This window comes from Streptomyces violaceorubidus, from assembly GCF_000717995.1.
GTDB lineage: Bacteria > Actinomycetota > Actinomycetes > Streptomycetales > Streptomycetaceae > Streptomyces > Streptomyces violaceorubidus.
The window spans coordinates 1-54,921 of sequence record NZ_JODM01000046.1 but is presented as its reverse complement, the minus strand read 5'-3'; the positions used below and the strand labels follow the sequence as shown (position 1 = coordinate 54,921).

Genomic DNA, 54,921 nt, shown 5'->3' with positions numbered 1-54,921 from the left:
GCGTTGACTTTTGGCACGCTGTTGAGTTCTCAAGGAACGGACGCTTCCTTTGTACTCACCCTCTCGGGCTTTCCTCCGGGCGCTTCCCTTCGGTCTTGCTTTTCCGACTCTATCAGATCTTTCTGATCCGATTTCCTCGGTGCTTTCCAGGTTCCCGCTTCCGCGTTTCCCTTTCCGGCGGTTCCGACTTTATCAGAAGTTTCGAGCCGGTCTTACCGGTCGCTTTCCGATTCATCGGGAGAGTGCTTCCTCGAATGTATTGATCCGGAGAAGCCAGTAGATGTTCACTGTTGCCCTCTGGGGTGAACCCGTCTCCAGGCAACTGTTCGAATCTACCTCCCCGCTCGCTCCGTGTCAACGGCTCTTGCGGGAACGAAGAGGACAGTAGCAGCTCGCCGGGGGTGGATGCACATCAGGCGGCCGTTGGCACGGTGGCGCTGCGTTCGGCCGCCTCGACGTCGCCCGTGTCACCGGCGCGGGCGGCTCGGCCGCCCAGGACGTAGACGTAGGCGAGGAAGGCCAGCTCGGCGACGACTCCGATGGTGATGCGGGCCCAGGTGGGCAGGCCGGAGGGGGTGACGAAGCCTTCGATGGCGCCGGAGACGAAGAGGACGAGGGCCAGGCCCACCGCCATGCCGAGGGCGGCCCTGCCCTCCTCGGCGAGAGCGATGCGGCGGGTGCGGGGCCCCGGGTCGATGAGGGTCCAGCCCAGGCGCAGACCTGTTCCCGCGGCGACGAACACCGCCGTCAGTTCGAGCAGGCCGTGCGGCAGGACCAGGCCGAGGAAGGTGTCGAGGCGGCCGGCCGACGACATCAGGCCGAAGCCGACGCCGAGATTGAGCATGTTCTGGAAGAGGATCCAGATGACGGGCAGCCCCAGGAAGACGCCCAGGATGAGGCAGAGCGCGGCGGCCCAGGCGTTGTTCGTCCACACCTGCGCGGCGAACGAGGCCGCCGGGTTGCTCGAGTAGTACGTCTCGTACTGGCCGCCGGGGCGGGTGAGCTCGCGCAGCTGGCTCGGTGCGGCGATGGTGGACTGCACCTCCGGGTGGGTGCCGATCCACCAGCCCAGGAGGGCCGCGACAGCGGTCGACAGGAGGGCGGTGGGGACCCACCAGTGGCGGGCCCGGTAGACGGCCGCCGGGAACTGCCGGGTCAGAAATCGTGTGACGTCGCGCCAGGAGGCCCGTCGGGTTCCGGTCACGACACTGCGCGCGCGTGCCACCAGTTGGCTGAGCCGTCCGGTCAGCTGGGGATCGGGCGCGCTGGACTGGATCAGCGAGAGGTGGGTGGCCGTGCGCTGGTAGAGGGCGACGAGTTCGTCGGTCTCGGGACCGGTCAGCCGGCGCCGACGGCGGAGCAGCGCGTCGAGGCGGTCCCATTCCGCGCGGTGGGCGGAGACGAAGACGTCGAGGTCCATCGGTGTGCCTGCTCCTCGGCTATCGTCGGCGGCTCGTCGTGGATCAGCTTGTCGTACCGCGGCGCGGTGCGTCCTCAGCTTGGCAGACTGGCGGGGACGGGGGCAGTCAGGGGAAGGACGGCGGGCGTGGGCGAGCTGGTGACGGGCGAGGCGGTGGCGCTGGAGCTGCGCCCCGCGAGGCTGCCCAGCAGGGCACTGGCCGTCCTGCTCGATCTGGCGGTGGCCGTGGCCGTCTACGTGGCGGTGACCGTCGCGGTGGTGGCGTCCACCTCGTCCCTGGACGTGGCGGCGCAGACCGCGTTGTCGATCGCGACCTTCGTCCTCGTGCTGGTGGGCGGACCGATCGCCGTGGAGACGCTCAGCCACGGGCGGTCGCTCGGGAAGGTGGCGTGCGGGCTGCGGGTGGTGCGGGACGACGGGGGGCCGATCCGGTTCCGGCACTCGCTGGTGCGGGGTCTGATCGGCGTGATCGAGATCCTCCTGACGCTCGGTGTCGTCGCCTGTGTCGCTTCCCTGGTGTCGGCGCGGGGCCGGCGCCTCGGCGACGTTTTCGGGGGCACGCTCGTGGTGCGGGAGCGGGTGCCGTTCTCGTCGGCGGGCTTCATGCCGCCGCCCCCGCCCTGGCTGGCGGGGCGGTTCTCGGGACTCGACCTGTCCGCGGTGCCCGACGATCTGTGGCTCGCCGTCCGGCAGTACCTGGCGCGGATGGGGCAGTTGGATCCGCGTGTCGGCTGGGCCATGGCCGAACGGCTGGCCGCCGATGTGGCGGCCCGTACGGGCGCTCCGGTGCCGCCGGAGGTTCCGCCGCCCGCGTATCTGGCCGCGGTGTTGCAGGAGAGGCAGGCTCGGGAGGCCTGGCGGGCGTTCGGCGGTGCTCCGGCGGGTGACGGGGCTGCTGCCGCGTCGGTGCCGTCGGTACCGGTGGCTCCCGCACCCGCTGCCCCGCCTCGGGCGCCGGTTGCCCCACCGACCGCCCCGGCTCCCGCGCCGTCACCGGGCGGCCGCCCTGACGTGCCGCGTGACGTGCCACCGGACGGCCGCTCCGGGACCGGGTTCGTGCCTCCGGCGTAGGCACCGCGCGCCGGCTCCGGTCATGGAAACACGGACGGTGGCGTCTCCAGGTCCTCCAGCTCGACGCCGGGGGCCGCGAGAACGACGTCGCCGGCGATGTACACGGAGTGCTGTTCGCCCGTGTCCAGGGCTGTGACCTGGTATTCGTCCACGGTGAGGGGGCCGTTGTCAGTGGCGTGTGCTTCTCTGTCCAGCAAGGCCCAGGTCTGGTCCACGGTGCGGGGGGCGAGGACCGGGTCGGTGAGGGCGACGAGGCGTACGCGGGTGGCCGATCCGGAGGGGGTGAGGCGCAGGAGGCGGGTGACGGCGACGAGGAAGGCCGGGGACGTGGCGGTGAAGGCGTGGGCGCGCGCATTGCCTTCGGTGGCGTGGATTCCGGTGGGGTCGGTCCGGACCCAGGTGATGCCGTCGATGGCGGCGCCGCGGACCTGCCAGTCGGCGGCGTGGAGTTCGAGGCGGATGGGGCGGCCGAGCTCGTCGAGGGCGAGGTCGACGGAGCCGTGGTGGTCCCCGGTGGGCGTGGTCAGCCGGGAGACGTAGCGCCAGCCGGAGGGGCCGGGGGCGCACTGGAAGTGTTCTTCCGCGAGGGGGGTGTGGTCGTGCGGATCGTGGAGCGAATATCGGCCGCGGGGCATGGGTGTCCTGGGTGGTGACGGGCTGGTCCGGCCGCTGATGCGGACGCGGCGCCAATGGGGCAGGCCCCCGGCACGGGGGTGCGGGGGCCTGCCTCGGAGGTACCGGTGACTCAGTAGCGGTAGTGGTCCGCCTTGTAGGGGCCCTCGACCTTGACGCCGATGTAGTCGGCCTGCTCCGGGCGGAGCGTGGTCAGCTTGACGCCGAGGGCGTCGAGGTGGAGCCGGGCGACCTTCTCGTCCAGGTGCTTGGGCAGCACGTAGACGTCGGTCGGGTACTCGTCGGGCTTGGTGAACAGCTCGATCTGGGCCAGGGTCTGGTCCGCGAAGGAGTTGGACATCACGAACGACGGGTGGCCGGTGGCGTTGCCCAGGTTCAGCAGGCGGCCCTCGGAGAGGACGATGAGCACCTTGCCGTCGGGGTAGGTCCAGGTGTGGACCTGCGGCTTGACCTCGTCCTTGACGATGCCGGGGGTCTTGGCGAGGCCGGCCATGTCGATCTCGTTGTCGAAGTGGCCGATGTTGCCGACGATGGCCTGGTGCTTCATCTTGGCCATGTCCGAGGCCATGATGATGTCCTTGTTGCCGGTCGTGGTGACGAAGATGTCGGCCTTGTCGACGACCTCGTCCAGCGTGGTGACCTGGTAGCCGTCCATCGCCGCCTGCAGCGCGCAGATCGGGTCGATCTCGGTGATGATCACGCGGGCGCCCTGGCCGCGCAGGGACTCGGCGCAGCCCTTGCCGACGTCGCCGTAACCGCAGACGACGGCGGTCTTGCCGCCGATCAGGACGTCGGTGGCGCGGTTGATGCCGTCGATCAGGGAGTGGCGGCAGCCGTACTTGTTGTCGAACTTCGACTTGGTGACCGCGTCGTTGACGTTGATCGCCGGGAACAGCAGGGTGCCGTCGCGGTGCATCTCGTACAGGCGGTGGACGCCGGTCGTGGTCTCCTCGGTCACGCCGCGGATCTCGGACGCCAGCTGGGTCCACTTCTGCGGGCTCTCGCTGACCGTGCGGGTGAGGAGTTCGAGGATGACGCGGTGCTCGTCGGACTCGGCGGTGTCGACCGAGGGGACCTTGCCGTCCTTCTCGTACTCGACGCCCTTGTGGACGAGGAGGGTGGCGTCACCGCCGTCGTCCAGGATCATGTTCGGGCCGCCGGTGGGGGTGTTCGGCCAGGTCAGCGCCTGCTCCGTGCACCACCAGTACTCCTCCAGGCTCTCGCCCTTCCAGGCGAAGACCGGGACGCCCTGCGGGTTGTCGGGCGTGCCGTTCGGGCCGACGGCGATGGCGGCGGCCGCGTGGTCCTGAGTGGAGAAGATGTTGCAGGAGGCCCAGCGGACCTCGGCGCCGAGGGCGACCAGGGTCTCGATGAGCACGGCGGTCTGCACGGTCATGTGCAGGGAGCCGGTGACGCGGGCGCCGGCCAGCGGCTGGGCCTCGGCGTACTCCTTGCGGATCGCCATCAGGCCGGGCATCTCATGCTCGGCGAGGGTGATCTCCTTGCGGCCGAACGCGGCCAGGGAGAGGTCGGCGACCTTGAAGTCCTGTCGGCTGTCGACAGTCGTCATTACGGGCTGCTCCTCGGGTTGGGTCGAGGTGGGTACGGCTGACCTGCGCGGCGGCGGACACAGGGGTGCCCAGAAGAGGACACAGGCATGCCCGCGTACGCGCAGCGCAGTCCGTCGGAGGCCCTCTCTCCCTCGGCCGGTCCGTCCTGGACCGCCCGACCGCCATCAGCAGCGACGTCTGGCTCCGTCCCAAGCTACACCGCGGGCGCCCACCGCCCCCAGTCCACCTCCGAACACTTCCGGACGTTCACGCAGGGTGATGACGGGGGGCGCCCGGTCGGTCAGTGGGCGGCGGGCGACGTGGTCGGGCCGCCGGGGGTCGCCTCGGGGTCGGGGCCCTTGGCGGCCTCGGACTCGCTGTAGATGTCCGGTTCCAGGTAGATGACGCGGGCGATCGGGACCGCCTTGCGGATGCGCGACTCGGCGGCGTCGATCGCGGAGGCGATCTCCGTGGCGGTGCCGTCGTGCCGGACGGCGATCTTGGCGGCGACGAGCAGTTCCTCGGGGCCGAGGTGCAGGGTGCGCATGTGGATGATGCCGGTGACGGTGTCGTCGGCCACGACCGCAGCCTCGATCTGCTGGACCACCTCGGCGCCGGCGGCCTCGCCGAGCAGCAGGGACTTGGTCTCGGCGGCGAGGACCAGCGCGATCAGGATGAGCAGGATGCCGATGCACAGGGTGCCGATGCCGTCCCAGACGCCGTCGCCGGTGAGCAGGGCGAGGCCGACGCCGCCGAGGGCGAGGATCAGGCCGACCAGGGCACCGAGGTCCTCCAGCAGGACGACCGGCAGTTCGGGCGCCTTGGCGTGGCGGACGAACTCCTTCCAGGACTTGTTCCCGCGCGGCGGGTTGGACTCCTTGATGGCGGTCCGGAAGGAGAAGCCCTCGGCGATGATGGCGAAGACCAGGACGCCCACCGGCCAGTACCAGTGCTCCAGTTCGTGCGGGTGCTTGATCTTCTCGTAGCCCTCGTAGAGGGCGAACATGCCGCCGACCGAGAAGAGCACGATGGAGACGAGGAAGGCGTAGATGTAGCGCTCGCGGCCGAAGCCGAAGGGGTGTTGCGGGGTGGCCTCGCGCTGGGCCCGCTTGCCGCCCAGGAGCAGCAGGCCCTGGTTGCCGGAGTCGGCGAGGGAGTGCACGGACTCGGCGAGCATCGACGACGATCCGCTGAAGAGGAACGCCACGAATTTCGCTACCGCGATCGAGAGGTTGGCGAGCAGTGCCGCCACGATCGCCCTGGTTCCGCCTGACGCGCTCATGTGTCGCGTTGTCCCTTCGCCTGCGTCTGCTGTGTCTGCGTCCGTGCGCCGGTGGGGTGTGCGGCCGGTGGGTGACCGGTCTTTGCCCCTCCTTTGCGGTGCGCCATTGTTGCAGCCCGTGCGGGCCCCGACGTGCCGGATGCCCCGTCGGGCGCGGGTCAGACGCGCACGGTGGCCCGGAAGATCGTGCCGGTTCCGGACACTTCGGCCTTTTCGTGCGCGGGGACGAAGACGGAGCGGCCGGGGGCGAGTTCGAGTGCGCCGGCCCGTACGGTGCCCGCCGTGCAGAGCAGGATCTGCGGGGTGGGCAGGGTGAGGTCGTGGGCGCCGGAGCCCTCGGGCAGGACGTAGCGGGACAGGCGGAACTCGTCGATCGGGGTGTCGTAGACCTCTTCGCCGTCGGGGGACGCCTCCGGGCGCAGGACGCCGGGGTCGCCCGCCTCGAAGCGGACGATGCGCAGGAGTTCGGGGACGTCGACGTGCTTGGGGGTGAGGCCGCAGCGCAGGACGTTGTCGGAGTTGGCCATGATCTCGACGCCCAGGCCGTTCAGGTAGGCGTGCGGGATGCCGGCGCCGAGGTACAGGGCCTCGCCGGGCTGGAGCCGGACGTGGTTGAGCAGCATCGCGGCGAGGACGCCGGGGTCGCCCGGGTAGTGGTGGGCGATGTCGGCGTACGGCCGGTAGGCGCCGCCGAGGCGGTCGCAGGCGGTCGCGGCCTCGGTGACCGTGCGGGACATCTCCTCGGGGTCGGCGGTGAGGATCGCGGTGAGGACCTCGCGCAGAGCGGCGTCCTCGGGGTGGGCGCGCAGCAGGTCGACGTACGGCTTGAGGGAGGCGACGCCGAGGCCGTCGAGCAGGTCGGCCGTTTCGGCGGGGGCCCGGAAGCCGCACAGGCCGTCGAACTCGGTGAGGGCGCAGATCAGTTCGGGCTTGTGGTTGGCGTCCTTGTAGTTGCGGTGCGGGGCGTCGAGGGGGACGCCGCGACGTTCCTCGTCCTCGTAACCGGCCCTGGCCTGGGCGAGGTCGGGGTGGACCTGGAGGGAGAGCGGGGCGCCGGCGGCGAGGAGCTTGAGGAGGAAGGGCAGCCGGGGGCCGAACCTGGCCACGGAGGCGGGGCCCAGTTCCTTCTCGGGGTCGGCGTCGACGACCTCGGCGAGCGTGCCCCGGTCGGTGCGGGAGGGGGCGCCGGGGTGGGCGCCCATCCACATCTCCGCCTGCGGTTCGCCGGTCGGCTCGGTCCCGAGCAGGGTGGGGATCGCGGTCGTGGAACCCCAGGCGTAGGGGCGGACGGTGTTGTCGAGGCGGTCCATGAGCTCTTTCTGCCGGTGCGTGCGTGTGCGTGGGCGATGGTGCGCCGGGGTCAGGCTCCCGAGGCGAGCGCCAGGTAGACGGCGGCGAAATCCGTGATGGCGATCAGTTCGGCGAGGGTCTCCAGTTCGCCGCCCGCTTCCGGTTCCAGTTCGCTGATCGGCGTGTCGTGGCCGAGGGCCAGGTCACGGGCGTTGGGGGCGGCGGTGAGGCCGCCGATGGGACGGTCGCGGAGCAGCACCACACGCGCGCGCAGGGCGGCCGGCTCCTCGACGCGGTCGCGGAAGAAGTCGTCGGGGTCGGCGCCGGCGGCGAGCCGGCCGGCGAGCAGGGCGCTGTGCGCGGCGAGCGCCTCGGGCAGGTCGGCGACGATCGCGGGGGTGCCGGACAGTTCCGCGAGGGCGGCGGCGAAACGGCGGCCCGCGGGGCCGGCGGAGGTGCCCTCGGTCCAGACGACGGGAAGGGACTCGGCCAGCTCGGACGCCAGGGTCTTGGCGGGGTTGCTGTAGGTCACGATGGCGGGCCCGCAGCGTTCGGCGACGGCGTCGAGGCGGTCGGCGACCTTCTCGACGGCCTCGGGCGGCGCCTCGAGCAGGCCGGTGCGGTCCAGCAGCGCGAGGAGCGGGGTGAGCAGCGCCCACAGGACGCCGGGGGCGGCGCCGGCGAGGGGCTCGTCGTGGTCGTACGGCGCGGTCGCCATCGGGATGAACAGGCCGCGCGAGGCACTCACCGAGTCGCTGAGCGGGGACCCGGCGGGGGCGACGGCGACGACCGTGCAGCCCCGGCGGTAGGCCTGTTCCGCGAGCAGGGACAGGCCCGGCTCGGCGCCGTCGGGGGTGGCGATCAGCAGGAGGTCCACGGAACCGGCCCAGCCCGGCAGTTCCCAGCGCAGGGCGCCCGCGGCCGGGGCGACGCCGGTGGGGGCGAGGCGGATGACGGGGCTGCCCGGGCCGGCGAGGGTGCCGAGGAGGTCGGCGGCGTGGGTGGCGGCGGCGCCGGGTCCCGCGATCAGTACGGCGCGGGGGCGGCCGTCCGGCTTGAGGTTGCCGACGCCGGCCTCGGCGGCGTGCCGGGCTGCGGTGCGGACGCGGGCACCGGCCTCGGCGGCGCCGCGGAGCAGACCGCGGCGGTCGGCCTCGGTGAGGCGCTCCGGGGCGTCGAGGAGCGATTCGTCGAGCATGGCGGCAGGTCTCCGATCGCCGGGGCGTTCGTTCGGTTGCGCGGGGTCGTCGCCGGGTTGCCGGTCGCCTGGCCTGCGGTTACTCGGGGCGGCGGGCCTCGTCGACGAGGAGGACGGGGATGCCGTCGCGCACCGGGTACGCCAGGCCGCAGTCCTGGCCGGTGCAGATCAACTCCGCGTCCTGCTCCTTGAGGGGGGCGTGGCAGGCCGGGCAGGCGAGGATCTCCAGGAGGCCGGCTTCGAGCGGCATGGGGGTTCCCTTCGGGGGCGGTGGGGCTTGTGCGGATGTGCTGGTCAGGGTACCGCCGGGGCGAGACCCGTGCGGGTGCCCCATGATGAAACCGGCGTTGGTGCTGGAGGGCGCGCGGCCCGGCGCCCACGGGGTGCCTCCCCACTCCCGGCTTCGGTCGAACGGGAGGTGCCCCCACCGCCCGCAGCGGCGGCGGGAGGGGCGGCACTGCGGTCCGCCGAACGGCGGCTAGGCCCGGATGATCGCCAGCGCCTCGTCCCGCACCTTCGTCATCGTCGCCTCGTCGCGGGCCTCCGCGTTCAGGCGGAGCAGCGGCTCGGTGTTGGAGGGGCGGACGTTGAACCACCAGTCGCCGGAAGTGACGGTGAGGCCGTCCAGGTCGTCCACGGTGACGTCCTCGCGGCCCTCGTACGCGGCCCGGATCGCGGCGAGGCGGGCCTGCTGGTCGTCGACGGTGGAGTTGATCTCGCCGGAGCCGCTGTAGCGGTCGTACGCGGCGACCAGGGCGGACAGCGGGCCGTCCTGCTCGCCGAGGGCGGCGAGGACGTGGAGCGCGGCCAGCATGCCGGTGTCGGCGTTCCAGAAGTCGCGGAAGTAGTAGTGCGCGGAGTGCTCGCCGCCGAAGATGGCGCCGGTCCTGGCCATCTCGGCCTTGATGAAGGAGTGGCCCACGCGCGTGCGTGCCGGTGTGCCGCCGTTCTCCCGCACGACCTCAGGGACGGACCAGGAGGTGATCAGGTTGTGGATGACCGTGCCCGTGCCGCCGTTGCGGGCCAGTTCGCGGGCGGCCACGAGGGCGGTGACCGCGGACGGGGAGACCGGGTCGCCGTTCTGGTCGACGACGAAGCAGCGGTCGGCGTCGCCGTCGAAGGCGAGGCCGAGGTCGGCGCCCTCCTCGCGGACGCGCCGCTGGAGGTCGACGAGGTTGGCCGGGTCGAGCGGGTTGGCCTCGTGGTTGGGGAAGGTGCCGTCCAGTTCGAAGTACATCGGCACGAGGTCGAGGGGCAGGCCGGCGAAGACCGTGGGGACGGTGTGACCGCCCATGCCGTTGCCCGCGTCGACGACGACCCTGAGGGGCCGGATGCCGGTGAGGTCGACGAGGGAACGCAGGTGGGCCGCGTAGTCGGCGAGCGTGTCGCGCCGGGTCACCGTGCCCGGACGGGACGCGGGCTCCGGGGCGCCGGTGTCGCTCCAGCCCTCCACCAGGGCGCGGATCTCGGTGAGGCCGGTGTCCTGGCCGACCGGGGCGGCGCCCGCGCGGCACAGTTTGATGCCGTTGTAGCGCGCGGGGTTGTGCGAGGCCGTGAACATGGCGCCCGGCAGGCCGAGCGCGCCGGAGGCGTAGTACAGCTGGTCGGTGGAGCACAGGCCGATCTCGGTCACGTCGGCGCCGCGGGCCGCCGCACCGCGCGCGAAGGCGCCGGACAGGCCGGGGGACGAGGGCCGCATGTCGTGGCCGACGACGACGGCGTCCGCGCCGGTCAGCTCGACGAAGGCCGCGCCGAACAGCTCGGCCAGCGACTCGTCCCACTGGTCCGGGACGACACCGCGCACGTCGTACGCCTTCACGATCTGCGACAGATCAGCAGCCACGGCCAACCTTCCTGAAAGTCCTGTCGGAGCCCACAAACTACCCGTAGGGACCGGCGGGCCGCCCGGAAGGTTCCCTCAGGTCAGGGCAGCATCCAGCCCAGGACGGCGGTGGACTGCCCGACCACGATCAGGCACATGATCAGCAGGAGGCCGAGGCTCCAGGGCAGCACCTTGCGCAGCAGGTCGCCTTCGCGGCCCGCGAGTCCGACGGCGGCGCAGGCGATGGTGAGGTTCTGCGGGGAGATCATCTTGCCGAGGACGCCGCCGGAGCTGTTGGCGGCGGCCAGCAGCTCGGGCGAGAGGCCGGACTCCCGCGCGGCGGTCACCTGGAGGGCGCCGAAGAGGGCGTTGGCGGAGGTGTCGGAGCCGGAGACGGCGACGCCGAACCAGCCGAGCACCGGGGAGAGGAAGGCGAGCCCGGCGCCGGCCGCGGCGACGAAGTGGCCGATGGTGGCGGCCTGTCCGGAGAGGTTCATGACGTAGGCGAGGGCGAGGACCGAGGTGACGGTGAGGATCGCGAACCGCAGTTCGCGCACGGTCGCGAGCCACTCCGTGACCGCCACGCGCGCGTGCACGCCGAGCACGACGGCCGTGGCCAGCCCGGCGAACAGCACGAGCGTGCCGCCGGTGGAGACGATCGGCCAGGAGAAGACGTTGCCGCCGACCGGCTTGCCCTCGGGGTCGAGCACGTCGAGGAACGGCCAGTCGTAGGTCTGAGTGGCCTTCGCCAGCCAGTCCTTGACGGCCGGGATCTGCGCGACGGAGAAGACGGCGACGATCAGCGCGTACGGCGCGTAGGCCCGCACCACCTCCCGCGCGGAGTCCGCCTCGTCCAGTTCCTCGCTGCGCACGCCGGTCAGCACGGACGCCCGTACGGGCTCGGCGGCGGGCCGACGGGAGTGCGGTACGGCGACCAGGGCGCCCGCGCCGATCAGGGCGGCGGCGATGTCGGCGAGCTGGGCGGAGACGTGGTTGGAGGCGGCGAACTGGGCGACGGCGAAGGCGACCCCGCAGGCCAGCGCGGGGATCCAGGTCTCGCGCAGTCCGCGCCGGCCGTCCACCAGGGCGACGAGGAGCAGCGGTACGACGAGGGCCAGCAGGGGCGTCTGGCGGCCCACGACGGAGGCGACGTCGTCCAGGGGCAGCCCGGTGACCTGGGCCAGCGTCACCACCGGGGTGCCCATCGCGCCGAAGGCGACCGGCGCGGTGTTGGCGACCAGGGAGACGACCGCGGCGCGCACGGGGTCGAAGCCGAGGGCGACGAGCATGACCGAGCAGATCGCGACGGGTGCCCCGAACCCGGCGAGGGCCTCCAGCAGGGCGCCGAAGCAGAAGGCGACGACGAGGGCCTGGATGCGGGGGTCGTCGGACAGGCGGCCGAAGGAGCGGCGCAGGATGTCGAAGTGCCGGGTTCGGACCGTCATCCGGTAGACCCACAGGGCGTTCACGACGATCCACAGGATGGGGAAGAGGCCGAAAACCGCGCCCTGGACGGCGCTGGAGGCCGTCTGGTCCAGCGGCATGCCGTAGGCGAGCCGGGCGACCAGTACGGCGGCCAGCAGGCCGATGAGGCCCGCCAGGTGCGCCTTCATGCGCACGCCGCCCAGCAGGACGAGGACGATCACCAGTGGCAGGGCCGCCACCAGGGCCGACAGGCCGAGCGAACCGGCGACGGGTTCCAGCTCCTGCACGTACACGCACGCCTCCCCGGATTCCGTCATGCGAAAGCGATTTATCGCGGCTTCCGGAATGGTCGTGTCCGCGACAACAAGGCGTCAATGGGTGTGCGGGAACGGACGCGACCGGGGACACCCGAGTGAAAGGAGGGAAGACGAGGAGGGAAGACGAGAAAGGCGAGAAACCCGTCGCGCGGGGCTCAGTTGTCCGGCGAGCGCAGCACGCGCAGGTGGCCGCGGCGCGCGACCTCCATCGGGTCGGCACTCCGCGCACCCCCGGCCTCGGCCGCCCGCTCCTGGGGCCGGGCCGCCTCGCGCACCGCGTTGGCGAGCGCCTCCAGGTCGTCGCCGGTGGGACGGGCCGGGGCGGATCCGTCGAGCAGGCGGACGACCTCCCAGCCGCGGGGGGCGGTGAGGCGCTCGGAGTGCTCGGCGCACAGGTCGTAGCAGTGGGGTTCGGCGTAGGTGGCGAGCGGGCCGAGGACCGCGGTCGAGTCGGCGTAGACGTACGTCAGCGTCGCGACGGCGGGACGGCCGCAGGCGGTGCGCGAACAGCGACGTACAGGGCTCACGATGTTGGACGGTACCGCACTCTTGAGCGGGCCGCGACGACTCTCCACCGGGTCACACCCCCGTGTCGTGGCGTGAAACGGCCTGCGCACCCTCCGGAACAGGCCCCTGTGACCTGCGCGGACACCCACACCCAGGGGCCCGCGCGACCTGGCAGGCGGTCATGACCCGATACAAACAATGACATTTGCCTTGAGTTCCACGGTCGCGGAGAGATACGGAATTGAGCCCAACCTTGGCTGGAATGGTCATCCTGCGACAAGCGGAGCGGGCCGCCGCCACGCCGCCCGCGGTGCGCGCGCGGCCGGGCACGCCGCCCCGGCGGGGACTACCCTTCACCAGTGATGGACAACCCCGTGACGCCCCGTGATACCGGCCGCCCAGGACCCCGCCGTCGTGATCGCCACGGTCGGGGCATGCGCGGCCCGGTCGCGCCCCCGCAGGTGCCGCTCGCCGCGAGCCGCGGCGAGGTGTTCGCGGACCTGGTGCAGGACTCCGTGGAGCGCCTGGAGCGGCGCTGGCCGCAGCTCGCCGACATCGACTTCCTCGTCCTCGACGTGCCGCGCCCGCCCGCGGCCGGAGAGGCGTGGAACGACGAGGCGGTCCCGCTCGGGGGCACGGTGCCCTCGCGCGACGGGCGGCGCGGGCGGGTCGTGGTGTACCGGCGACCGGTGGAGATCCGGACCAAGGGGCGGGACGAGCGCGCGCTGCTGGTGCACGAGGTCGTCGTCGAACAGGTCGCGGAGCTGCTGGGACTGACACCGGAGACGGTGGATCCCCGGTACGGGGAGGACTGAGCGGCGGGGGCCCGGGCGCCCCGGCCACTACTTCTGCAGGACCGAGAGGTCCTCCTCCGCGTTCGGCACCGAGACCGTGCCGCGGTCGTCGGGGAGGGTCTGGACGGTGAAGGCCGCCACGTCCTCGTCCGACCCCGTCAGGACGCGGGACGCGTGGACGGGGCCGCCCGAGACCGTCTCGACGGTCAGCGCGTAGGAGCCCTTGAGTCCGGCGGGGACCGGTGCGTCGACGTTCTGCGTCGTGCCGGCCTTGATGGTGTACGTCTTGGTCGCCGGCGTGCCGCCCTCGGTGCCCGCCGACGCCGTGACCTTGACCTGCGCGGCCTCCCCGGACGCGGTCAGGGCCAGGGTCGTGCTCTTGGCGCGGTTGTCCACGACCGTCGCCCGCGCACCGACCGGGTCGGAGGCCGGAACGAACGCGGACTCCTGCTCGTCGCCCTTGCCCCGCACGACCCGCACCGCGGCCACGACCGGCACGGACCGGTCCGTCGGGGTCAGCACCAGCGAGCCCGCCTCGCCGCGGGTGACCTCGCCGAGGTCGACGCCGGTCGTCATACCGGCCTTGACGTGCACCGTCTCGTGACCGGCGGGCGTGATGAGCCCGGACGGCGAGGCGAGTCGCACCTTCAGGTCGGCGTCGGTGCCGCCGGGCGTGAACAGCACCAGGCGCACGGCGGTGGCGTCCTTCGGGATGCCCGGCAGCACGAGGTCGCTCGCCGGGTCGGCGGACGCGGTCAGCCAGTCGCCGCCGGTCTTGTCGTCCAGGGCCTGCACCGCGGCGCCGAGCCGTCCGCTGCGCACGCCGACGTGCACGGTCAGGTCGGTCTCCTTCACGTCGCTGAGCGTGGACAGCAGCAGGGACTCACTGGCGTGCGGCGGCACCGTGACCCCCTCCCCCACCGTGGACTTCAGGGCGCCGTCCTTGCCGTACAGCTCGATGTCCACGACGGCCGCCGAGTCGTCCGGGTTCGTCAGGTGGACGTAGTCGGTGCGGCCGGTCGCCGTGCTGGCGCCCGGGAACCAGAACTCCGTGTCCGGGGCGGCGCAGTTGACACCCTGCAGGCCGCGGCCCGTCCCGGCGGCGACCTCCGTGGTCTGCTGCACCGTCCAGCCCGGCGCGGGGGCGCCCTCGGCGGTGCCGATCAGCGCGGGTGTGTCGGCGCCACTCGTGTCCCCGGCGACGGGCGTGCCGGGCGCCTTGGGCTGGAGGACCGGCTTCCCCGCCTTCTCGCCCTTGTCGCCCTTCTCCTCGGTTGTGCCGCCGCCCTTGCCGTCCTCGGTGGCGTCGGCCGACTCCGCCGCGGTGAGCGTCGCGCCGCCCTTCGCGTCGGCGCCCTTCGTGACGGGCGTGAAGGACGTGTAGGCGGTCTCGGCGAGGTCGGAGGTGCTGGGCGCCGGGCACAGCAGGCTGGTGCGCTCCACGGGCAGCCGGGCGGCCGGTGGAGCGCTGTCCGTGCCCGAGCCGTCCGGGGCGGACACCGCCGCGAAACCGGTGACCGCGGCGAGCACCGTCGCACAGGCGATCAGGGACAGGGTCGTGCGCTTCACTGCTGGCTCCCGTCGGGACGCTCACTGCCCGTGCCGTGCGGCTGCTGGGGCTGCTGGTGCTGGGAAGGGTCGTACGGCGTGTCGTAGCCGCCCTGGCCGTACGCCTGGTCGAAGGCGGCGTCGTAGCCGCCCTCCTGAGCCTGCGTCGGATCTCCGTAGGCGTAGGGGTCGTACTGGCCCGCTCCGTAGGGTGCGCCCTGGCCGTCGTGCCCGCCGTGCCCGCCGTGCCCGCCCTGGCCGCCCTGGTAGGCGTCCGACGGGTACGGGTCCGCCGCCTGGTACGGCTGCTGTCCGTACGCGCCCGGGTCGTACTGCTGAGCGCCCTGGTACTGCTCGCCGCCGTAGCCGCCGTCGTACGAGGCGTACTCGGCGCCGGTGTACGCCGTCGCGTCCCATTCCCCGTACCCCGGCTGCTGCGGGACCGGCACCGGTGCCGTCGCGGGCGGCTCGGGCACCTCGGGGGCGTCCCCCGCGGCCTCGGGGCCCGGGTCCGCCGGTGTGTCCGCCGCTGCCTCGGCCTCGGCCTGGGCCCGCAGTCGCCGTGCCCGGCGCCCTTCGCCCTCGACGGGCTGGGCGGGGACGAGCGCTTCGTCGGGCAGGTCGTCGTCGACGTCGCGGCGCCTGCCGGGCAGGGCGAGGACGACCAGGACGACGGCGAGGAGCCCTTGGGCCCACAGCCAGGCCGTGTGCGTGAACGGATCGTCGTAGGTGACGTCCAGCCGGCCGCCGGAGGCGGGGAGTTCGAAGCCCTGGGCCCAGCCGTCGACCGTGGTGCGGGTGAGCGGCTTGCCGTCCAGCGTGGCGGTCCAGCCCTCGGCGGCGGTGTCGGCGAGGCGCAGCACACGGCCCTCGGGGCCCGCCTTGATGTCGGTGTGGATCTCCACGGGCCCGGCCGCCACGGGCTCGGGCTCGCCGCCGCCGGACGCCCCGGCACCGGACTCGCCGCCGGACACGATGGTCGCGCGCGCGACCTCCTGGTCCACCCGCCACAGTCCGCTGCCGTCCTGCTGGCTGAGCCTGCTCAGTCCGGGCGTGGCGTCCAGGACACGGGTGACCTCGCGGGGCGCGCCCTTGTGCACGAGCACGTAGCGCACGGCGAACCCGCCGAGCTGGTCGGCCTGGTCGGCGCCGGAGCCGGCCACGAGGTTGGCGACGACCTTGTCGAGGGTGCTGTTGCCGCCGTCCCCGGAGGCCAGTTCGCCGTCGCCGAGGCGGGCGCCGGAGCCGCGGACCAGCATGTAGCCCACGTGCGCGGCGGAGTCGCTGTCGAGGACGAGGGTGCGGGCCTGGTCGCGGGTGTGGCTCTCCTCGGCGACGAACGCGGGCACCTGGACGGGGTCGCGTCGCTCCACGGGGCCGTCGGCGCCGCCGATCATCCAGCCGGCGGCGGCGATCAGCGGCCCGAGGGCCGAGGCGAGGGCGATCAGGGCGGCGACGGGCTGGCGCCAGCCGAAGCTCTGCTCGGCCACCCGGAAGCGCGCGCCGTCGGCGCCGAGGGTCGCGGCGGACAGCAGCGCGATGCCGTAGACGAGGGTGGCGGGTCCGGCCCAGGCCGACTGGTTGGACAGGACGGCGAAGACGAGGGCGACCAGGGCGACCGCCCAGGCCGTCCGGATGCCCAACTGCCGCTCGGGGCGCAGCAGGGCGGCCAGCGCGGCCAGCACGACGCCGACGAGGAAGAGCCCGCCCACCGTGCCGGGGCCGCCGGGGCTGGCGCCGAGCAGGTCGAGGGCGGAGGCGGCCGAGGCGCCGTAGTCGAGCCCGGCCTCGTCGAAGAAGCCGAACGGCAGCAGCGACAGCGACCAAGGGGCGAGCAGCAGCAGCGGGGTGCCGAGCTGGGCGAGGAAGCGCGGCCCGTACGCCGTGATCTCGCCGCGGCGCAGGGCCAGGACGCCGAGGCCGAGGACCAGTGCGACCGGCCACACGACGGGCGTGAAGGCGGTGGTGATGGTCAGCAGCAGGGCGTACGCCCAGGTGGCGCGCCAGCTGCCACGGGCACCGGAGGAGCTCGTCAGGCCGGCCGCCGCGACGCCCGCGCGCGCGATGAGCGGCAGCAGCACGGCGAGGACGGCGGTGCCGATGCGCCCTCCGGCGAGCGCGCCGGTGGCGGCGGGCAGGAAGGCGTAGGCGACCGCGGCCCAGGCGCGCAGCAGCCGGGACGGGACCAGCGGGCGGGAGGCGAAGTACGCGGTGGCGCCGGCCAGGGGCACCGAGCAGACCAGCAGCAGGGTGACGGCGAGTCCGGTGGAGCCGAGCAGCACGGAGGCGAGCGTGGCGACGAGCGCGAGATAGGGCGGCGCGGACGCGGTGCCGCCGGTGCCGACCGTGTGCCAGGCGTCCGCGTACCGCGACCACAGCTCGCCCGCGCCGGCCGGTGCGGGCAGCAGCGCGCCGCCGGACAGGGCGCCGCTGCCGAGGAGCGCGCGGCAGGCGGCCAGGGAGACGAGCAGCAGCACCAGGAAGAGCACCGGTCCGGGCTTGCGGGCGATGCGCTTGAGGCGGGCGAACTGCTCGATCTCCAGGAAGTCGGCGTCGTCGCCGCCGGGTCCGGACTCGATGCCGCCGCCGTGCCGTCCGGCACCCGCGGCGGCCTCGGCGTCGGAGCTGCCGAAGAGGTCGCCCGCGACCTGCTCGACCGTCGCGCGGATGGTCGCGCCGGGGGGCGGGAAGAGGGGCCGCAGCTCGTCCTTCTCGACCTGCGGGCTGCCGCGTTCGCGTCGGCCCGCGATGATCCGCTCGGGGCGCAGCAGAACGCCCAGCAGGCCGCGGATCTCGTCGAGGGCCTGTCCGGGGACCTTGCCGACGAGGTAGGCGACGGTGCGCAGCAGGGTGCCGAGGACGACGCGCAGCAGTACCCAGGGCAGGGCGGCGGTGCGGACATTGACCAGGAGGGTGTGGACGGCGCCGGCCTTGTCCACCTTGTGCGGTGAGGCGGTGGTGCGGCCCGCGCAGTCGACGGCGCGGCGTTCGCGCGAGGCCGCCTCGGCGTGGCGGACGACCGCCTCGGGGGCGACGAGGACGCGCAGTCCGGCGGCGTGCGCGCGCCAGCACAGGTCGACGTCGTCGCGCATCAGGGGCAGCCGGCGGTCGAATCCGCCGAGCCGCTCGAAGACGTCGCGCCGGATCAGCATGCCGGCGGTGGACACCGACAGCACGCTCCTGACGTGGTCGTGCTGGCCCTGGTCCTGTTCGCGACGGTCCAGACCGGTCCAGCGGCGACCGGAGTTGGCGATGGAGACGCCGACCTCCAGCAGCTGCCGGCGGTCGTACCAGCCGCGGAGCTTGGGGCCCACGACGGCGACGTCGTCGCGGCCGAGTTCGTACTCGGTGTCCACGACGCGCAGCAGTTGGGCGAGGGCTTCCGGCTCCGGGGCGCAGTCGTCGTGCAGCAGCCACAGCCACTGGACCGGCTCTCCGTGGGGGAGCTCCGGCAGGTCGTAGGCGTCGTCGCGCCAGGAGCGGGTGACGGGGTCCCAGCCGCTGGGCCGCCTCAGATACGGCAGGTCCTCGGGGGTGAGGACGGGGGCGGTGCGGGCGGCCTCCTCGACGGCCTGGCCGAAGCCGGTGCGCCGGGCGAGGTGGAGCACGCGGTCGTCGCCGAGGGCGTCGGCGACCAGCCGGGAGGAGTCGTCGGCGCTGCCGGTGTCGGCGGCCACGGCGTACTGGACGGGGCGCTCCTGGCCGAGCAGCCCGGCGAGCGCGTCGGGCAGCCAGCGGGCTCCGTCGTGGGCGACGAGGACCGCGGTCACCACGTGACGCGGGAACTCAGGTGTGGCAGCGAGGTCGTGCTGGGCTGCCGTGTGACTCTGCACGGACATCGAGGTACGGGCCCCGGTTCGGTGGACTGCGGTGGACGCCCGCGCCTGTGGGAAACGGCGGGGTGTCTCGGACGAGCGCCCACACTATCGGCTGGACACAGGGGCGGCCCGCCGCCTGTGGACAACCCACCGACGACGGGCCGTTCCCGCTGTTCGGACCGATTCTGCCGCTGCGTCAGACCGCGGCCGTCAGACCGCCGCCTTCTTCAGCCGACGGCGCTCCCGCTCGGAGAGGCCGCCCCAGATACCGAAGCGCTCGTCGTTGGCAAGGGCGTACTCGAGGCATTCGGAGCGGACCTCACAGGCGAGGCAGACCTTCTTGGCCTCGCGGGTGGAGCCGCCCTTCTCGGGGAAGAAGGACTCGGGGTCGGTCTGGGCGCACAGTGCGCGCTCCTGCCAGCCGAGTTCCTCGTCCGCGTCGTCGACCAGCAGTTGCTGCACCAGCTCGGTCATGTGCGCCCCTCGTCTGTCTTTCGCGTCCCCGTGATCTAGCCGTTACCGATTCCGGCTGAACGACACGAGTGAAATTACAAGTGTGCTGCTCCGGGCGAGTCAAGCCGAGATCTGCTATTGAGCCCCTTATTCACTCTGCGGAACCAAGGCCGTGCAGTAAGTGTTCAAATCGCCATAAACCTTGACATAGCAAAGAGGCCCGCAGGGCACCCGTCCCGATTCACTCCTGCACCAGGAAGGACGCCCTGGCGTTCGATCCCGTTCCGATACACAAGCCGAAGCGAACCTGATCACATTCGGATCACGGGATCGCAACGGGGGTTGTGCGCCCGGCTTGTGCGCCATGTGTCCCGGAAGCCGTCTGAGCAAACCTTTCGCCAGCGCGATCAACCGGATGAGGTGAAACATGTCCCACATAACGGGCATCGAGTTGACAGTGCTGGTGTGAACCGCTGTCCTAGTGGGCATGCTCGCGAACTTGGCGCCCACCTCGACCCGCACCGCCGGGTCCCACGGTGCTGCCCGTGCTCGCTGTAGCTGTTGCCGCTGTTCCAGCTGTTGAGCCCACCGCGCTCCGGCTGTCCCCGACTCCACGCGACTCGACTACCGCGTTCCCGCCCCACCAGGGCGTTGCTTCGTCCTTCGCTCCGCTCCCCCGCACTCTTCCGCCGAGGAACCCCCGCACCCATGAACAGCGACAGCGACCTCCAGATCGCCGGCGACATCCTCGAAGTCCCCCACCTCCTCCAGGCCCCGCGCGAGCACCCGGCCACCGTCGCCGAGTTCGCCGGCCTCGTCCGCTCCATCGCCGCCGACCGCTCCCAGTGGGAGCCCCTCGTCCGGTACGACGCGACGACACGCTGGTACCACCGGCTGCGCACCGGGCCCGGGTACGAGGTCTGGCTGCTGTCCTGGGTGCCGGGACAGGGCAGCGGACGCCACGACCACGGCTCCTCCTCGGGCGTGTGGACGGTCCTGGAGGGCACCCTCACCGAGCACACGGCACGCGGCACGCACGCGTTGGGCACCGGCACGCAGCGCGTGTCCGCGCCGGGGTACGTGCACGAGGTGGTCAACGACACGCTGGAGCCGGCGGTCAGCCTCCACGTCTACTACCCGGGCCTGACCGAGATGCCGATGCACGCCCCGAAGTGCTCGGCCGCCGCCGTGCCCGAGGACGCCGCCGCCGACGCCGCACCGGCGCGGTGACGATCGGCCGAGCCTTCTACCGGCCGACCCGTCCGTCGACTGACCCGTCCGTCGACTGACCCGTCCATCGGCCCACCCGTCCATCGGCCCACCCGTCCATCGGCTGACCCGCTGTCGTACCCGCCTGTAAGACTGGGGCCATGCGCATTGTGGTTCTGGCAGGCGGCATCGGCGGTGCCCGGTTCCTGCGTGGTCTCAAGAAGGCCGCGCCGGACGCGGACATCACGGTCATCGGCAACACCGGCGACGACATCCACCTCTTCGGGCTCAAGGTCTGCCCGGACCTCGACACGGTGATGTACACGCTCGGCGGCGGCATCAACGAGGAGCAGGGCTGGGGGCGGGCCGACGAGACCTTCCACCTCAAGGAGGAACTGGCGGCGTACGGCGTCGGCCCCGAGTGGTTCGGCCTCGGCGACCGCGACTTCGCCACGCACATCGTGCGGACGCAGATGATCACGGCGGGCTTTCCGCTCAGCGCGGTGACCGAGGCGCTGTGCGACCGCTGGAAGCCCGGCGTGCGGCTCATCCCGATGACCGACGACCGCGTGGAGACGCACGTGGCGGTCGAGCTGGACGGGGAGCGCAAGGCGGTCCACTTCCAGGAGTACTGGGTACGCCTGCGCGCCTCCGTCCCGGCCGAGGCGGTCGTGCCGGTCGGCGCTGAGCAGGCCAAGCCGGCGCCCGGCGTCCTGGAGGCCATCGCCGAGGCCGACGTGATCCTCTTCCCGCCCTCCAACCCGGTCGTCTCCGTCGGCACGATCCTGGCCGTGCCCGGCATCCGCGAGGCGATCGCCGACGCCGGGGTGCCGGTAGTCGGCCTGTCCCCCATCGTCGGCAACGCGCCCGTGCGCGGGATGGCCGACAAGGTGCTCGCCGCGGTCGGCGTGGAGTCCACGGCCGCCGCGGTCGCCGAGCACTACGGCTCGGGCCTGCTGGACGGCTGGCTGGTCGACACGGTCGACGCGGACGCCGTCACCCGGGTGAAGGCGGCCGGCATCCTCTGCCGCGCCGTACCGCTGATGATGACCGACCTCGACGCCACGACGCGGATGGCCCGCGAGGCGCTGACGCTGGCGGAGGAGGTGCGGGAGGCGTGAGCGACCACACGCGCGACGGCGCTTCCGGGCGCCCGGACGGTTACCGGGTCTGGGCCCTGCCCGGGATGCCCGAGGTGCGGACCGGCGACGACCTGGCCAAGCTGATCGCGGCCGCCGAGCCCGCCCTGGCCGACGGGGACGTGCTGCTCGTCACGTCCAAGATCGTCTCCAAGGCCGAGGGCCGGGTCGTGGAGGCCGCCGACCGCGAGGCCGCCATCGACTCCGAGACCGTACGGGTGGTGGCCCGGCGCGGCTCGCTGCGCATCGTGGAGAACCGCCAGGGCCTGGTCATGGCCGCGGCCGGCGTCGACGCCTCCAACACCCCGGCCGGGACCGTACTGCTGCTCCCCGAGGACCCCGACGCCTCCGCGCGCCGCATCCGCGAGGGACTGCGCGACACGCTCGGCGTGGACGTCGGCGTCATCGTCACCGACACCTTCGGGCGCCCCTGGCGGGCCGGACTCACGGACGTGGCGATCGGCGCCGCGGGCGTCCGCATCCTCGACGACCTGCGCGGCGGCACGGACGCGCACGGCAATCCGCTCAGCGCCACCGTCGTCGCCACGGCCGACGAGCTGGCCGCCGCGGGCGACCTGGTCAAGGGCAAGGCCGCGGGCCTGCCCGTCGCCGTCGTGCGCGGGCTGCCGCAGGTGGTCGCCGAGGGCGACGGCGAGGGCGCGCGGGCGATGGTGCGCGGCGCGCGCGACGACATGTTCCGCCTCGGCACCTCGGAGGCGGTGCGGCAGGCGGTCACACAGCGGCGTACCGTACGGGCCTTCACGGACGAGCCGGTCGACCCCGACGCCGTGCGCCGGGCGGTGGCCGCGGCGGTGACCGCGCCCGCGCCGCACCACACGACGCCGTGGCGGTTCGTGCTCCTGGAGTCCGAGGAGTCCCGCACCCGGCTCCTCGACGCGATGCGGGACGCCTGGATCGCGGACCTGCGGCGCGACGGCAAGAGCGAGGAGTCCATCGCCAAGCGCGTGCGGCGCGGCGACGTCCTGCGCAACGCGCCCTACCTCGTCGTCCCCTGCCTGGTCATGGACGGTTCGCACACCTACGGGGACGCGCGCCGTGACGGGGCCGAGCGGGAGATGTTCGTCGTCGCCACCGGCGCGGGCGTGCAGAACCTGCTCGTCGCGCTCGCCGGGGAGCGGCTGGGTTCCGCCTGGGTGTCCTCGACGATGTTCTGCCGTGACGTCGTGCGGGACGTGCTGGGACTGCCGGGCGACTGGGACCCGATGGGGGCGGTGGCGGTCGGGCATCCGGCCGAGGAGCCGAAAGCCCGGGCGGAGCGGGACGCGGAGGCGTTCATCGAAGTGCGGTGAGGTCTCGGCTCCCGGCCTCTACCCTCGTAGGGGCCCTATCCCTCTCCTTCCCCTCTCGTCGTCTCTTCTCTTCGTCTCTTCTCGTCGTCTCTTCTCGTCAGGGCTCTCCCCCGCTCCCCACTTCGCCCAAGGACCTCACTCGTGGCAGGACGTTTCGCTCCCCGGCCCCCGCGCGCCGCTGTGCGCGGCGGGATACCCCGGCAGGCGCCCGCGCCGGGCCGGGTACGGGTGTGGGTGCCGGACGGGCCGCTGGACCTGGGGCTGGTGCTCGGTCCGCTGCGGCGCGGGCCGGGCGATCCGACGTTCCGGACGATGCCGGACGGGTCGGTGTGGCGGGCCAGCCGGACGCCCGCCGGGCCGGGCACGCTGCGGGTCACCGCGCGCGGCGGTGAGCTGCGGGGCGAGGCCTGGGGGCCGGGGGCCGAGTGGCTGCTGGAGCAGCTGCCGCGGATGCTGGGCGCCGAGGACGACCCGTGCGCGTTCGTGCCGCGGCACCGGCTGCTGGCGGTGACCGCCCATCGGCGCCCGGGGCTGCGGCTGGCGCGGACCGGGCTGGTGCTGGAGTCGCTGATCCCCTCGGTCCTGGAGCAGAAGGTCACGACGCTGGAGGCGTACCAGGCGTGGCGGCTGCTGGTGCGCAAGTTCGGGGAACCGGCGCCGGGGCCCGCGCCCGGGCGGATGTGTGTGATGCCGTCGGCCCGGACGTGGGCGCTGATCCCGTCCTGGGAGTGGCATCTGGCCGGGGTGGACAACAAGCGGGCGTCGACGATCCTGCGGGCCGTACGGGTCGCCGCGCGGCTGGAGGAGGCGGCGGGGATGGAGCCGGCGGCCGCGCAGGAGCGGCTGGAGCTGGTCTCCGGGATCGGGCCGTGGACGTCGGCGGAGACCGTGCAGCGCAGTCACGGGGCGCCGGACGCGGTGACGGTGGGCGATCTGCATCTGCCGGGGATCGTGGGGTTCGCGCTGGGTGGGGACCGGTACGCGGATGACGCCGAGATGCTGCGGTTGCTCGAGCCCTATGCGGGGCAGCGGCATCGGGCGGCGCGGTTGGTCCTGTTGAGTGGGCGGGTGCCGGAGAGGCGGGCGCCTCGGATGGCTCCGCGGGGGATCGAGCGGCTGTAGGTGGCCGGGGGGTCACCTGGCACCCGCGTGGGTGTGGGGGGGCGGGCCGGATGCTGCTGCGCCCACCCGTGCCGCCCCGGGGGTACACCTCTCACGCCGTTCAGGCACGCGGGGTTGCACGACCGCCCCGCAGCTGCGCGGCCCGCGGCTATGAGGCGTCCGGGGAGAAGCGCAGGGACGCCGGGGGGATGTGGGCGTTGCACCAGATGCGGGCGCCGGAGCGGAGTTCGTTGTCGGCGCCGATGACCGCGCCGTCGCCGATGACCGTGTCGGCGAGGACCGAGCGGGTGCCGACGCGGGCGCGGGTGCCGATGAGGGAGTCGGTGATGACGGCACCCGGCTCGATGACGGCACCCGGCAGGATCGTGCTGCCGAAGACGCGCGCCCCCTCCGCCACGAAGGCGCCCTCGCCGACCACCGTGCCGCCGGCCAGCTTGGCGTCGGGGGCGACCCGTGCCGTGGGCAGGACGAGCCGGTCGCCGCAGCGGCCCGGTATGGCCGGGGACGGGGCGCGGCCCAGGACCAGGTCGGCCGAGCCGCGGACGAAGGCCGCCGGGGTGCCCAGGTCCAGCCAGTACGTGGAGTCGACCATGCCCTGCAGGTGCGCGCCGGTGGCGAGCAGTTCGGGGAAGGTCTCGCGCTCGACCGAGACCGGGCGCCCCGCCGGGATCGTGTCGATGACGGAGCGCCGGAAGACGTACGCCCCCGCGTTGATCTGGTCGGTGACGATCTCCTCGGGCGTCTGGGGCTTCTCCAGGAAGGCGAGCACCCTGCCCGTGTCGTCCGTGGGGACCAGGCCGTACGCCCTCGGGTCGGTCACCTGCGTCAGGTGCAGGGAGACGTCCGCGCCCGTCGTCTCGTGGGTGCGGACCAGCGCGCCGATGTCGAGGCCCGTCAGGATGTCGCCGTTGAAGATCAGCACCGGTTCGTCGGGGCCGGAGTGCAGCCGGGACGCCACGTTGCGGATGGCGCCGCCGGTGCCGAGCGGCTCCTCCTCCGTGACGTACTCCAGGTGCAGGCCCAGCGCCGAGCCGTCGCCGAAGTACGGCTCGAAGACCTCGGCCAGATAGCTCGTCGCCAGCACGATGTGCTCGACGCCGGCCGCCTTGGCCCGCGCCAGCTGGTGCGTGAGGAACGGCACTCCGGCGGCCCGGACCATGGGCTTGGGCGTGTTCACCGTGAGCGGGCGCAGCCGCGTGCCCTTGCCGCCGACCAGGAGGATCGCTTCTGTCACCTGTCGTCTCTGCTTCCTGCCGGGACCGGCCGAACTGTCTTTCGGCGGGCCAGTGTATGCAGACCGTTCCCGCGCTCAGCGGCCCTGGTACTTCGCCGCCTTCGAACGGGCCGTGCCGAGCTTGGCGTAGAGCTTCTTGCCGGGGCAGTTGGTGGCGAAGCCGTCACGATGACCGGAGATGACGTTCAGTCGTACTTTCTTGCCCTTTCGGTAGAGGTTGCCACCTCCGGACTTCAGGTATGTCTTTCCGCGCGGATTGATGCCGTAGAGCCCAACCTTCCACGCGGTGAGCCGGGCGATCGCCTTCAGCGCCGCCGGCGACGGCTTCGTCGCGCTGTAGGTGCCGAGCACGGCGATTCCCATGCTGTTGGCGTTGAACCCCAGGGTGTGGGCGCCCAGCACCGGCTTGGACACGCCTCCGGCCCGGCCCTCGTAGATCTGTCCGCACTTGTCGACGAGGAAGTTGTAGCCGAGATCACGCCAGCCCATGCTGTTGACGTGGTAGCGGTAGATGCTGCGGACGACTGACGGCGCCTGCGAGCAGCGGTAGTTGTTGCCGGTGGCCGAGTGGTGCACGAAGGCCGTCTTGACCTTCTTCGTGTACACGTACCCCTTCTCGCGCAGCTTCTCGTCGGCGCCCCAGCCGCGGCGCGTGGTGATGCTCGGGCGGGGGCCGACGTGCGGCTCGGCCCGCTGCCGAGCGGGAAGCGCGGGAAGCGCGGGGAGTACAGAGGGTGCCGCCCCGGTCCGCGCGCGGTTCGTCGGCGCTGGGCCGCCCTTGCCGGGGTCGACGAGTTCGAGGCGCAGGCCGGTGGGGAGCGGGGAGGCGGACCGGGCGGTTCCGGGCTGGTTCTCGGCCCGTGCCCGCACCTCGACGCCGTCGGACTCGCCCACCCACAGCGGTGCGGTGGCGCCGCGGACGCGGCCCGAGGCGCTCTCCGGGGTGCCCGGGTCGGCGGCGTGTTCGGCGTTGTGCGTCTCCAGTTGCTGCCAGCCGGACCAGGTGCCGGTGGCGGTGGCACGGGTACGGACCTCGACGCGGCCGTGAAGTTCGGCGGCGGGGCTGTCCCAGACGACGCCGACGAGCGAGAAGCGCCGTACGTGCCGGGGGTGCAGGCCCTGCTCGGCCGCACCGGGGGCACGGTCGCGGGCCAGGGGCGCGAGGGGCAGCGACTGGGTGCCGCCGGGGGCGTACGCCGGGGGCCGTGCGGTCGGACTCGTCGCGGGTGGGGCCGGGGAGGTGGCGGCTGCCGCGGGCGGGGCGAGCGGGAGGGCCAGGGCCGCCGCGCACGTGACACCGGTCGAGGAAGCTAGGAATCCACGCATGCCCCTGATACTGGACATGATCGGACAAACATGTCCATCGGGGAACTGACGGGGCGTAGGGTTTTTTGGTCCGATCCGGTGGTGGTGCGGTACGCCGTCCGCTCGGTGTCCGTTGCCCGGCCCGCGTACGCTTGCGCGGGTGAACGCGACCGACCGCACCCCTGCCGACCTGCTGAGTTCCGCGCTCGCCGCGGACCCGGGACGCCCCCTGGTGACCTTCTACGACGACGCCACGGGCGAACGCGTCGAACTGTCCGTGGCCACCTTCGCCAATTGGGTGGCCAAGACCGCGAATCTGCTCCAGGACGAGCTGTCCGTAGAGCCCGGCGACCGCGTGGCGCTGCTGCTGCCCGCGCACTGGCAGACGGCGGTGTGGCTGCTGGCGTGCGCGTCGGTGGGTGTCGTCGCCGACGTGGCGGGCGATCCCGGGGCGGCGGACGTGGTCGTGAGCGGGCCCGAGCCGGAATCGCTGGAGGCGGCGCGGGCGTGCTCGGGCGCGCGGATCGCGCTGGCGTTGCGACCGCTGGGGGGCCGGTTCGCGCCGGCGCCGCCGGAGGGCTTCGCCGATTACGCGGTGGAGGTGCCGGGGCAGGGGGACCGGTTCGTGCCGTACGTGCCGGTGGACCCGGAGGCGCCGGCGCTGATCGTGGCCGGGCGGGAGTTCAGCGGGGCGGAGGTCGTGGAGCGGGCTCGGGCGGAGGCGGCCGGGCTGGGGCTCACGGGGCCGGGGGCGCGGATTCTGTCGGGGTTGCCGTACGACACGTGGGAAGGGCTGAGCGCGGGGTTGTACGGGCCGCTGGCGAGTGGGGGGTCGGTGGTGCTGTGCCGGCATCTGGAGCTGGCCGGAGCGGATGTGGTGGATCAGCGGATCGAGGCGGAGCGGGTTTCGGCGACGGCGCGGTGAGGTTTCGCCGGGGGGTGGTGAACCGGAGTCGGGGTGACGCCGGCGAGTCGGTGACCGGGTGCCGGCACGGGCCCCGACGTGGGTCTCGGCGCGGGGCGGGGCGGGGCGGGAGAGGACGAGCGGCTCGACACTGACCCGTGCTCAGCGTCGGTCTCGGCGCGGGGGCGGGACGGAACGGGCGGGGGCGGGACGCGTGGCCCGGCATTGCCCCGTCCCGGGCGTCCGTCTCGCCGCGGGGCGGGTTCGCGACCCGACGCCGACGGGGCATCCCAGGCCGTTCAGGCACTGGGAGGCACGAATTGCCCGCAGCGCCTGCCGCGGGAGCAACCCCGGTGCCGGAGGTCGCGTGCGGCACGAACGCCCGAGCTTCTTGCGGGGAGCGCGGCACGCACGCCAGCAGCTTGCCCCGTGGGCCGCCCGAACGTCCCCGGCCTGCGACGAGAGCAGCCCACGCACCCGAAGGCCACCTGCGACACGCACGCCGCGGCTCGCGGCGACACGGCACGCATACCCGCAGCAGCTCGCCCCGCGAGCCGCCCCGCACGCCCGCAGCCTGCGACGAGAGCAACCCACGCACCCTAAGGCCCCCCACGGCACACACGCCCGCAGCAGCTCGCGGCGAACACGGCACGCGCGCCCGCAGCAGCTCGCCCCGTGGGCCGCCCGCGCGTCCGGCGCTTGCGGGCGGGTGGGGCCCCGTTCGGCCTACCTGCGTTCTGCCTTCCGCGATCCCCCGGGGCATGGTCGTACCAGCGCGCGGGTGTGGACGGAGGCAGGTGTGGGTGATGACGCGGGCACGGCGGCCTCCCGCGGGGACCTGGGGCAGGGGGCGTCCGCGAGCGGGGTCGGGCTGAAGCGGCGGCGGCGCAGGCGGCGGCTGGGGATCGCCGGGATCGTGGTGGTCGCGCTGGCCGGGGGCGCGGTGGGCGTCGGGTGGGCGGTGTACGCCAAGCTGAACGGCAACATCACGGCGGACGAGGCCGCCGCGGCCGAACTCGCCCGGTACGAGAAGGAGCGGCCCACCTCGCTGGTGCGCGGCGCGCAGAACGTGCTGCTGATCGGGTCGGACTCGCGGGCCGGGGACGGCAACGCCCGCTACGGCCGGGACTCCGGGACCGAGCGGTCGGACACCACGATCCTGCTGCACCTGGCCGCGGGCCGGAACAGCGTCACCGCGGTCTCGCTCCCCCGCGACCTGATGGTGAACGTCCCCGGCTGCCACCGCCCGGACGGGTCACTCACCGAACCGGCGTTCCAGCAGTTCAACTACGCCTTCGCCGCGGGCGGTTCGGCGTGCTCGATCCGTACGGTGGAGAAGCTGACCGGTATCCGGATCGACCACCACGTGGTCGTCGACTTCGAGGGCTTCAAGGAGATGGTCGACGCGCTCGACGGCGTCGAGGTGTGCCTGCGCAAACCGGTCGACGACAAGGACGCCAAGCTGAAACTGCCCGCGGGCCGGGTGACCCTCGACGGGGAGCAGGCGCTCGGCTACGTCCGGGTCCGCAAGTCGCTCGGCGACGGCAGCGACACCGACCGGATGGACCGGCAGCAGCGCTTTCTGGGCGCCCTCGTGAAGAAGGTGCAGAGCAATGACGTGCTGCTGAATCCGGTGAAGCTGTATCCCGTTCTGGACGCCGCCACGTCGTCGCTCACCACGGACCCGGACCTGGCGAATCTGCGTGGTTTGTACGACCTGGTGCGCGGGCTGCGCGGCATTCCCACCGAGCGCGTGCAATTCCTGACCGTCCCCCGGGAGTCGTACGCGGGCGACGCCAATCGGGACCAGCTCGTGCAGCCCGCCGCCGAGAAGCTGTTCGCCCGCCTGCGGACGGACGAGCCGGTGACGGTCACGGCTTCCCGGCGGGACCCGACGGGCGGTACGGCGAATTCCGGCGACCCCGGTGACGCCGATTCCCCGGCGCCGACGTTCAGCGGGAACACCGCCGACGAGGACATCTGCGAGTAAAGCCCATTCCAAGAAGAAGCCACCCGTACGCAAGGCGGGCGCGTACGCGCGGACAATTGTCCGAGAAATGCGCCGGATTGCCCAGTTGTAAGGTTCGTGGAATGCGTCACTGCCGTCGCCGTGCACCGAACGGGGCGGTTAGTGTGAGCGATCCGGTGTGCCCGGCCGCGGAGTTCCGCCCTGGCCACGCACTGAACTGACGTGAGCGAGACCGGGCGCCCGGAGGGGAGGGCGCCGCGTGGCCCCGACGGAGGATTCGGACAACCGTGGACGCGCAAGGCCGTGGGCAGGCGGAGGGCATCGACCCCGCAGACCAGTGGGTACTCAACCCGGACACCGGCGACTACGAACTGCGACTGGCCCCTTCCGCACCGCAGTCACCGATCCCGTCCCCCCGCCGGTCCTCGCCGGCACCCGCCCCCGAGGTGCCCGCGCCGCGCAGGCGCCGCGCGACGCCGGAGGAGCCGCCGCCGGGACGGCGCGGTCGCCGGCGGCCGGCGAAGAAGAAGTCGAGGGGCAAGAAGATCCTGCTGTGGACCGGCGGCACGATGGCGTTCGTCATCCTCGCCGCGGGCTCCGCCGGGTACCTCTACTTGCAGCACCTCAACGGCAACATCGAGTCCCTGCCCGACGACGGTGCGAGCACCGGTGGGTTCAGCAAGGACCAGGCGATCAACATCCTGCTGATCGGCACGGACAAGCGCACCGGCTCCGGCAACGACGGCTACGGCGACAAGGGCAGCGCCGGCCACGCCGACACCACGATCCTGCTGCACGTCTCCAAGGACCGCTCCAACGCGACCGCCCTCAGCATCCCCCGCGACCTGATCGTCGACGTCCCCGACTGCCCGACCACCCAGGAGGACGGGACCACCAAGGTCATCCCGGGCTCATCCGGCGTCCGCTTCAACACCAGCCTCGGCCAGAGCGGCCGTACGCCCAGCTGCACCATGCGGACCGTCACCGAGCTGACCGGCGTCACGCCGGACAACTTCATGGTGGCCGACTTCAACGCGGTCAAGACCCTGACCTCCGCGGTCGGCGGCGTCGAGGTCTGTCTGGCGAAGGACATCAACGACCCCGACTCGCACCTGAACCTGCCGGCGGGCAAGCACACCGTCGAGGGCGAGCAGGCCCTGGCCTTCGTCCGCACCCGGCACTCGGTCGGCTTCGGCGGCGACCTGAGCCGCATCGAGATCCAGCAGCAGTTCCTCGGCTCGCTGATGCGCAAGCTGAAGTCCAACGACACGCTCACCAGCCCGACCAAGATGGTGAAGCTGGCCGAGGCGGGCACCGAGGCGCTGACCGTCGACGCCAAGCTGAAGAGCATCGGCAAGCTGAAGGACCTCGGTCTTGAGCTGGGCAAGCTCGACACCAAGAACCTGACCTTCGCCACGGTCCCGGTGAAGGACAACCCGGCCGAGAAGACACCGGTGACCGTCGTCCTCAAGGACGGGGACGCCCAGCAGGTCTTCGACCTGATCAAGAACGACGTCTCCTTCACCGAGGTCAAGCAGAAGGAGACCAGGCCGACCAGGCCCGCGCCCTCGCCGAGATCCTCGGCCTGTCCGGCGCCGCCATGAAGCCCGGCGAGAGCGTCACCAACTCCCAGGGCCTGCCCGCCATGACCCTCACCCTCGGCAAGGACTTCAAGGGCGCCGGCGTCAAGCTCGACGCCACTTCGGCGAAGGCACCGGCGGACCTCCAGAAGTCCACGGCGGACAAGGTCGAGTGCGCGAAGTGACCTGAGGGCCCCCACGACCGTCTGACAGGACGAGTCCATCGGGCGACCGGGTCCAACCGCGAACAATCCACCGGGCGCCGTACAGCCAACACAGGGCTTCGTACGTCCAACTGTGCGAACAGGTCGCGTGCGGGAGCACGTTCGCGGGTCCGAGGGTGGGAGAGGGACATGACGCAGAGCAGTGTGCGCGAGGAGGGAACGCGACCCGACTCCGTCCGGCACGCCCACGGTCGGCGAGCCGGACGCGGCGGCCGGAACGAGGGCGGTACGGGCACGCGCGGGCAGGGCGGCGCGGGCGGCCACGGCGGGGGCAGACGCTCCGGGCGGCGGCGCGCCGGGGGGCGCCGGCACCGGGCGCTGAGGTGGTCCGCGACGACCCTCGCGGTGCTGATACTCGGCACGGCCGGCGCCGGATACCTCTACTACCAGCATCTGAACGGCAACATCGACAAGGGCGAGCGCAGCAGCGGCGACTCCAAGGCGCACAAGGCCGAGCCGAACGCGGCCGGTCAGACGCCCCTGAACATCCTGCTGCTGGGCTCCGACAGCCGCGCCTCCGACGCCAACGTGGCGCTGGGCGGCGGTAAGGACCACCGCGACAACCCGCCGCTGGCCGACGTGCAGATGCTGATCCACCTGGCCGCCGACCGCAAGAGCGCCGCGGTGGTGAGCATCCCCCGGGACACCCGGGTCGACATCCCGGCCTGCGAGGACCCCGACACCGGGCAGAAGTTCCCGGCGACCAACACCATCATCAACACCTCGCTGGCCCGCGGCGGCGCCGGCTGCACCCTGGCCACCTGGGAGAACCTCACCGGGGTCTACATCGACCACTGGATGACGATCGACTTCGCCGGGGTGGTCTCGATGGCGGACGCCGTCGGCGGCGTCGAGGTCTGCACGAACCAGAACGTGTGGGACCGCCCGCTGCCCGGCGTGCCCGGCGGCTCGGGCCTGAAGATGACGGCCGGCCCGCACAAGGTCCAGGGCGAGCAGGCGCTTCAGTGGCTGCGCACCCGGCACGCCTGGGGCAGCGACCCGCTGCGGGCCCGGGCCCAGCACATGTACATGAACTCGATGATCCGCACGCTGAAGGGCCAGAACGTCTTCACGGACGCGGGCCGGCTGATGAACCTGGCCGAGGCCGCCACGAAGTCGCTGACGGTCTCCGAGGAGATCGGCACCGTCAAGAAGCTGTACGACCTCGGCGCGCAGCTCAAGACGGTGCCCACGGACCGCATCACCATGACGACGATCCCCACCGTCGAGGACCCCGAGGACAAGAACCACCTGCTGCCGGCCACCGACGCCGACAAGATGTGGGCGATGCTGCGCGACGACGTGTCCTTCGACGACAAGGGCACGAAGGAGAAGAAGGGCGCGGGCAAGGACGACGGCAAGGACGACGCCGGGGACGACGCCGGTGCGCAGGGCGACGCCCGGCGGCCCTCCGACGAGCCCGCCGCCGACGCCGAGATCGGCGTCCTGGTGCAGAACGCCACCCGCTCGGCCACCCTCGGCCCGGTCACCGGACGGGCCGGTGAGATCGCCGGGGCGCTGGCGGAGAAGGGCTTCGCCAAGGCGGCCAAGGACGGCTCGGCGGCGCTCTCCGAGGAGCGGACCGTGGTGCGCTATCCGAGCGACGAACTGGCGGGCGACGCACAGCGCGTCGCCGAGGCGATGGGGATTCCGGCGGACGCGGTGCGCAAGTCCACCGACGTGTCCGGGATCACTCTCGTGGTGGGAGCTGACTGGCGCCAGGGCACGTCCTACCCGAAGCAGAAGACGCCCGAGGCCGGGGACCTGCCGGAGACGAGCGACGCCCTCAACGGCTCGGACACGAGCAAGTGCATGGATGTCTACAAGCCGTATCAATGGTAGGAGTTCACGAAAATAGGAGGGAATGCCCTGTTGTAGGGGTGACGATCGTGACACCGGTTTCGTTCGACGCCGAACCGGGCGGATAGTGTGAGCGCTCCAGTGCCCCCTGCCACGAGGTCCGCCCTGGCGTCGTGCACTTGTTGACTCTTTATCGTGCGCCTTCAGGGGAAGGTGCCGCGTGGCCCCCGACGGAGGACTGGGAGACCGTGGACGCGCAAGGACGTGGGCGGGCAGACGACGTCGATCCCGCAGACCAGTGGGTACTCAATCCGCGGACCGGTGAATACGAACTGCGGCTGTCCCCCTCCGCACCGCAGTCGCCCGTCCCCGGACCCCGCACCCAGGGCCGCCGGACGAGCACCCCGGGCCGTGAGGTGCCGCCCCAGCGGCGGCGCCGGGCGGAGCCCGAGGCTCCGGCGCCCGGGCGGCGCGGACGCCGGCCGGAGAAGAAGAAGTCCCGGGGCAAGCGGGTCCTGCTGTGGACCGGCGGCAGCATGGCCTTCGTCGTCCTCGTGGCCGGTGTGGGGGGCTACGTCTACCTCAAGCACCTCGAGGGCAACGTCTCGACGACGGACGTCGGCACCGCCGGAAGCAGCAGCTTCAAGAAGGACGAGGCCTTCAACATACTCATCATCGGCACCGACAAGCGCACCGGTGAGGGCAACGAGGGCTACGGCGACAAGGGCAGCGTCGGGCACGCGGACACCAACATCCTGCTGCACGTGGCCGAGGACCGCTCCAACGCCACCGCGCTCAGCATCCCCCGCGACCTGATCGTCAACATCCCCGACTGCGAGACCACGCAGGAGGACGGGACGAAGAAGGTGATCCCCGGCTCCTCGGGCGTCCGCTTCAACCAGAGCCTCGGCGACCTCGGCCGGGACGCGGGCTGCACGATGCGCACGGTGACGGAGACGACCGGCATCAAGCCCGACCACTTCGTGATGGCCGACTTCAACGCGGTCAAGACCCTGACCTCGGCGGTCGGCGGCGTCGACGTGTGCGTGGAGCACGCCGTGGACGACCCGAAGTCCCATCTCAAGCTGCCCGCGGGCGAGTCCACCGTCGAGGGCGAGCGGGCCCTCGCCTTCGTCCGCACCCGGCACGCCTTCGGCAACGAGGGCGACCTGGACCGCATCAAGGTGCAGCAGCAGTTCCTCGGCTCGCTGATGCGGAAGATGGCCTCCAGCGACACCCTCACCAGCCCCACCAAGCTGGTGAAGCTCGCCGAGGCCGCGACCGAGGCCCTCACCGTGGACACCGCCATCCGCAAGGTGGGCACGCTCAAGGACATGGCCCTGGAGCTGAAGAAGGTGCCGACGAAGAACATCACGTTCACCACGGTGCCGGTGGTCGACAACCCAGCCGAGAAGATCAAGGCGACGGTGGTCGTGAACGAGGCGAAGGGCCCCCAGGTCTTCGACATGATCAAGAACGACATCTCCTTCACCGAGGTCGACCAGGCCGACCAGGCCCGCGCCCTCGCCGAGATCCTCGGCCTGTCCGGCGCCGCCATGAAGCCCGGCGAGAGCGTCACCAACTCCCAGGGCCTGCCCACCATGACCCTCACCCTCGGCAAGGACTTCAAGGGCGCCGGCGTCAAGCTCGACGCCGCATCCGTCAAGAAGCCGGACCTGGACAACGAGTCCACGGCCGACCAGAAGCAGTGCGCAAGTTGACCTGAGGGGCCTGTCGTACGTCTCACAGGACGGCGACGGGCCCACGCGGTGGCCCGGGGGCGGGAGGGACGCGGAAGTGACGCGGAGCAGGGTGCAGGGGGAGGACACGGACGGGGGCGCCACAGCCGCCCCCGAGCGTGAGGAGGCCGTCCGGGGGGACGGTGACAACGGTGTCAAGGACATCAAGGGCGGCATCAAGGGCGAGAGCGAGATCAAGAGCGAGGCCGAGGGCGACACCGAGCACGCACCGGAGGGCCCCCGTCCGCGCCGGCGGCGCCGGGTCCTGCGCTGGACCGCGGTGGTGCTCGCCGTGGTCCTGGCCGGTACGGCCGGGGCGGGTTACCTCTACTACGAGCACCTCAACGACAACATCAAGCAGGACACCCTCAACCTGGGCGACAGCAAGGTCGCCGCGCCGACGCCGAACGCGGCCGGGCAGACCCCGCTGAACATCCTCGTCATCGGCTCGGACGCCCGGGACAGCAAGGAGAACCAGCAACTGGGCGGCGCCCGCGAGACGTTCGGCTCCACGCCGCTGGCGGACGTGCAGATGCTGGTGCACCTGTCCGCCGACCGCAGCAACATGTCGGTGGTCAGCATGCCGCGGGACACCCTGCTGGAGATACCCCGGTGCACCGACCCAAAGGACGGCGAGGTCTACCCGGCGAGCGAGGGCCGGGTGATGGCCAACCAGAGCCTCGGTCACGGTGGTCCCGGCTGCGCGGTGGCCACCTGGCAGGAGCTGACCGGCATCCACATCGACCACTTCGTGATGGTCGACTTCGCGGGCGTGGTCTCGATGGCGGACGCCGTCGGCGGCGTCCCGGTCTGCGTGGACGCCAACATCCACTCGCGCGACGGTTCGGGCCACGGCTCCGGTCTGAAACTGGCCAAGGGCATGCACCCGGTCAAGGGCGAGCAGGCGCTCCAGTGGCTGCGCACCCGGTACGGCTTCGAGGACGGCAGCGACCTGGCACGGGCCAAGGCCCAGCACATGTACCTGAACTCGATGGTGCGGGTGCTGCGCGAGAACGCGACGCTGAGCAGCCCGAACAAGCTGCGCAGGCTCGCCGAGGAGGCCACCGCGGCACTCACCGTCGACCCGGGTCTGGACTCCGTCAAGAAGCTGTACGACCTCAGCGACGAGCTGCGCGAGGTGAAGCCCGAGCGCATCACCATGACCACGATGCCCAACCGGTACGTCGGCGCCCGCGTCGAGCCGACCGAGGACGCCGAACAGCTCTTCCGGCTGGTGCGCGAGGACATCGCGCTGGACGGCAGGGACGAGAAGAAGCCCGACGCCGAGCCGAAGCCCCCGGCCGACCCGGCCGCACCCGACGCCGAGCTGGCGGTCCAGGTCCGCAACGGCACTCACACGGACGAGTCGGGCACGGCCCCCGGACGCGCGAGCACGATCGCCGGGCTCCTCGTGGAGCGGGGCTTCACGAAGACGGTCGCCGACCCCTCGGTGCTGCCGAGCGAGAAGCGTACGGTGATCCGCTACCCGAGCGCCGACCTGGAGGGCGACGCCCGGCGCGTCGCCAAGGCCCTCGGAATCCCGGCGAGTTCGGTGAAGCGGTCGACGGACGTCTCCGGCGTCACCCTCGTCGTGGGCGCCGACTGGCGCGAGGGCACGGCGTACAAGGCACCCGGGAGCGACGACCGGACCCCGCAGTCGGCCGAGGCCCTCAACGGCGCGGACGACAGCGCCTGCATGCACGTGAACCCGGGGTTCACCTGGTCCTGACGGACGACGTCAGCGCCTGCCGGCGGCGTCCGTGACGCCCGGCGCCGCGGCCTCGGCGTCCGGCCGGACCGCCGGGCGCCGGGAGGCGATGACCTTCCTGGCCAGCGACTTCGGGCTGGTCAGGAAGCCCCAGCCCCAGGACATGTGCATGGTCGCCAGCGCCACCGGGATCCGCACCCGCGCCTTCGGCCCGAGCCCCTTGCCGGCGGGCAGCGAACCGGCCAGGATCGCCGCGAGGTAGCCGCCGGGTACGACGAAGCCCCACGGGGTCAGCACGGCGCCCACGACGACACCGGCCGCGATGGCGCACACGGCGGCCGGCGGGGCGAGGTAGCGCAGGTTGATGGAGCCGGAGTGGTAGCGCGCGACGACGTGGCGCCAACGACCGTAGTCCCTGTACTGCTTGGCAAGCGCCCGCACGGACGGCCGCGGCCGGTAGGAGACCTTCAGCTCCGGCGAGAACCAGATCAGGCCGCCGGCCTCGCGGATGCGGAAGTTCAGCTCCCAGTCCTGGGCGCGGACGAACTCCTCGTTGTACCCGCCCTGCCGCTCCAGCGCCTCGCGGCGGAACACGCCGAGGTAGACGGTCTCGGCGGGCGCCGCCTCGCCGCCCGTGTGGAACGCGGCGTTGCCCACCCCGATCTTCGACGTCATCGCGGCGGCGACGGCGTCCTCCCACGCGTTGTCGCCCTCGGCGTGCATGACGCCGCCCACGTTCTGCGCGCCGGTCTCCTCCAGCAGCCGTACGGCCGTGGCGATGTAGTTCGGCGAGAGCATGCCGTGGCCGTCGACGCGGACGACGACCGGGTGGCGGGAGGCCCTGATCGCGGCGTTCAGCGCGGCGGGCGTACGGCCGGTGGGGTTCGGCACGGTGTGCACGCGGGGGTCCTCGCGGACCAGCTCGGCGGCGATCTCCTCCGTGCGGTCCGTGGAGGGACCGACGGCGATCACGACCTCCATCTCGCCGGCGTACTCCTGGGCGAGGATGGCGCGGACGGCGCCGCGCAGGTGCCGCTCCTCGTTGAGCACGGGCATGATCACGGAAACGGCGGGGAGCCGCACGTCGGACGGGACGTTCATCGGTGCTCACGTTACCGCGAACGGGGGACACGGATGCGCGCCGCGGGGGTCGCAGCCCCGGGCAGCAGATCGTATGGGCCTACGGTGCTCAGGAATCCCACGTCCGGCCTCACGGTGCACGCCCAGGGCCCCGTCCCCGCGGAGGTGTCCCCTTGCCCACGCCGCCCCGCTCGTCCCGGGTCCCGGCCTCGACCACCCGGGGCGGGCCTCCCCCGCAGCGCGGCGGGCCCCGGTCGTCCCGGCGTCCGCCCGGGCCCCCCGTACGGCGGAGGAAGCCGCGCTGGGCCATGCGGGCGGTGACCGCGCTGTCGGTGGTGGTGCTCGCCTCCGCCGGGATCGGGCACGCGGTGCTCACCGGTCTGGACTCCGACATCCCGCGGTTCGACGCGTTCAAGGACATGAAGAACCGGCCGCGGGCGGGCGACGGCATGAACGTCCTCATGGTCGGCACCGACGGCCGGGACCGGATCACCGAGGAGGAGCGGCGCAAGTACCGGCTGGGCGGCGCCCCCTGCCACTGCACCGACACCATCATGATCGTGCACATCTCGGAGGACCGGGAGCGCGCGAGCGTGGTCAGCCTGCCGCGCGACTCGTACGCCGTCACGCCCGGCCACACCGACCGCACCACCGGCGAGCACCACGGGGGGCACCCGCTCAAGCTGAACGCGGCCTATGCCGAGGGCGGCCCGCAGCTGACGATCCGCACCGTGGAGAACATGACCCGCGTGAAGATCGACCACTATCTGGAGGTCGACTTCACCAGCTTCATGAAGACGGTGGACGTCCTCGGCGGCGTGCGGATCTGCACGGTCCAGCCGCTCAAGGACAGCTACACCGGGCTCGACCTGCCGCCCGGCACCCACACGCTGAAGGGCGGGCAGGCGCTTCAGTACGTGCGGGCCCGCCACCTCGACGGCGCCTCGGACCTGAGCCGGATGAAGCGCCAGCAGCGCTTCCTGGCCGCCCTGATCGACCGGGCGACCTCCTCGGGGATCCTGCTGAACCCGCTGAAGTTCCGGGACGTGACCCGGGCCGTGCTCGGCTCGGTCCGTGCCGACCAGGGCTTCGGCACCGACGAACTGCTGACGCTGGGGCGGGCGATGCGGAACTTCTCGCCGTCGTCCTCCGAGTTCACCACCGTGCCGATCGGGAAGATGGGCTACGCCGTCAAGGGCGTCGGTTCGACCCTGAAGTGGGACCCGGCGAAGTCCGAGCGGCTCTTCGACGCCCTGCGCGAGGACGAGCCGCTGGCCGCGCCCGAACCGAAGCCGAAGGGTCCGCCGCCGGTGCGGGTCCCGGTGGACCCGAAGCAGATCCGCGTCCAGGTGGAGAACGGCACCCGCACCTCCGGGCTCGGCAAGCGGGTGGACGACGCGCTGGCCGCGACCGGGTTCCGCACCACCAAGGTGCCGCGCAACGCCACCGACCGGGCCGTCGGGCGGACCGTCGTCGCCTACGACCCGCGCTGGGACCAGTCGGCGAAGTCGCTGGCCGCCGCCCTGCCCGGCAGCGAACTGAAGCCGGTCAAGGGGCAGGGGGCGACGCTGAAGGTGATCGCGGGCGCCGACTTCGAGAAAGCCGTGAAGGTGGCGCCGGCGGACCCGCCGCAGGAGTCGGGCACGGTGGTGCGGGGCGACGAGGTGACCTGCGGCGGGTGAGGGCCGGGGCGTCCGGCCGACCCTGGCTCAGTTGCCGGAGACCGTGACCTTCTCGTCGTTCTTCAGCTCCTCGACGAGCTTCTTCACCTTGGCGTCGTCCCACTTCAGATTGCCGCCGACGCTGCCCGAGATCGGCATGTTCATCGAGGTGCCGTCGCCGCCGCTGACGCTCTTCATCGCCCAGAACATGCTCGCCAGGTCGAACAGGCCCATGTCCTTGTCGACGACGAGGGAGTCCAGACCGGCGCCCATGGTCGGGTAGAGCTTGAACGGGTTGAGGACCGTCGACGGGGTGGCCACCTGGCTCGCCAGCGCTGACAGGAACTTCTGCTGGTTCTTGGTGCGGTCCAGGTCGGAGCCGGCCAGCGCGTACCGGGTGCGGACGAAGGCGAGGGCCTCCTCGCCGTTCAGGGTCTGCTTGCCCTTCTGGAAGTCGGCGCCGGACTTCTTGTCCTTGATGTCCTGCGGGATGTCCATCTCGACGCCGCCGACCGCGTCCACGATGTTCGCGAAGCCGGCGAAGCCGATCTCCACGTAGTGGTCCAGGCGCAGCCCGGTGTTGTGCTCGATGGTGCGCACCAGCAGCTCGGGGCCGTCCTCGGCGTAGGCGGCGTTCAGCTTGGTGTGCCGGCCGGTGCCCGGGTACTTCTTGCCGGACTCGGAGCCGACGAAGCTCGGGATCTCCACGTCCGAGTCGCGGGGCAGGGAGATCAGCGTCGCCCCGTTGTCCCCGGTGTGCAGGATCATCATCGAGTCGGTGCGCTTGCCCTCGGCGGAGCCGGTGTGCAGGTCCTTCTTCTGCGCGTCGGTCATGCCCTCGCGGCTGTCGGAGCCGACGATCAGGTAGTTGGTGCCCTCGCCCGCCCCGGGCCGCTCGATGACCTTGGACAGGTCGACCTCGCGGTTGAGCTTGGAGTCGGCCCAGAAGTAGGTGCCGACGGTGGTGACGACCAGCACGGTCACCACCGTGATCGCGGTCCACTTGATCCGGCGGCGCCAGTTCGGCGCGGGCCGGACCGGGCCCTGACCGCCGGGGCCCTGGCCGCCGCCGCTGCCCCCGTAGACCTGGCCGGTGTTGTAGCCGCTGTCGTAGCCGTCGCCGCCGTACCCCTGTCCGTCGGTGTACGACGGCTGCTGGGGCACCCCGGCGCCGTACGGCGGGGCCGACGGGCCCGGGCCGGGCGGCGGCGTCGCGCCACGGCGGACCTGACGCATCACCCGTGCGCTCTCGGGCCGCGCGCTCGCGCTGCCGCGTCCGTATCCGCTGCCGCGGTTGTCACCGGACCATCCCTCGGGCCAATCATTCATGCGCACCAGTGTGCAGGCCCGCCCTGCGGGGGTTACAAGGTATGTCGGAAAATCAGGGCAGTGCTGTTGCGAACCCGACACAAAATCACGCCGGGGTGGCCCCGGCATAAGGTGGAGGGCATGACAGACCAGGCAGAACAGGCCTCGGACGCACAGCAGGCGCTCCCGGAGATCCCGGGCAAGCCGACCTCGGCCTCCCGCACCACCCTCAGCCACATCATGACGCACAGCGACACCAACCTCCTGGGTACGGTGCACGGCGGTGTGATCATGAAACTCGTCGACGACGCCGCGGGCGCCGTGGCCGGACGGCACTCCGGCGGGCCCGCCGTCACCGCGTCCATGGACGAGATGGCGTTCCTCGAACCGGTCCGCGTCGGTGACCTCGTCCATGTGAAGGCGCAGGTCAACTGGACCGGCCGGAGTTCCATGGAGGTAGGCGTGCGGGTCCTGGCCGAGCGGTGGAACGAGTCCGCCCCCGCCACCCAGGTCGGCTCGGCCTACCTGGTCTTCGCCGCCGTGGACGCCGACGGCAAGCCGCGCACGGTGCCGCCGGTGCTGCCCGAGACCGAGAAGGACAAGCGCCGCTACCAGGAGGCGCAGATCCGCCGCACCCACCGCCTGGCCCGCCGCCGCGCGATCATGGAGCTGCGCGAGCGACGGGTGGCGGAGGGGTACGAGGACTGAGCCCTCCCGCGCGCCTGGGCGCGCACGTGCCGGTTACGGCAGGTTGCGCGCCATCACGATGCGCTGCACTTGATTCGTGCCCTCATAAATCTGCGTGATCTTGGCATCGCGCATCATGCGCTCCACCGGGTAGTCACGGGTGTAGCCGTAGCCGCCGAGCAGCTGGACCGCGTCGGTGGTGACCTCCATGGCCACGTCGGAGGCGAAGCACTTGGCGGCGGCGCCCTGGAAGGTGAGGTCGCCGTCGCCACGCTCGGACTTGGCGGCGGCCGCGTACGTGAGCTGGCGGGCGGCCTCGATCTTCATGGCCATGTCGGCGAGCATGAACTGGATGCCCTGGAAGTCGGCGATCGGCTTGCCGAACTGCTTGCGCTCCTTGACGTAGCCCTTGGCGTAGTCGAGGGCGCCCTGGGCGATGCCGAGGGCCTGGGCGGCGATGGTGATGCGGGTGTGGTCCAGCGTCTTCATCGCGGTGGCGAAGCCGGTGCCCTCCTCGCCGATCATGCGGTCGGCGGGGATGCGGACGTTGTCGAGGTAGACCTCGCGGGTCGGGGAGCCCTTGATGCCGAGCTTCTTCTCCGGGGCGCCGAAGGAGACGCCTTCGTCGGACTTCTCGACGACGAAGGCGGAGATGCCCCTGGAGCGCTTGCTCGGGTCGGTGACGGCCATCACCGTGTAGTACTCGCTGACGCCGGCGTTGGTGATCCAGCGCTTGACGCCGTTGAGGATCCAGTGGTCGCCGTCGCGGACGGCCCTGGTCTTCATGCCGGCCGCGTCGGAGCCCGCGTCGGGCTCGGAGAGGCAGTAGGAGAACATGCCGTCGCCCTTGGCGAGCGGGGTCATGTACTTCTTCTTCAGCTCCTCGGAGCCGGAGAGGATCACCGGGAGCGAGCCGAGCTTGTTCACCGCGGGGATGAGGGAGGAGGAGGCGCAGACGCGGGCCACCTCCTCGATCACGATGACCGTGGCGAGCGCGTCGGCACCCGCGCCGCCGTACTCCTCGGGGACGTGGACCGCGTGCAGGTCGTTCGCGGTGAGGGCGTCCAGGGCCTCCTGCGGGAAGCGGGCCTCCTCGTCCACCGCGGCGGCGTACGGCGCGATCTTCGCCTCGGCCAGCGAGCGGACGGCGTCCCGGAGCATGGCGTGCTCCTCGGACGGGCGGTACAGGTCGAAGTCAGCCGATCCGGCCAAGGTGTCTCACGCTCCAAAACGCTGTGCTGCGGGCACGCTAACTACCGTTAAGTAACCCAAATTTTAGAGCCCCGGCCGTGCCGGTGGATAGGTGAGCTTGACGACAGCCGGGCGAAGGGCGTTTTGCCGGGTCCCGGATATGCTCGGGCGCGCAACCGTGCCGTACACCTCTGGAGCACCCATGGCCCTGAAGATCACCGTGATCGGTACCGGCTATCTCGGCGCCACCCATGCGGCGGCCATGGCCGAGCTGGGTTTCGAGGTGCTGGGCCTGGACGTGGTGCCCGAGAAGATCGAGATGCTCCAGCGGGGCGAGGTCCCGATGTACGAGCCGGGTCTTCAGGAGCTGCTGCGCAAGCACGTCGCCGGCATCGGGGGCTCCAGCGGGCGGCTGCGCTTCACCACCGACTTCGCCGAGGTCGCGGCCTTCGGCGACGTGCACTTCCTGTGCGTGAACACCCCGCAGAGGCACGGCGAGTACGCCTGCGACATGTCCTACGTCGACTCCGCGCTGGCCTCGTTGGCCCCGCACCTGACCGGCCCCGCGCTGGTCGTCGGCAAGTCGACCGTGCCGGTGGGCTCCGCCGACCGGCTGGCCCGCTACCTGGCCGAGCACGCGCCGGCGGGCGAGGAGGCCGAGCTGGCCTGGAACCCGGAGTTCCTGCGCGAGGGCTTCGCCGTCGAGGACACCCTGCACCCCGACCGGCTGGTGGTCGGCGTGCGCAGCGAGCGGGCCGAGCGGCTGCTGCGCGAGGTGTACGCGACGCCGATCGCGGAGGGCTCGCCGTTCGTCGTCACCGACTTCCCGACGGCCGAGCTGGTGAAGACCGCCGCGAACTCCTTCCTCGCCACCAAGATCTCCTTCATCAACGCGATGGCGGAGGTCTGCGAGGCGGCCGGCGGCGACGTCGCCAAGCTGGCGGAGGCGATCGGGTACGACGACCGGATCGGCAAGAAGTTCCTGCGGGCCGGGATCGGCTTCGGCGGCGGCTGTCTGCCGAAGGACATCCGCGCCTTCATGGCCCGCGCCGGTGAGCTGGGCGCCGACCAGGCGCTGACCTTCCTGCGCGAGATCGACTCCATCAACATGCGCCAGCGCGGCCGGATGGTGGAGCTGACCCGGCAGGCGCTGGGCGGCGGCCCGTTCCTGGGCAAGCGGATCGCTGTGCTCGGCGCCACCTTCAAGCCCGACTCGGACGACGTGCGCGACTCCCCCGCGCTGAACGTCGCCGGGCAGGTCCACCTCCAGGGCGCCCAGGTGACGGTGTACGACCCCAAGGGCATGGGGAACGCCCGGCGGCTCTTCCCGACCCTCGGCTACGCCGACACGGCGCTGGAGGCGGTGCGGGGCGCGGACGTGGTCCTGCACCTCACCGAGTGGCGGGAGTTCCGCGAGCTGGACCCGGAGGCGCTCGGCGAGGCGGCGGCGGCCCGGGTGATCCTGGACGGGCGCAACGCCCTGGACCCGACGCTCTGGCGGAAGGCCGGCTGGACGTACCGGGCGATGGGCCGCCCGACGGCCTGACGACTGCACGACGGCCTGACGACTGCCCGACGGCCTGACGACTGCCCGACGGCCTGGCATCTGCACGACCGCTGCCCGGGGTCGGCCCGAGGTCGGTGCACGAAGGCGACGCCGGTTCGGCCGAGGCTCAGTCGGCCGAACCGGCGTCGTCGGCATTCTGCCCCACGAAGCGGCGCGGGGGCCGGTGAACCCCTCGGGGTTTACCCGCCCTTGGCCCGGTACCGGCGCATCTTGGCGCGCGCCCCGCACACCTGCATCGAGCACCAGCGGCCCCGTCCGCCCGGGCTGCGGTCGTAGTACGCCCAGTGGCAGTCGGCGGCCTCGCACGCCTTGAAACGGCTCCAGGTCCCCGCCACCAGCGCCTCCGCGACGGCGGCGGCGACGCGGGCGGCGAGGGAGCCGTCGCGGGCCGGTGCGAGGGCGGCGGAGCCGTCGGCGGGGTCGACGGCGACGACCAGCGGGGCGGCGGCCAGCAGCTCGCCCAGCGGGGTCACCGGGCGGTGCGGCGGGTGACCGGCGTGGGCGAGCAGGGTCGCCCGCAGGGACTCGCGCAGCTCACGGGCCGCGGGTACCTCGTCCTGCGTCAGGCCGAACCGCGCCCGGCCCTCCCGCGTGTCCAGCGAGTCGGCGCCCGTCTCCAGGTCCACCGTGTTCACCAGGGCCTCGACCAGGCCCAGGCCGCCCGGTGCGGGCGATCTCTCACTCATGCTTGCGACGTTACCGCCCATGCGGCAGCATGCAGTAACCGTTACTGGTTACCCGCTCTGTACGGGTAACGGAAAAATCGTAGACCGCGTGCTTCAAGGAGGAAGTCATGGCTGTCGCCGAACTGGGCGTCGTCGTCCTGGACTGTCCCGAGCCCCGTGCACTGGCCCGCTTCTACGCCGACGTGCTCGGCGGCACCGTCGAGGGCGAGGGCGACTGGGTCGACCTGAAGCTGCCGGGCGGACGGGCGCTGGCGTTCCAGGCCGCCCCCGGGTTCGTGCCGCCGAAGTGGCCCGCGCCCGACGACTCGCAGCAGTTCCACCTCGACCTCGACGTGAAGGATCTGGACGCGGCCGAGAAGGCGGTCCTGGAGCTGGGCGCGAGGCCGCTGGACGCGGAGGACCGCACCCGGACCTTCCGGGTTTACGCGGACCCGGCCGGGCACCCTTTCTGCCTCTGCGCCTGCTGAGCACCGGCCCTTGAGCACTCGGAGGACTCCCATGGCACCTGCGGAACGTTTCCGCTCCGTCGTCGTCGACTGTCCCGAGCCCCGTGAGCCGGCCCGCTTCTACGCGGCGGTCGGGGGCGGCACGCCCGACGAGGCGGACCCGGAGTGGGTGGTCCTCCAGGTGCCCGGCGGTCCGCGCCTGGCCTTCCAGCGGGCGCCGGACCTCACCCCGCCCGAGTGGCCGCGCTCCGACCGCAACGCCCAGCAGTTCCACCTCGACTTCGACGGCGGGGCGACCTGGGCGGAGATGGACGCCGCACACGAGCGGGTGCTCGCGCTCGGCACCCGGCCGCTGGACCTGGAGGACCGGGAGGGGAAGGACTTCATGGTGTACGTCGATCCGGCGGGGCATCCCTTCTGCCTGTGCCGGATCGAGCACCCGTGACGCTCGGGCCGACCGGCCCGCTCGTGCCGGCTAGCCGTCCAGGTCGGCGATGGTCGCCGTGGACGGCTCGCGGCGCAGCTGGGCCGCCTTCGCGGTGAAGGCCGCCGCGCGCAGGACGCGCTGGAGGTTGCCCCAGGTCAGCAGGGCCACGTCCGCCTCGTCCCAGCCGCGCCTGAGCAGTTCGGCGACGAGCCGGGGGTAGCAGGAGGGGTCGCCCAGCTCCAGGGGGTGGGCGGTGCCGGTGTCGTAGGTGCCGGACAGGCCGACGCTCTGCGGCCCGGCCACCGTGCGGACGTGGTCGAGGTGGTCGGCGACGTCCCGGACGGTCGGGCCGGTCTGCTCGGCGGTCAGCGGCACCATGCACAGGCCCCCGGCCGCGCCCAGCTCCACCAGCAGGTCGTCCGGAAGGTTCGCGGGGTGCGGGCGCAGGGCCCGTGCGGCCGAGCGGGTGCACAGCGCCGGCGCCTTGGACACCGCGAAGGTGCGGCGGACGGTCTCGGCAGAGGCGCCGGAGAGGTCGGCGACCACACCGAGGCGGTTCATCTCCCGCACGACCTCCTCGCCGAACCGGGTCAGCCCCGCCTCGCTCGCCCAGCTCACCCCGGACAGCGTCAGGGCGCGCAGGCCGAGGGCGTGCAGGGAGCGCAGGATGCCGAGGCAGTCGCCGAGGGCGGCGGCGCCGGCGGGACCGGGCAGCACGGCGACCCGGCCGCAGTTGCGGGCGTCGATGGCCTGCCCGGCGTCGTAGGCCAGCCGCAGTCCCTCCGGGTGGGTCCGCACGACCGTCTTGACCAGGTCGAGCTGTTCCAGCGTGGCGCCGACCGCGCGCTCCCCGTCGAGGGACTCGGGCAGATGCAGCGACCACAGCAGTGCGCCCACGTGCCCCGCGCGCAGCCGCGGCACGTCGGTGTCGACGGCACTCTCGCCCAGCTCCAGGTCGTACCAGGGCAGGTGCCTGAGCGCCCAGGGCAGGCCGTTGCAGCCGTCGGCGACGGGGTGGGCGGCCAGCACGGCCAGCGCCCGGGTCAGCGGCTCGTCGTCGGGGTCGGACACGGGCGCGTAGGGCTCCGGCGCAAAGGCCTCCGCGGCGAGCGGCACGGGCAGGTCGTCGAGCCCACCGGCCTCGGTACCGGTGTGCAGGTCGTCCTGGAGGTCTGCCATGACGGGCTCCGTACGGTCGTCTGAGGTACGGCCACCGTCGCACGGAGCGGAAAGGGCTTCCTGGTGGATGGTGCGTTCGGGGGTACGCGGCTCAGTCCCTGGCCGCGTCGATCACCTCGTCCAGGGTGTCCCCGGTCCGGGCCGAGTCCCCCGCCACGGACGCCGTACGGGATGCCGCCGCGCGGCTGCCGGCCGCCGGGGCCGATCCGGTCGCGCTGGGCCGGCCGTTCCTCGCCAACCCGGACCTGGTGGCGCGGCTGCGGCTCGACGCGCCGCTGAACCCGGTGCGCGGCCGGTACTTGGATTACGTGGGCGGGGCGACCGGATACACCGACCACCCCGCCCTCCCGGAGGTGACGGCTCAGCCGTCGAGCTCCTCCAGCGACGCGTTGGACGGCTCCCGCGTGGCCTGAAGGCCCCGGGCCACCTCCTCGGCGGCGTCGAGGACGCGCACCGCGTTCTTCCAGGTCAGCTTGGCCAGGTCGGCCTGGGACCAGCCGCGGTCCAGCAGCTCGGCGATCAGGTTCGGGTAGCCGGAGACGTCGCCGAGGCCGTCCGGGGTGAAGGGCGTGCCGTCGTAGTCGCCGCCGATGCCGAGGTGGTCGACGCCGGCGACCTCGCGCATGTGGTCGAGGTGGTCGGCGACCGTGGACACGGTGGCCACGGGGCGCGGGACGCGTTCCTCGAAGGCGGCGTGGACCTTCATCGCCTCCGGGCTGGTGTCGAGGTGGTGGAAGCCGTGCGCGCGCATGTTGTCGTCGGCCTCGGCGGTCCAGTCCACGGCCGCCTGGAGCACGAACTTCGGCACGAACGTCACCATCGCCATGCCGCCGTTGGCGGGCAGCCGCTCCAGCACGTCGTCCGGGATGTTGCGCGGGTGGTCGCAGACGGCGCGGGAGGAGGAGTGCGAGAAGATCACCGGCGCGGTGGAGGTGTCCAGCGCGTCGCGCATCGTCGTCGCCGCGACGTGCGAGAGGTCGACCAGCATGCCCTCGCGGTTCATCTCCCGCACGACCTCGCGGCCGAAGGCCGACAGGCCGCCGACGCCGGGCTCGTCGGTCGCCGAGTCCGCCCATGCCACGTTGTCGTTGTGGGTGAGCGTCATGTAGCGCACGCCGAGCGCGTACAGGGCGCGCAGCGTGGCCAGCGAGTTGTCGATGGAGTGGCCGCCCTCGGCGCCCATCAGCGACGCGATCCGGCCCTCGGCCCGGGCGGCCTCCATGTCGGCGGCGGTCAGCGCGGCCCGCAGCTGCGCCGGGTGGCGGTCGATCAGCCGCCGTACGCAGTCGATCTGCTCCAGCGTCGCGGTCACCGCGCCCGGCAGGTCGGAACGGACGTACACCGACCAGTACTGCGCGCCGACTCCGCCGGACCGCAGCCGGGCCAGGTCGGTGTGCAGGCAGGCGGACTGGTCGGCGGCGATGTCGCGGGCGTCGAGGTCGTAGCGGACCTGTTCGCGCAGCGCCCAGGGCAGGTCGTTGTGCCCGTCGACGACCGGGAACTCGCGCAGCAGCTCGCGGGCCCGGTCGAGGGAGGCCGTGGAGGCCGTGGAGCTGGTCATGGGCGTGCCTTCCGTTCCTTGTGTCGCTGGTGTCACTCGCGTCACTCGCGTCACTTGCCGAATCCGAAGCCGGCCGCGGAGCCCCCGACCTTGTTGCGCAGCCGCTTGCCCTTCTCGGTGGCCTGGTCGTTGAGCTCCTGCTGGAACTCGCGCATCCGGCCGAGCAGTTCCTCGTCGTGGGCGGCGAGCATGCGGGCGGCCAGCAGACCGGCGTTGCGGGCGCCGCCGACGGAGACGGTGGCGACGGGGACACCGGCCGGCATCTGCACGATGGAGAGCAGGCTGTCCATGCCGTCCAGGTACTTCAGCGGCACCGGGACGCCGATGACCGGCAGCGGGGTGACGGAGGCGAGCATGCCGGGCAGGTGGGCGGCGCCCCCGGCCCCGGCGACGATCGCCTTCAGTCCGCGTCCGGCGGCCTGCTCGCCGTACGCGATCATCTCGTGCGGCATGCGGTGCGCGGAGACGACGTCGACCTCGTAGGGGATCTCGAACTCGTCGAGGGCCTTGGCGGCGGCCTCCATCACGGGCCAGTCGGAGTCCGACCCCATGACGATGCCTACGACCGGGCTCGCCGGGCTGGCCTGGCTCATTCGGTGATCGTCCCTCTCAGGTAGCCGGCAGCGTGACGGGCGCGCTCCAGCACGTCGTCCAGGTCGTCGCCGTAGGTGTTGACGTGGCCGACCTTGCGGCCGGGCTTCACGTCCTTGCCGTACATGTGGATCTTCAACTGCGGGTCGCGGGCCATGCAGTGCAGGTACGCGGAGTACATGTCCGGGTAGTCGCCGCCCAGGACGTTGACCATCACGGTCCACTTCGCGCGCGGGCGCGGGTCGCCGAGGGGGAGGTCGAGGACCGCGCGGACGTGGTTGGCGAACTGCGAGGTGATCGCGCCGTCCATCGTCCAGTGGCCGGAGTTGTGCGGGCGCATCGCGAGCTCGTTGACGAGGACGCGGCCGTCGCGGGTCTGGAACAGCTCGACCGCGAGGTGGCCGACGACACCCAGCTCCTTGGCGATGCCGAGCGCCATCTCCTCGGCGCGCAGGGCCAGCGCCTCGTCCAGGTCGGGCGCCGGGGCGATCACCGTGTCGCAGACGCCGTTCACCTGCTGGGACTCGACGACGGGGTAGGCCACCGCCTGGCCGTGCGGCGAGCGGACCACGTTGGCGGCCAGCTCGCGGACGAAGTCGACCTTCTCCTCCGCCAGCACGGGCACACCGGCGCGGAAGGGCTCGGCGGCCTCCTCGACGGAGTCCACCACCCACACGCCCTTGCCGTCGTACCCGCCGCGGACCGTCTTGAGGACGACGGGGAAACCGTCCCCCTCGTCCGCGAAGGCGGCCACGTCGGCCGGATCGCTCACGATCCGGTGCCGCGGGCAGGGCACGCCGATCGCGACGAGCTTCGCGCGCATCACGCCCTTGTCCTGGGCGTGCACGAGCGCCTCCGGACCGGGGCGGACGGGGATGCCGTCCGCCTCCAGGGCCTTGAGGTGCTCGGTCGGCACGTGTTCGTGATCGAAGGTGATCACGTCACAGCCGCGCGCGAACTCGCGCAGCGTGTCCAGATCGCGATAGTCGCCGACGACGACTTCGTTCACGACCTGCGCCGCAGAGTCCTGGGGAGTGTCACTGAGAAGCTTGAACCTGATGCCCAACGGGATGCCCGCCTCGTGTGTCATACGAGCGAGCTGGCCTCCGCCGACCATGCCGACTACCGGAAACGTCACACCCCTAGCGTATCGGCCGCGCGGAGCCCACCCTGTTTACCGGCCGTTTCGGGCCGGTCCGGACGCCCGTTCCGGCTCCCGCGGATCCGTCCGCAGGAAGATCGCGCGTCCGGGTGGTTAGCATGAGCGGATTGACGCCAACCGATGGACGGGGGCCTGCACGGCCATGGGACAAGGTTCCTCGGGTGCCCACTCGGCTCCCTCCGCGCCCCCGGCGCCGCGCGCCGGGATGCGGGAGCGGATCGGCCGGCTCGTGCGCGAGGTCGCGAAGTTCGGCGCCGTGGGCGGCGCGGGGGTGCTGGTCAACCTCCTCGTCTTCAACCTCGTGCGGCACACGACCGACCTCCAGGTGGTGCGGGCCAGCATCATCGCCACGATCGTCGCGATCGTCTTCAACTACGTGGGCTTCCGCTACTTCACCTACCGCGACCGCGACAAGAGCGGGCAGACCCGCGAGATGTCGCTGTTCCTGCTGTTCAGCGCGGTCGGGCTGGTCATCGAGAACGGCGTGCTCTACACGGCGACGTACGGGTTCGGCTGGGACAGCCCGCTGCAGAGCAACATCTTCAAGTTCCTCGGCATCGGGATCGGCACGCTCTTCCGCTTCTGGTCGTACCGCAGCTGGGTCTTCCGCACGCTGCCCGCCCGTGAGCCGGTGACGCGGGCGGAGACCTTCCTGGAGCCCGAACACCCGGCAGCGGTGACCCGCGCGAACGGCGCCTCCGCCGTCCGGCGCTGATCCGCCCGCCCCGCACGGGGCCTCAGCGCACCGTCGGCTCCCCGCCGTCCGCCGTGGACTTCTTCGCGGGCTGCGTCCGGGACAGGAACAGGCCGAAGACCGGCGGGCGCCCCTGGAGCAGCTCCAGGCGGCCGCCGTCCGCCTCGGCCAGGTCGCGGGCGACGGCGAGGCCGATGCCGGTGGAGTTGCGTCCGCTGATCGCGCGCTCGAAGATCCGCGCCCCCAGGTCGCCCGGGACGCCGGGGCCCTCGTCGGTGACCTCGACCACCGCCTGGTTGCCGGTCACCCTGGTCCGGAGGGCCACCGTGCCGCCGCCGTGCATCAGGGAGTTCTCGATCAGCGCGGCCAGCACCTGCGCGACGGCGCCCGGGGTGCCCACGGCCGTCAGATGGCGCTTGCCGGAGCTGACGATGGCCCGGCCCTCACCGCGGTAGGCCGGGCGCCACTCGGCGATCTGCTGCTGGATGACGTCGTCCAGCTCGAAGGTGACGGCGGAGCCGCTGCGCGGGTCGCGGGAGTTGGTGAGCAGCCGGTCCACGACGTCGGTCAGCCGCTCCACCTGCGACAGCGCGATCGTCGCCTCCTCCTTCACCGTCTCCGGCTCGTCGGTGAGGGTGATCTCCTCCAGCCGCATGGACAGCGCGGTCAGCGGCGTACGCAGCTGGTGGGAGGCGTCGGCGGCCAGCCGGCGCTCGGCGGTGAGCATCCGGGCGATGCGCTCGGCGGAGGAGTCCAGCACGTCCGCGACCCGGTCCAGCTCGGGGACGCCGTACCGCTTGTGCCGCGGGCGGGGGTCGCCGGAGCCGAGGCGTTCGGCGGTCTCGGCGAGGTCGGTGAGCGGGGAGGCGAGGCGGTTGGCCTGCCGGATCGCCAGCAGTACGGCGGCGATCACCGCGAGCAGCGCCACCAGGCCGATGATCAGCAGGGTGCGCCCGACCTCCCGGGTGACCGAGGAGCGGGGCTCCTCCACCAGGACCGTCTCGCCCTCCTCACCGGTGGCCCTGCCCTGGAGGACGTCCCCGGACGGCTTGTCGCCGACCTCGACGACCGGCTCGCCGGGGATGCGGATCAGGGCGTACCGGGCGTCGCGGATCTGCTCCCGCAGGAAGTCCTCGTCGACGGAGCCGGTGCCGATGAGCCGGCTGTCGACGATGCTGGCCAGGCGCACCGCCTCCAGGTCGACCCGTTCCTGGGCGGTGCTGCTGATGGTCCGGGTCTCGACGATGACGAGGGAGACGCCGAAGACGGCGATCACGACGAGCACCACGGCGAGCGTGGACTGGATCAGTCGACGGCGCATGTCCTCTTACCCGGAAGGCCCCCCTCGGGGCTCGCTCAGTTCTTCTCGAAACGGAAGCCCACGCCGCGCACGGTGGCGATGTAGCGGGGGTTGGCCGCGTCGTCCCCCAGCTTCTTGCGCAGCCAGGAGATGTGCATGTCGAGGGTCTTGGTCGACGACCACCACGTGGTGTCCCAGACCTCGCGCATCAGCTGGTCGCGGGTGACGACCCGGCCGGCGTCGCGCACCAGGACCCGCAGCAGGTCGAACTCCTTCGCGGTGAGCTGGAGCTCCTCCTCGCCCATCCAGGCCCGGTGCGACTCGACGTCGATGCGCACGCCGTGGGTGGCGGGCGGCTGCGGGGGCTCCACGGCCCCGCGCCGCAGCAGGGCCCGGACCCGGGCCAGCAGCTCGGCGAGGCGGAAGGGCTTGGTGACGTAGTCGTCGGCGCCCGCGTCCAGGCCGACGACGGTGTCCACCTCGTCGGCGCGGGCGGTCAGGATCAGGATCGGCACGGCGTGGCCCTCGGACCGCAGCCGGCGCGCGACCTCCAGACCGTCCATGCCCGGCAGGCCCAGGTCCAGCACGACCAGGTCGATGCCGCCCTGCAGCCCGGCGTCGAGTGCCGTGGGTCCGTCCTCACGCACCTCGACCTCGTACCCTTCCCTGCGCAGTGCGCGGGCCAGCGGCTCCGAGATGGACGCGTCGTCCTCGGCGAGCAGTACACGGGTCATGCGCTGATGGTAGTCCGCTCGGAGCAACGCCCGGGGCAAGATCGGCTCCGGGACCCCCGCTCAACGGACAAGCCGGACACCTCCCGAACCCCCTCCGCGCCACCTGCCTCGTCGGCCCCCTACGCGGACCTGCGGCTGTGGGGTGCCATCCTGTGATGGACCTTCGATAGGTGGCTCGCGGTTCCACCCTTACCTGTGATCCGTGTCTCAAGTCCTTCCATAACGGGCGGTGTCCTGCCGTATGGTGAATCAGCGCCTGTAGCACCCAGCGGACCTTTGGCGACAGTTCAACGCTGAAGGTCTCTTTTGTGTGCGGGCCGAGCCTCACGGCCGGCCTTGAAAGGAATGACCTGTGGCCGGGCCTCACCGCGTGCAGTGACGCGCGCACAGGCGTGGATCCCGGTGGCCGCCGCCCACCGCTTCGTCACCCGGAGCGGAATCCCTCAGGCGTGGGAGGGGCGGGCAAGGCCGCCGGTGCCGGCCGCCCCCACCGGGCGCGCATCGCCTCATGAGCGCGTCCCGACCAGCAAGGATCGACCATGGCGTCCAGCCTGACGAAGGACTCGGTCACCCCGGGCACCCCCGGCTCCGAGAAGACCTTCTTCGGCCACCCCCGCGGACTGGCCACACTCTTCATGACCGAGATGTGGGAGAGGTTCTCCTACTACGGCATGAGGGCTCTGCTCCCGCTGTACCTCGTCGCCCCGGGTGGCCTCGGTCTCGGTGTCGGCACCGCGACCGCGATCTACTCGGTGTACCTCTCGCTGGTGTACCTGCTCACGATGCCGGGCGGCTGGTTCGGCGACCGGGTCTGGGGCCCGCGCAAGACCGTCGCCATCGCCGGCGGCGTGATCATGCTCGGCCACCTCACGCTGGCGCTGCCGTCCTCCGGCACGTTCTACGCGGGCCTCGGTCTGGTCGCCATCGGCTCGGGTCTGCTGAAGGCCAACATCTCCACGATGGTCGGCCAGCTCTACGACGGTCCCGACGACCCGCGCCGCGACGGTGGCTTCACCGTCTTCTACATGGGCATCAACCTCGGTGCCTTCGCCGCGCCGCTGACCATCGGCACCATCGGCGAGAACGTCAACTGGCACCTGGGCTTCGCGCTCGCCGCGGTCGGCATGGGCCTGGGCGTGCTCCAGTTCCTCATCGGCAGCCGCCACCTGGCCCCGCACTCCAGCACGGTCCCGAAGCCGCTGTCCGTGGAGGAGAAGACCTCGACGCTGCGCAAGGCCGCGTTCTGGGCCGCGCTGGCCGTCGTCTTCTACGCGATCGTCGGCTTCTCCGGCCACTACACCCTGAACTGGATCCTGGTCCCGCTGACCCTGCTCGGCGTGATCATCCCGGTGCTGGTGCTGACCAACATCAAGCGCGACAAGTCCCTGAACCGCGCGGAGCAGTCCAAGATGTCGGCGTACATCTGGTTCTTCGTCGCCGCCGCCGTGTTCTGGATGATCTACGACCAGGGCGGCTCGACCCTGTCCCTGTTCGCCGACTCCTCGGCCGACAACAGCGTCTTCGGCTGGAACTTCCCGGTCTCCTGGTACCAGTCGGTCAACCCGGTCATCATCATGGCCCTGGCCCCGGTCTTCGCCACGCTGTGGCTGGCGCTCAACCGCCGCGGCAAGGAGCCCAGCACGGTCGTCAAGTTCTGCGGCGGCCTGGTCCTGGTCGGCGCGTCCTTCTTCCTCTTCCTCGCCCCGCTGGGCATCGCGGAGGGCGGTCACAAGGCGGCGGCCCTGTGGCTGGTGGCGATCTACTTCGTCCAGACCTGCGGCGAGCTGATGCTCTCCCCGGTCGGCCTGTCGGTGACGACGAAGATGGCGCCGGTGAAGTACGCCTCGCAGATGATGGGCGTCTGGTTCCTGGCCGTCACCGCCGGTGACGCCACGACCGGCCTGCTCTCCATCGCCGGCGTCGACCTCAACAAGACGGGCATCGTCGCCGCGGAGGCGACCCTCGCGGTGGTCGCGGGCGTCGCGATCTGGATGTACCGCAAGCGCGTCAAGGACCTCATGGGCGACGTCCGCTGAGTCCGGCGAACGCCTGCTTCCTTCACGGAGGGCCGCCTCATCCAGCCGGATGAGGCGGCCCTCCGTCCGTTCACCCGGACCCCGGCCAGGCCCGCGGTAGCCGTGGACCTGGCCGGGGTTCGGGTGGCGAACCTGGCCCCACCCCGGGGGGTGCCTCTATGTCTTTCGTCAAGCGAGCTGTGGGGTTCGGGGTTCGTAGAAGGTTCCGTCGCGGAGCATGGCGAACAGGACGCTGGTGCG

At 72.2% G+C, this 54,921-nt stretch carries 43 protein-coding genes and 2 pseudogenes; 20 read left to right on the top strand and 25 right to left on the bottom strand.

Going from position 1 to position 54,921, the window contains the following annotated elements; genetic code table 11:
* Positions 1–412 precede the first annotated feature (412 nt).
* Positions 413–1,420 carry a stage II sporulation protein M gene (locus IE94_RS0132320; protein WP_030191496.1) on the bottom strand — a complete coding sequence of 336 codons (1,008 nt, stop codon included), beginning with the start codon at positions 1,418–1,420 and terminating at the stop codon, positions 413–415.
* 126 nt (positions 1,421–1,546) lie between these two features.
* Here IE94_RS0132320 and IE94_RS0132315 point away from each other — a divergent pair, with 126 nt between their 5' ends.
* The gene (locus IE94_RS0132315; RefSeq protein WP_030191494.1) at positions 1,547–2,491 is read left to right on the top strand and encodes an RDD family protein; all 945 of its coding nucleotides are present in this window, start codon (positions 1,547–1,549) and stop codon (positions 2,489–2,491) included.
* A gap of 20 nt (positions 2,492–2,511) precedes the next feature.
* On the opposite strand, the gene IE94_RS0132310 is transcribed toward IE94_RS0132315, so the two are convergent.
* The 9 genes from IE94_RS0132310 to IE94_RS0132270 form a co-directional block, all read right to left on the bottom strand.
* Positions 2,512–3,126, bottom strand: a complete 615-nt coding sequence (locus tag IE94_RS0132310; RefSeq protein ID WP_030191492.1) for a hypothetical protein — start codon at positions 3,124–3,126, stop codon at positions 2,512–2,514.
* Between the two features lie 110 nt (positions 3,127–3,236).
* Positions 3,237–4,694, bottom strand: coding sequence for an adenosylhomocysteinase (gene ahcY / locus IE94_RS0132305; RefSeq protein ID WP_030191490.1), 1,458 nt, complete (start codon positions 4,692–4,694; stop codon positions 3,237–3,239).
* A 281-nt stretch (positions 4,695–4,975) separates the two neighbouring features.
* Positions 4,976–5,956, bottom strand: a complete 981-nt coding sequence (locus IE94_RS0132300; protein WP_030191488.1) for a cation diffusion facilitator family transporter — start codon at positions 5,954–5,956, stop codon at positions 4,976–4,978.
* A 158-nt stretch (positions 5,957–6,114) separates the two neighbouring features.
* Positions 6,115–7,266 carry a mannose-6-phosphate isomerase, class I gene (gene manA / locus IE94_RS0132295; protein WP_030191486.1) on the bottom strand — a complete coding sequence of 384 codons (1,152 nt, stop codon included), beginning with the start codon at positions 7,264–7,266 and terminating at the stop codon, positions 6,115–6,117.
* A 50-nt stretch (positions 7,267–7,316) separates the two neighbouring features.
* Positions 7,317–8,444, bottom strand: a complete 1,128-nt coding sequence (locus tag IE94_RS0132290; protein ID WP_030191484.1) for an SIS domain-containing protein — start codon at positions 8,442–8,444, stop codon at positions 7,317–7,319.
* A gap of 79 nt (positions 8,445–8,523) precedes the next feature.
* Positions 8,524–8,694: a Trm112 family protein gene (locus tag IE94_RS36380; protein ID WP_007450268.1), complete on the bottom strand. Its 171-nt coding sequence runs from the start codon at positions 8,692–8,694 to the stop codon at positions 8,524–8,526.
* A gap of 228 nt (positions 8,695–8,922) precedes the next feature.
* Positions 8,923–10,287 (bottom strand): phosphomannomutase/phosphoglucomutase, encoded by a 1,365-nt coding sequence (locus tag IE94_RS0132280; RefSeq protein ID WP_030191481.1) that lies wholly within the window; start codon positions 10,285–10,287, stop codon positions 8,923–8,925.
* Positions 10,288–10,367: 80 nt separating this feature from the next.
* A complete protein-coding gene (locus IE94_RS0132275; protein WP_030191479.1) occupies positions 10,368–11,984 on the bottom strand; it encodes an L-lactate permease in 1,617 nt (538 codons plus the stop codon).
* Between the two features lie 179 nt (positions 11,985–12,163).
* Positions 12,164–12,583 (bottom strand): DUF3499 domain-containing protein, encoded by a 420-nt coding sequence (locus tag IE94_RS0132270; RefSeq protein WP_030191476.1) that lies wholly within the window; start codon positions 12,581–12,583, stop codon positions 12,164–12,166.
* Between the two features lie 294 nt (positions 12,584–12,877).
* Between IE94_RS0132270 and IE94_RS39630 the strand changes: the two genes are divergently transcribed.
* On the top strand, positions 12,878–13,330 hold the full coding sequence (locus IE94_RS39630; protein WP_063829759.1) for a metallopeptidase family protein: 453 nt from the start codon (positions 12,878–12,880) through the stop codon (positions 13,328–13,330).
* A gap of 27 nt (positions 13,331–13,357) precedes the next feature.
* Here the strand turns inward: IE94_RS39630 and IE94_RS0132260 are convergent, their stop codons facing one another.
* From IE94_RS0132260 to IE94_RS0132250, 3 genes are all read right to left on the bottom strand, one after another.
* A complete protein-coding gene (locus IE94_RS0132260) occupies positions 13,358–14,878 on the bottom strand; it encodes a DUF5719 family protein (RefSeq protein WP_030191471.1) in 1,521 nt (506 codons plus the stop codon).
* Complete coding sequence (locus tag IE94_RS0132255; RefSeq protein WP_078606648.1) at positions 14,875–18,696, bottom strand: glycosyltransferase family 2 protein; 3,822 nt, start codon at positions 18,694–18,696, stop codon at positions 14,875–14,877. The genes IE94_RS0132260 and IE94_RS0132255 overlap by 4 nt, the downstream gene beginning before the upstream one ends.
* 189 nt (positions 18,697–18,885) lie before the next feature.
* Positions 18,886–19,149 carry a WhiB family transcriptional regulator gene (locus IE94_RS0132250; protein WP_003975777.1) on the bottom strand — a complete coding sequence of 88 codons (264 nt, stop codon included), beginning with the start codon at positions 19,147–19,149 and terminating at the stop codon, positions 18,886–18,888.
* Positions 19,150–19,836: 687 nt separating this feature from the next.
* Here IE94_RS0132250 and IE94_RS0132245 point away from each other — a divergent pair.
* The 4 genes from IE94_RS0132245 to IE94_RS0132230 all read left to right on the top strand — a co-directional run bounded on the left by IE94_RS0132245 (position 19,837) and on the right by IE94_RS0132230 (position 23,908).
* Positions 19,837–20,358, top strand: coding sequence for a cysteine dioxygenase (locus IE94_RS0132245; RefSeq protein WP_030191466.1), 522 nt, complete (start codon positions 19,837–19,839; stop codon positions 20,356–20,358).
* A gap of 140 nt (positions 20,359–20,498) precedes the next feature.
* Entirely contained in the window at positions 20,499–21,458 is a 960-nt protein-coding gene (gene cofD, locus IE94_RS0132240) for a 2-phospho-L-lactate transferase (protein WP_030191464.1), read from the top strand.
* Complete coding sequence (locus tag IE94_RS0132235) at positions 21,455–22,786, top strand: coenzyme F420-0:L-glutamate ligase (RefSeq protein ID WP_030191462.1); 1,332 nt, start codon at positions 21,455–21,457, stop codon at positions 22,784–22,786. The genes cofD and IE94_RS0132235 overlap by 4 nt, the downstream gene beginning before the upstream one ends.
* Before the next feature lie 141 nt (positions 22,787–22,927).
* Positions 22,928–23,908 carry a DNA-3-methyladenine glycosylase family protein gene (locus IE94_RS0132230; protein ID WP_030191460.1) on the top strand — a complete coding sequence of 327 codons (981 nt, stop codon included), beginning with the start codon at positions 22,928–22,930 and terminating at the stop codon, positions 23,906–23,908.
* Between the two features lie 148 nt (positions 23,909–24,056).
* Here the strand turns inward: IE94_RS0132230 and manB are convergent, their stop codons facing one another.
* Both manB and IE94_RS0132220 read right to left on the bottom strand, forming a co-directional pair.
* Positions 24,057–25,142 (bottom strand): mannose-1-phosphate guanylyltransferase, encoded by a 1,086-nt coding sequence (manB, locus tag IE94_RS0132225; protein WP_030191458.1) that lies wholly within the window; start codon positions 25,140–25,142, stop codon positions 24,057–24,059.
* Between the two features lie 75 nt (positions 25,143–25,217).
* Entirely contained in the window at positions 25,218–26,468 is a 1,251-nt protein-coding gene (locus IE94_RS0132220) for a peptidoglycan recognition protein family protein (RefSeq protein WP_030191456.1), read from the bottom strand.
* 139 nt (positions 26,469–26,607) lie between these two features.
* Between IE94_RS0132220 and IE94_RS0132215 the strand changes: the two genes are divergently transcribed.
* The 6 genes and pseudogenes from IE94_RS0132215 (at position 26,608) to IE94_RS0132190 (ending at position 36,392) form a co-directional block, all read left to right on the top strand.
* Complete coding sequence (locus IE94_RS0132215; protein ID WP_030191454.1) at positions 26,608–27,372, top strand: TIGR03089 family protein; 765 nt, start codon at positions 26,608–26,610, stop codon at positions 27,370–27,372.
* Between the two features lie 778 nt (positions 27,373–28,150).
* A complete protein-coding gene (locus IE94_RS0132210; RefSeq protein WP_030191452.1) occupies positions 28,151–29,341 on the top strand; it encodes an LCP family protein in 1,191 nt (396 codons plus the stop codon).
* A gap of 266 nt (positions 29,342–29,607) precedes the next feature.
* Positions 29,608–31,085: pseudogene (locus IE94_RS36375) on the top strand (LCP family protein).
* 168 nt (positions 31,086–31,253) lie between these two features.
* Complete coding sequence (locus IE94_RS0132200; RefSeq protein ID WP_030191450.1) at positions 31,254–32,966, top strand: LCP family protein; 1,713 nt, start codon at positions 31,254–31,256, stop codon at positions 32,964–32,966.
* Positions 32,967–33,172: 206 nt separating this feature from the next.
* The gene (locus IE94_RS0132195; protein ID WP_030191448.1) at positions 33,173–34,645 is read left to right on the top strand and encodes an LCP family protein; all 1,473 of its coding nucleotides are present in this window, start codon (positions 33,173–33,175) and stop codon (positions 34,643–34,645) included.
* Positions 34,646–34,721: 76 nt separating this feature from the next.
* A complete protein-coding gene (locus tag IE94_RS0132190) occupies positions 34,722–36,392 on the top strand; it encodes an LCP family protein (protein ID WP_030191446.1) in 1,671 nt (556 codons plus the stop codon).
* A 9-nt stretch (positions 36,393–36,401) separates the two neighbouring features.
* On the opposite strand, the gene IE94_RS0132185 is transcribed toward IE94_RS0132190, so the two are convergent.
* Complete coding sequence (locus IE94_RS0132185; protein ID WP_030191444.1) at positions 36,402–37,472, bottom strand: glycosyltransferase family 2 protein; 1,071 nt, start codon at positions 37,470–37,472, stop codon at positions 36,402–36,404.
* A 152-nt stretch (positions 37,473–37,624) separates the two neighbouring features.
* On the opposite strand from IE94_RS0132185, the gene IE94_RS0132180 reads away from it, so the two are divergent.
* Positions 37,625–39,133, top strand: coding sequence for an LCP family protein (locus tag IE94_RS0132180; RefSeq protein WP_483414648.1), 1,509 nt, complete (start codon positions 37,625–37,627; stop codon positions 39,131–39,133).
* A gap of 27 nt (positions 39,134–39,160) precedes the next feature.
* Here IE94_RS0132180 and IE94_RS0132175 read toward each other — a convergent pair whose 3' ends face one another.
* The gene (locus IE94_RS0132175) at positions 39,161–40,441 is read right to left on the bottom strand and encodes an LCP family protein (protein ID WP_209441102.1); all 1,281 of its coding nucleotides are present in this window, start codon (positions 40,439–40,441) and stop codon (positions 39,161–39,163) included.
* Between the two features lie 120 nt (positions 40,442–40,561).
* Between IE94_RS0132175 and IE94_RS0132170 the strand changes: the two genes are divergently transcribed.
* Entirely contained in the window at positions 40,562–41,128 is a 567-nt protein-coding gene (locus tag IE94_RS0132170; protein WP_030191438.1) for an acyl-CoA thioesterase, read from the top strand.
* A 33-nt stretch (positions 41,129–41,161) separates the two neighbouring features.
* On the opposite strand, the gene IE94_RS0132165 is transcribed toward IE94_RS0132170, so the two are convergent.
* Positions 41,162–42,319 (bottom strand): acyl-CoA dehydrogenase, encoded by a 1,158-nt coding sequence (locus IE94_RS0132165; RefSeq protein ID WP_030191436.1) that lies wholly within the window; start codon positions 42,317–42,319, stop codon positions 41,162–41,164.
* 181 nt (positions 42,320–42,500) lie between these two features.
* Between IE94_RS0132165 and IE94_RS0132160 the strand changes: the two genes are divergently transcribed.
* On the top strand, positions 42,501–43,844 hold the full coding sequence (locus IE94_RS0132160; protein WP_030191434.1) for a UDP-glucose dehydrogenase family protein: 1,344 nt from the start codon (positions 42,501–42,503) through the stop codon (positions 43,842–43,844).
* A gap of 200 nt (positions 43,845–44,044) precedes the next feature.
* Here the strand turns inward: IE94_RS0132160 and IE94_RS0132155 are convergent, their stop codons facing one another.
* The gene (locus IE94_RS0132155) at positions 44,045–44,551 is read right to left on the bottom strand and encodes a CGNR zinc finger domain-containing protein (protein WP_030191432.1); all 507 of its coding nucleotides are present in this window, start codon (positions 44,549–44,551) and stop codon (positions 44,045–44,047) included.
* Between the two features lie 107 nt (positions 44,552–44,658).
* Between IE94_RS0132155 and IE94_RS0132150 the strand changes: the two genes are divergently transcribed.
* The gene (locus tag IE94_RS0132150) at positions 44,659–45,018 is read left to right on the top strand and encodes a VOC family protein (protein WP_030191420.1); all 360 of its coding nucleotides are present in this window, start codon (positions 44,659–44,661) and stop codon (positions 45,016–45,018) included.
* 31 nt (positions 45,019–45,049) lie between these two features.
* Positions 45,050–45,442: a VOC family protein gene (locus IE94_RS0132145; protein ID WP_030191417.1), complete on the top strand. Its 393-nt coding sequence runs from the start codon at positions 45,050–45,052 to the stop codon at positions 45,440–45,442.
* Between the two features lie 30 nt (positions 45,443–45,472).
* On the opposite strand, the gene IE94_RS0132140 is transcribed toward IE94_RS0132145, so the two are convergent.
* Positions 45,473–46,603: a dipeptidase gene (locus tag IE94_RS0132140; protein ID WP_030191415.1), complete on the bottom strand. Its 1,131-nt coding sequence runs from the start codon at positions 46,601–46,603 to the stop codon at positions 45,473–45,475.
* Between the two features lie 152 nt (positions 46,604–46,755).
* Between IE94_RS0132140 and IE94_RS0132135 the strand changes: the two are divergent.
* A pseudogene (locus IE94_RS0132135) lies at positions 46,756–47,016 on the top strand (alkene reductase); the annotation flags it as partial.
* Here IE94_RS0132135 and IE94_RS0132130 read toward each other — a convergent pair.
* From IE94_RS0132130 to IE94_RS0132120, 3 genes are read right to left on the bottom strand one after another with little or no spacing between them, the layout of a single operon-like run.
* Positions 46,965–48,164, bottom strand: a complete 1,200-nt coding sequence (locus tag IE94_RS0132130; protein WP_030191409.1) for a dipeptidase — start codon at positions 48,162–48,164, stop codon at positions 46,965–46,967. The pseudogene IE94_RS0132135 and the gene IE94_RS0132130 sit on opposite strands and share 52 nt — an antisense overlap.
* Positions 48,165–48,214: 50 nt before the next feature.
* Positions 48,215–48,757: a 5-(carboxyamino)imidazole ribonucleotide mutase gene (purE, locus tag IE94_RS0132125; RefSeq protein ID WP_030191407.1), complete on the bottom strand. Its 543-nt coding sequence runs from the start codon at positions 48,755–48,757 to the stop codon at positions 48,215–48,217.
* The gene (locus IE94_RS0132120; protein WP_030191405.1) at positions 48,754–49,893 is read right to left on the bottom strand and encodes a 5-(carboxyamino)imidazole ribonucleotide synthase; all 1,140 of its coding nucleotides are present in this window, start codon (positions 49,891–49,893) and stop codon (positions 48,754–48,756) included. Before IE94_RS0132120 ends, purE begins: the two co-directional genes overlap by 4 nt.
* A gap of 166 nt (positions 49,894–50,059) precedes the next feature.
* Here IE94_RS0132120 and IE94_RS0132115 point away from each other — a divergent pair, with 166 nt between their 5' ends.
* A complete protein-coding gene (locus tag IE94_RS0132115; protein WP_037924214.1) occupies positions 50,060–50,632 on the top strand; it encodes a GtrA family protein in 573 nt (190 codons plus the stop codon).
* A 22-nt stretch (positions 50,633–50,654) separates the two neighbouring features.
* Here IE94_RS0132115 and draK read toward each other — a convergent pair whose 3' ends face one another.
* The gene (draK, locus tag IE94_RS0132110) at positions 50,655–51,932 is read right to left on the bottom strand and encodes a two-component system sensor histidine kinase DraK (RefSeq protein ID WP_030191400.1); all 1,278 of its coding nucleotides are present in this window, start codon (positions 51,930–51,932) and stop codon (positions 50,655–50,657) included.
* Positions 51,933–51,967: 35 nt separating this feature from the next.
* A complete protein-coding gene (locus IE94_RS0132105; RefSeq protein WP_030191398.1) occupies positions 51,968–52,645 on the bottom strand; it encodes a response regulator transcription factor in 678 nt (225 codons plus the stop codon).
* 539 nt (positions 52,646–53,184) lie between these two features.
* Here IE94_RS0132105 and IE94_RS0132100 point away from each other — a divergent pair.
* The gene (locus IE94_RS0132100) at positions 53,185–54,681 is read left to right on the top strand and encodes an MFS transporter (RefSeq protein ID WP_030191396.1); all 1,497 of its coding nucleotides are present in this window, start codon (positions 53,185–53,187) and stop codon (positions 54,679–54,681) included.
* The last annotated feature ends 240 nt before the right edge of the window (positions 54,682–54,921 follow it).

Bases quoted from the DNA above. Each gene is read 5' to 3' on its own strand.
- manA (WP_030191486.1), bottom strand. From the start codon at position 7,266: ATGGACCGCCTCGACAACACCGTCCGCCCCTACGCCTGGGGTTCCACG.
- IE94_RS0132175 (WP_209441102.1), bottom strand. From the start codon at position 40,441: ATGAATGATTGGCCCGAGGGATGGTCCGGTGACAACCGCGGCAGCGGA.
- IE94_RS0132185 (WP_030191444.1), bottom strand. From the start codon at position 37,472: ATGAACGTCCCGTCCGACGTGCGGCTCCCCGCCGTTTCCGTGATCATG.
- IE94_RS0132150 (WP_030191420.1), top strand. From the start codon at position 44,659: ATGGCTGTCGCCGAACTGGGCGTCGTCGTCCTGGACTGTCCCGAGCCC.
- IE94_RS0132320 (WP_030191496.1), bottom strand. From the start codon at position 1,420: ATGGACCTCGACGTCTTCGTCTCCGCCCACCGCGCGGAATGGGACCGC.
- IE94_RS0132100 (WP_030191396.1), top strand. From the start codon at position 53,185: ATGGCGTCCAGCCTGACGAAGGACTCGGTCACCCCGGGCACCCCCGGC.
- draK (WP_030191400.1), bottom strand. From the start codon at position 51,932: ATGCGCCGTCGACTGATCCAGTCCACGCTCGCCGTGGTGCTCGTCGTG.
- IE94_RS39630 (WP_063829759.1), top strand. From the start codon at position 12,878: ATGGACAACCCCGTGACGCCCCGTGATACCGGCCGCCCAGGACCCCGC.
- IE94_RS0132200 (WP_030191450.1), top strand. From the start codon at position 31,254: ATGACGCAGAGCAGTGTGCGCGAGGAGGGAACGCGACCCGACTCCGTC.
- IE94_RS0132290 (WP_030191484.1), bottom strand. From the start codon at position 8,444: ATGCTCGACGAATCGCTCCTCGACGCCCCGGAGCGCCTCACCGAGGCC.
- IE94_RS0132155 (WP_030191432.1), bottom strand. From the start codon at position 44,551: ATGAGTGAGAGATCGCCCGCACCGGGCGGCCTGGGCCTGGTCGAGGCC.
- ahcY (WP_030191490.1), bottom strand. From the start codon at position 4,694: ATGACGACTGTCGACAGCCGACAGGACTTCAAGGTCGCCGACCTCTCC.
- purE (WP_030191407.1), bottom strand. From the start codon at position 48,757: ATGAGCCAGGCCAGCCCGGCGAGCCCGGTCGTAGGCATCGTCATGGGG.
- IE94_RS36380 (WP_007450268.1), bottom strand. From the start codon at position 8,694: ATGCCGCTCGAAGCCGGCCTCCTGGAGATCCTCGCCTGCCCGGCCTGC.
- IE94_RS0132310 (WP_030191492.1), bottom strand. From the start codon at position 3,126: ATGCCCCGCGGCCGATATTCGCTCCACGATCCGCACGACCACACCCCC.
- IE94_RS0132115 (WP_037924214.1), top strand. From the start codon at position 50,060: ATGGGACAAGGTTCCTCGGGTGCCCACTCGGCTCCCTCCGCGCCCCCG.
- IE94_RS0132245 (WP_030191466.1), top strand. From the start codon at position 19,837: ATGAACAGCGACAGCGACCTCCAGATCGCCGGCGACATCCTCGAAGTC.
- IE94_RS0132145 (WP_030191417.1), top strand. From the start codon at position 45,050: ATGGCACCTGCGGAACGTTTCCGCTCCGTCGTCGTCGACTGTCCCGAG.
- IE94_RS0132220 (WP_030191456.1), bottom strand. From the start codon at position 26,468: ATGCGTGGATTCCTAGCTTCCTCGACCGGTGTCACGTGCGCGGCGGCC.
- IE94_RS0132300 (WP_030191488.1), bottom strand. From the start codon at position 5,956: ATGAGCGCGTCAGGCGGAACCAGGGCGATCGTGGCGGCACTGCTCGCC.
- IE94_RS0132140 (WP_030191415.1), bottom strand. From the start codon at position 46,603: ATGGCAGACCTCCAGGACGACCTGCACACCGGTACCGAGGCCGGTGGG.
- IE94_RS0132130 (WP_030191409.1), bottom strand. From the start codon at position 48,164: ATGACCAGCTCCACGGCCTCCACGGCCTCCCTCGACCGGGCCCGCGAG.
- IE94_RS0132255 (WP_078606648.1), bottom strand. From the start codon at position 18,696: ATGTCCGTGCAGAGTCACACGGCAGCCCAGCACGACCTCGCTGCCACA.
- IE94_RS0132105 (WP_030191398.1), bottom strand. From the start codon at position 52,645: ATGACCCGTGTACTGCTCGCCGAGGACGACGCGTCCATCTCGGAGCCG.
- IE94_RS0132170 (WP_030191438.1), top strand. From the start codon at position 40,562: ATGACAGACCAGGCAGAACAGGCCTCGGACGCACAGCAGGCGCTCCCG.
- IE94_RS0132250 (WP_003975777.1), bottom strand. From the start codon at position 19,149: ATGACCGAGCTGGTGCAGCAACTGCTGGTCGACGACGCGGACGAGGAA.
- IE94_RS0132160 (WP_030191434.1), top strand. From the start codon at position 42,501: ATGGCCCTGAAGATCACCGTGATCGGTACCGGCTATCTCGGCGCCACC.
- cofD (WP_030191464.1), top strand. From the start codon at position 20,499: ATGCGCATTGTGGTTCTGGCAGGCGGCATCGGCGGTGCCCGGTTCCTG.